Source organism: Myxococcus dinghuensis, assembly GCF_024198235.1.
Taxonomy (GTDB): Bacteria; Myxococcota; Myxococcia; order Myxococcales; family Myxococcaceae; genus Myxococcus; species Myxococcus dinghuensis.
In genome coordinates, this window is the sequence record NZ_JAKCFB010000002.1 from 519,045 (window position 1) to 575,525 (window position 56,481).

Sequence of the window (56,481 nt, forward strand, 5' to 3'; positions counted from 1 at the left end):
CTCGATGGCGTCGTCACCCTCGCCGAGCGCCAGCACCGCCTGGGCGCACTCGCCACAGCGTGCGGTGTGCGCGTCGACGCGGGAGCGCTCGTCCTCGCTCATCAGCCCCATGTCGAAGCGCCAGAGGTCGTCCTCCGTCAGGTGGCGGCGCGGGGGCGAATCCACGGGCGCCGCGTCCGCGATGTCCGCGCGGCAGTCCGCACAGCCCTGGAGGTGGGGGGTCGACGACTGGGCTCCACCCGTCCAGGTGGCCACCAGGTCATCGCAGCCGGCCCGGGCGGAGAACCACCAGGCCTTGTCCTGCTCGGCGGGCTCGAGGAGGTCGCGCTCCTGCCGGCGCTGCGGATTGAGTGGGATGAACCAACGGGCCCTGGGGCGGAGTGCCGAATCCAGTTTCCCCAGGCCCTCGACAAAGCGCTCCAGGTTTCGCGCCGCCTCGCCGTCGAGAGGACCGTGGAGCGCTTCCCAGGCCACCAGCGCCACCACCGCGGAGGCCGCCCTGTCGCGAGCGGCCAGGCCCTCCATCGCCGACAGGCGCCACATCTCCGCTTCCTCGCCCCCGTCCAACACCACCTCCACCGCTTCTTCCGCCGCCCTCAACAACACGGGTTGGAGTGCTTGCGGTTTCTGCGCCTGGAGCCATGTCTCCACTTCCCGCCGACCGAGGCCCCGGAGGGCATCCTCCACACCTTCGGTCCCCACCTGCCTCGAGCGTCTCAGCAGATCCCCGGCGACTTCCAGGACGACACCAGGAGAAGAGGACCCGGCGGTGAGCTGCTGACGGCGGGCGGTATAGCGGGACATGGCTGCGGTGTTCATGAATTCATTCCTCCTGAATACCCCGGGATATGACCGGACAGGAGGCTCACGCTTCCTCCCCGGGTGACTCGCGCTGGAGATCCAGCAGGTAGAGCTTCAAGTAGGCCTGGGCGCGGCTGACGCGCTTGTAGGAATTGACGACGCTGATGTTCAGACGACGGGCGCATTCCTCGTGATCCTCCACGTCCTCGTGGTGGTACAGCTCCCACGCCGAGGCTTCCTTGGGGTGCTCCTGCTGGAGTCGGGCGAAGGCCGCCCAGTACAGCTCCTGGGCCTCGGCGCGCTCCTCGCGACGCCGGCCCAGCTCCACCGCGCGGGCCGTCTCGGAAGGCGGCTCCTCCATGGCGTCATCGGGGTCTGACGGAGGGGCCGCGAGCTCCTCGCGGTGCCGCCGGTAGAAGTCGATGGCCACGTGCTTGACGATGCGCAGGAAGAACGTCTTGGGAGACGCGCTCCGGCCGGGCATCTGCTGCGAGACGCCCCGGAACTGGTCCAGGCCGCGGTCGAGGAACTTCCCCACCGCGTCCTGGAAGAGCTCGTCCGCGTCCGCTGGGGACCCGCGACCGTAGCTCGCCTGGATCTTGCTGATGACGTAACGGGCAGGCCGGTTCCACCGCTGCACCAACGTCCCGAGCGGCCCTCCAAAGGGCTCGTCAGTGGCGCGGCGGCGGACCACCTCCGCGAACAATTCGTCATCCGAGAGCTGCTCGTACACCGGAAGGACCTGGGGGCTGTGCCCGGAGAACCGCCCCGGGAGATGGGATTACGGGGATGTGGCGCGGCAAAGTACCACGTTGGCATCCGCAGGCAGCCTCCGAGTGGAGCAGGGGGCCCTCCCCCCGGTGGTACCGGGCGGGTGGGACACCTTGGAAGGCCCGACGCCGGCGGCGCCGGCTTCCTGACAATTCACCCCCGAGGGCGGACCGGGCTCCCCACCGGGCGCCCCGCTGTCAGGAATCCAGGTTTGGCCGAGTCCCTGGCCGCATCGCTTTCGAGCGCCCGGCAGGAGAGGCCCCACAAGCAGTGGTTCGACTCCACCCAGCTACCCCTCGGGGCAGATGGTCGCCGGCGGTCCGGCACTGAAATCGGGATTCAGCCTTCCGGCCTTCCCACTCGGGCGCTCAATCTTCATTCAAGGAACCCCTGGTCATGTCGCCCCGTACCATCGTCATCGGAGATCTCCACGGCTGCTACGACGAGGCCCTGGAGCTGCTCGACAAGGTCGGGGCTACTTCCAGCGACCGCGTCATCTTCGCGGGCGACCTGGTGGACCGGGGCCCCCGCCGCCGGGAGTGCGTGGAGCTGGCCATGCGGCACGAGGCCGTCCTGGGCAACCACGAGGAGGCGCATCTCCAACAGCGGCGCCGCCCGGACGAGCGCCTGCTCCCGGACCACCTGGAGACGCGGCGAGCCCTGGAGCCGGAGCACTACGACTGGATGGCCCGGCTGCCCCACTACCTGCGGCTGCCAGAGCACGACGCCGTCGTCGTGCACGCCGGCATGCTCCCCGACCTGCCCGTCGAGGCGCAGAATCCGTACCACCTGCTGCATGCCCAATGCATCCAGCCACCAGCGACCAAGAGCTACTGGCCCTCCAAGGCCCCGGAAGGCTTCACCTTCTGGACGCACCACTGGAAGGGACCCGAGCGCGTCATCTTCGGACACACCGTCTTCGACCGACCGCTCGTCACCGAGCACGCGGTGGGCATCGACACCGGGTGCGTCTACGGCCGGTCGCTGACAGCGGTGGTGCTCCCGTCGTGGGAGCTCGTCTCGGTGCCGGCCCGGAAGACCTACCGGGGTGGCAAAGAGGTGGCGCGATTCCCGGTGCATGGCGACGTGTGCGTCTATTCGTGAGCCCCCGTCGCTGACCGCACCTCCCGGTTCTTCGCTTTCGCGCCCGGCCGCCGGGGTCCTACACGCACACGTGAGATGCGGGTTCGAGTCCCGCCGGGGCTACATGGCCCCGTAGATCAATCGGTAGATCACTGGACCTGACTCCAGACGCACCGGCCTCGGCACTCGGGCGCACCCTTTCCCTCCATCCCAGCTTCGCGTGGACCCGCCCGTGACTCCTCCAGGAGGCCCGGGAGGGGTCCACGCGTTCCCACGCGCGGCGCACTCCTCTCGCCATGACGCGAGAGGTCCGCGCCACGCCTGACCCGCGGCACGTCCCGAAGGGGGACTTCATGACCACGCCCCAGAACCCGTCCCTGCTGCCCGAGGCCCAGCTCGGCCCGGCCGAGCGCCTGCTGGACCTGGTGCTCAGCGGCTCCGCCCACCTGTGGCACAACCGCCCCGGACTCGACGTGGACGGCGTATGGCACGCCGCCGCGCACGCCCTGCCCCAGCTCAAGGCCCGTGGCCGTCCGGTGAAGCCCGGCCTGTTCGTGCCCGCGGCGGTGAAGCTCTACCGGCAGTTGCTCGACATCTACCGGCTCAACTCGGAGCTGATGGCGCACTTCGCGTCGTACGCGCTGACGCAGACGGACTGGCGTGACCTCAAGGTGGCCACGTGCGCGCTGATGCTCGTGCAGGGTCACGCGGGTCAGCCCGTGCGGGGCGACGACGGCGCGGTGGCGTTCCACGACGACGACTGGCGGGCCATCGGCGAGGCCATGGTGCTGCACTACGAGCGCAAGTCCACGCGCATGCTCACGCCCAAGGCGGTGCTGCGGGTGGCGGAGCTGCTCGAGCAGCCGGACATCGCGCGCCTCAACCGTGAGGCGGGCTTCGGCGACCCGGCGTCCCGCAAGGCGCCGCTGGGCCGCTGGAAGCGCGTGGCGACGCGGTGGCTGGCGGCGCGTGAGGCCAACCCGACCATGCTCCAGGGACTGGTGAAGGCCGGCTACAAGGAGACGCTGAAGAGGCTGGCGCGCAAGGCGGGGTACAAGCCGCGCGCGCAGGGCTTCTTCGAGGTGCTCGGCTGGAAGCAGAAGCAGGCTGAGGGCGGGCACCGCACGGTGGGACTGGACGGGCTGACGCTGGTCAAGCGCGAGCGCTTCGACGGGCTGTCGGAGGCGGAGATCTGCGAGTGGGTCGAGCTGGAGCGCCTCTCCTACAAGGAGGTGGTGGGCCGGCTGCCGAAGGACGTGGGCCTGACGCCGGCCATCATGGCGGCCCTCCTGCCCTCGTTGTCGGACCGCGACCTGCGGCTGATGACGCCGACCCTCGAGGAGCTGGGGCTCCTGGCGGAGCCGTCCGTGCGCGCGCGCTGGGAGAAGGCGGTGCAGACCGCCACCGACCAGCGGGCGCTGAACATCGCGAAGAACGTGCGCAGCCAGGCGCTGCGCCAGAAGCTGGAGGAGGCGAGCGACAACGCCGCGCGACACGCGGTGGCGGAGGCGACGGCGGAGACCGACGTGCGGGTGATGTTCCTCATCGACAAGTCGGGCTCCATGGAGGGCGCCATCGAGAACTCGAAGGAGGCGCTGGCGCGCATCCTCGCCGGGTTCCCGGAGGAGAAGCTGCACATCGCGGCGTTCGACACGATGGGCACCGTCCTCAAGCCGAAGGCGTCCAACCGCGCGGCGGTGCAGCACATGCTCGCGAACCTGAAGGCTTCGGGTGGCACCGCCCACATGGCGGGCGTCCACGCGTTGAATCGAGCGGGGGTGCGGGTGCCGGAGGGGGCGAAGCTGGTGGTCATCGTGGTGGGCGACGAGGCGGGTGAGGCGGGTGACCAGTTCGCCCGCGCCTTCCGTGACTGCGGCTACACGGTGGCGGCGCTGGCGTTGTTGGTGAGCGTGGCGGGGGCCCGTGGCAACACGGTCCGCACGTGCGCGAGCCAGCTGAAGGTCCCCTTCAGCGAGGTGAACGTGGACCAGTTCTCCGACCCGTACCAGGTCCCCCGGGTGCTCAAGGCGCTGCTGGATGCGCCGACGGCCCCCGGCGCCAGCCAGTCCGGCTGGGTGGAGCGGGTGATGCGCACGCCGCTCTTGAAGGTGGCGTGAGGTCGCGGTCGCGACAGGAAGGAAGGAGGCGGTCGTGGACTACCGGAAGTTCCTCGGGAAGGTGGAGTCGGTGGTGCTGCCGTATCTGGGCGGCGGCACCGTGGACGCCGCCTCGCGCCGCCTCCGTGTCACCACCCCGGTCGCGCCGGGGTGGTGGCGCTTCGAGATGAAGGGGCGGGACGCCACGGCCCGTGAGCAAGCCGCCCCAGAGGGGATGGACGCCCTGCCCCGCGTGCGGGGCCACGTCTGGGGGACGCGGCTGGTGCGCGAGGGCGCGGTGGCCGAGCCCCTGGACCTGATGCCGGAGGAGGAGCCGCCACGGCTGGCGCCCATCTCCGCGCGACGTTGGCATGATGGCTCGCTGCTGTTCGACAGCGTCGACTTCGAGAGCGAGGCCGAGGACACGGCGCGGCGCGCGCTCGAGGAGGGTCGCTCGCTCGCGGAGGTCCGCGGCGTGGCGTCCTCGCTGCGCGCGGCGTTCGGCTACACGCTGTTGGAGCAGACCTCGCGGGCGCTGGACATCCGCTTCACGCCCGCCGAGGCGCGGGGACGCGTGCTGTCCGTGGCAGAGGGAGGCCGGCCCGAGGCCGAGTCCTGCCTGCGCCACCTGAGCGCGGAGCGCGAAGCCCACCAGCGCGCCCGGACCGCACGCGCGGCCCTGGCCCAGGTCCGGGACCAGGAGGCGCGTGACGCGGAGCGAGCCCGGCAGTTGGCGAGCGTTTGGGCGGAGCAGGCGCGGCGACAGACGGCACGGAGCGGTCGCTCCGCGGGAAGGTCGTCGCCCGCGAATGACTGGTCGCGCGCGGAGGCAGCCCTGGCAGGTTCAGGCGCGCGATTGGCGGCCCAGCGCCGCCTCACCGGCAACGCGATGGAGGTGACGTACGTCTTCATGGGGGAGCGCTTCATCTCCGTCGTGGATGCGGACTCGCTCCAGGTCGTGGACGCCGGCATCTGCCTGGCGGGCGCGGACAGCGAGGTGACGTTGGAGAGCCTGCCGTCCGTCATCCGAGAGGCCATCGAAACCGACGTGCTGGTGATGACCCGACACGTCTGAGGAACGGGGAGGAACCGCCATGTCGACGCGCGAGGTGTGTCTGCTCATTGGCCAGCAGGGCGAGGTGCTGTGGTGCGACGTGTCCGACAACCCCGCCCTCCTCCCGGACTCGCGCGAGCGCTGGGAGGCCATCTGGCGGTTGAGGGCCGAGCTGACCGAGGTGGCCCACAGCCACCCGGACGGGCCGCTCGGATTCTCCAGCGAGGATGAGACGACGATGGAGGCCTTGACCACCGCGTTGGGGCGCGCCCCGCGCTTCTCGGTCGTCGCTCCCGGCGGCATGGTGGCCCGCGTGGATGGACGCGACGTCCTCGTCATGTCGGAGCCCTGGTGGGCGGAGCCGCTTCGCGAGGCCTCGGGCATGCACGCGAGGCCCCTGGCGCTGGCCTGAGGTCCCGGCCCCTGGGAAGCGACACGAGTGACCTCATACCGGGTGGCGCCACAGCTCTCGCAAATCCTCGGGGAGCTGCGACATGACGTCCTCGGCCTCTCCTTCGCTGATGAGGTCCCGGATGGAGTTGAGCACCGCGCGTACCACGGGCTCCACCGCGTCCGGGTTGAGCGCCAGGTCTTCGCCCACGCGCCGCAACAGGTCCTCGCGGCCGAACTTGCCCGGGAGTTCGTCCTCGTGCCGCTCACAGCGGTGGAGCAGGTCCGCCAACTTGTTCGGCAACTGGGCCTCCAGGTCCCGCGTCTCGTCGCTGTTGATGCGCTGCTCCACCGCGCAGAGCACCGACACCGCGGCCTGCTGCGCCACCGCGGGGGACATGCCCCCTCTGTCACACAGGCGCTTGATGAAGGCCGCATACGTCTGACTCGCGTGCGCGGCGCGACGCCGGGCCCTGCGCTCCTCGATGGAGCCCTCCTGGTGGCTGTGGGTTCCCTGCGGCTCGCGTTGGTCGGCCATGGCATGTCCTCCCTGTTGCATCCGTGGGCATCAAGGTTGCCCATGCGCTCCGGGGACCGCACCGCCGGGCAGTGTGGGAGCCAGGCCATCGGCCTCTCGCCCGTCACTCCAACTCGAGCTCCGCGGCCTCGCCATCCGCGCGCCGGAGCGCGTTGACCAACCGGTGTGCGTGACGCGTGGTCTCCGGCTCGCGGAAGCGAGGGCTCGCCTTCAACACCAGCTCCACGGCCGTGGGCAGGTCCATCAGGTGACCAGGGGACACGTAGACGGGCTGGACGGCCCGCCGCGTGCGCACCGCCATGCCCACCACCTCGCCCTTGTGTACGAGGGGTGCCGTTGACCCGCGAGCCTCGCCCAACCTCTCGTACGAGCCCACCAGCAGCGACTTCGCGCAACCGATGGAGGGGATTCCGAACAGCAGGCCGCCGTGGCTGGCGATTCCCAGCCGTCGCGGGTGCGCGATGCCGTGGCCATCGAAGACGAGCACGTCCGGACGGACCTTCAACCGCCCCCAGGCCGCGGCCACCACCGGCAGTTCGCGGAAGGACAACAGGCCTGGCACGTAGGGGAACGTCAGCTCGACCGCCGAGCCCGCTTGCGCCACGGGCGTCAACCTCTCCGCATCCAGGACCACGATGCCGCCGAACCCGGTGGGGCGCCCCTTCTCCGTGGAGACGTCCGCGCCCGCGATGCGCTCGACACGCAACCCGGGAGGGGGCTGCAACACCACCTGCTCCCGCAGCTCGCGCTGGAGCGCCACGGCCTCCCTGGGTGAGACGTCCCAGCGCCGCACCGAAGACCCACCCGCCATGCACGACCTCCTCCCTCGACACCGCGAAGTCTGGTGAGCCGCCCCACCGTGGCAACCACTCCCTGGGTCCACGTGTCGGGCCAACGTGGCCCAGCCAACGCACCCACAACCCTCCGGGGTCGAATCACGAAGGCCGATCGCACTGCCCTTCAGGGACGGCATGGAATGCCAAGGCACAGTGCATACCCTGATGCCCCCAGGCACGGGTGAACCGCTCCCACGGCCCCTCACACCCATGCCTCGCCTGGGACACCCTCCATCCTCGCGCCGGGCCGGGGAGCGCCGCATGTCCAGGGGTATCCAATGCATCGAATCCTCGCAGCCTGTGTCGTGGCCACCACGCTCATGGCCACCCTTCCCGCCACGGCATCCGAGTGTGGCTACACCACCGCAGGATGGAACGCGCCCAATGGCGCGGTCGTGTTCAGCCGCGGCGACGAGGGTCCCATCCGCAACGTGATTGATGCGATTGGAGAGTTCCGGACGCATTCCATGCTCTCACACGGCGCGGCGGGCGGCGTCACCCACGCCACCATGCGGGACCCCGACACGAGCAGTTGGCCCACCGTCTGCGGAACGCCGCTCAAGGTGGACCAACTGCGCAATGGCTATCCCGGCCTGGAGCAGATCAACCAGGGTGGCATCTATCACTATCTCTACGACGTGGATGGCCACGGTCCGGACTGGACGGCCTGGCAACTGGGTGACGCGGCGGGGGCCGCCCAGGTGGCGGACAACATCTGGTTCAATCACGCCTATGTGACGGATGCCTCCAGGGTCGACTCGAGCCAGCCCATCGACCGGCTCTTGTGGAACGGCGCACGGGTGCCCTACTCCCTCTTCCAGTACCGCGACCTGGAGTCGTCCCACACCATCCCCGGCAGCGCCGCCAACAACGGCATGGTGTGCTCGACCTTCCTCGCCTACGCGCACAACTACGCGGGGCGCGGCGCCGTGAGCGCGTACCGATATCCGCACGAGCTCATCGCCAACGCCTCCAACACCCTCCACGCGGGTGTCCAGGCACAGTGCAAGTCGTCGCTCGGCTGGTTCAAGAACGCCGCGCTGACGGTCATCTGTCCCATCTTCTGGAACGTCTGCTCCAACGCCGGCAACCAGGTCGCCAACTGCATGTCCGCCAACCGGTGCGACACCAGCACCAGTGTCATCTGGCGCGGGGTCCGGGACGACCCGAACTCCACCGCGACCTCCATCAGCCCCGACCGCATCGGTGGCTGGAGCGTCCACCCCGTCTCCTCCACCCTCTGGGCCAGCGACTACTCGCACCAGCTCCAGTGGAACTCCGGTGGCAACGTCTACGGCTGCTGGCAGTGACGCCGCGCGCGACGTGAGAGGACCGCGTCCATGATGCGTCAAGACTCCCCTGGAAGGCGTCAACGACGGGCCGTTCTCTGCGGCCTCGGCATCGCCGTCGTCGCGAGTTGGTGGCTGTCGCGTGAGGCCCCCGCACCGACTGCCCCCCCTACACAGACGACCGATACGGGACGTCTGCCCTCACCGACCCTCGCGGCCTCGCCGCCAACGCCCGCGCGGCCACCCTCCGCGACCGAGCAGCCCCCCTCGAAGCCAGCGCCACCGCCCATCATCGACGAGGTGACCGTGGAGAAGTCCGAGGTGTGCTCGGGCGAGGACAACCTCATCACGGTCCGGGCCCACTCGCCGGATGGAAACGACGCCTATCTGCACTCGACCATCGGATCCGGTGTCGGCACGCGCGTCCCCCTGCGCGTATGGCTGGAGGCGGATGGAACCCATGAACAGCCTCGGGTGACGGTGTTCGGAAAGGACAATGTGAGCGCCTCCGTCCCAGTTCCCGCCTACCGGGTGAAGGACTGCGAGCCCGAGCGGCTCGTCGACGTCTACTCCCGGCGTGTCCCCAACACGGAGGAGGACTTCGAGTTCCTCGTGCGCATCATCGAGCTGCCACGGCGAGACGAGCGCTCTCGCAAGCCCTTCGTCCCCGTGAAGTTCACCTGGACGTTCGACGACGCGCCGCCGGTGGTGACGAGCGCGCCCACCGTGACCCGCACCTTGAGCCCAGGGGGACCCGGGCCCGCCGCCATGTACCGACAACACCTGGTGCGCGTGGAGGCCATCGACACCACGGGACGCAAGGCCTCGGGACGTTCGTCGGTCCAGCTCCTCGACCCGACGTTCGAGAACTTCGACAAGAAGGGCATCGTCACGGTGCTGGCCCTGGGCACGCCCCGTTTCCCGACGGAGGGCGAGGACGGCAGGGTGCAACAGACCTTCCGCTTGTTCCACCGTTGGAAAGGCGCGGTGCGGCTGGAGCGTGTGACGGCGCTGCGCGCGCGCAGGCCCGAGCCCCACGCACCGCCACTTCCCGAAGAGGCCTCCGAGACCTCGCTCGGCGTGGAGACCCTCCCCGAGGGCCGGGGCGTCGACGTGAGTGTCTCGTTCGACGTGAAGGCCGAGCCGGACCTGGGCATGGTCACCTATGTGCTCGAGGGGAGGACGGAGGACGGCTACCCGGCCCGGGGGACATTCTCCCTCATGCGCCCACCCGCGCGTCCCACGCGAGACAACAGCGTGCCCGTGACGGACCCGCTGCTGCTGGCGAAGGTGAAGCGGGCCCGGGAGCTGCTGGGGCAGCCCTACGTCACGGACGAGGACCTGTGGCGGCTCGAACGCGAGGGCCGATTCCAGGACCTGAAGGTCCAGCGCGACACGCCCTGAGGGGCCGTCCAGCCAACGGGAGCGACCGCTCCCACCCGCGCCGCGACCGGAGGGCCCTGCGCGGCGTCCACCCGCCCCCGGGACATGCTGACGTGCGCGCCATGTCCCGCGCCTCGCGTCTTCCGCCGATGCTCCCGCTGGTGCTGTGCTGCGTGGCCATGGTCACCCGGGCAGAGGAGGCTCCGGCGCCGTGGCGAGACGTCCTGGATGCCCCCACGCCCCAGGGGCTCGAGACCCTCGAGCGTCGCGTCCTCGGTCCGGGTTGCGAGCCCCTGCTCCTGGGAGACGCGAGGCGACGCTTCGTCGAGGCACAGTTGCTGTGCGATGCACACCTCACGTTCATCCTCGTGCAGGCCACCCTGGACGGAAGTCCGCTCCCCGACACACCTCGACGCGTGAAGGCGCTGCTGGCGGATGCGCTCGGTCGCGCACGCACGCCCTTCCTGCGCGACGGGACCACACGCGTGGAAGGCCAGGTGCTCCCAGTCAGCATCCTCTACCGCGGGCAGCTCCTGCTGATGCTCGCGGGCATGAGCCGGGCGGGGCTCGCCGACGCACGCGACACCGCGCTCTTCGATGCGCTGGCGGCCCAGCTCGCGGAGTCCCTCTCGCGACAACTCCTGCTCCCCACCTTCGGACGCACCATCTGGCCATGCGACAGCGCCCCCGCCGCAGCGGGACTGCTGTTGCATGGTCGACTGCGCGACAACGACACGTCGAGGGACCTGGGCGAGAAGCTCGCCGCACGACTCGTCGAGCTGGCGTCCCTCCCTACCGGTTTCCCGACCAAGGTCGATGCGCGAGGGCGCCCCCTGGAGTCCACGCCCCGAGGGACCGCACTGGCATGGACGGGAGCCTTCCTCGGACTCGCCGCGCACCCGGCGGCGGCCACCTTCACGCGCGCCCTGGTGAAGACCCACTGCGACCGCCCCGCCGGCGACTTGCTCCCTCTCGCCGCGTGTCGAGAATGGCCGCGTGGCGTCCACGGACGCGAGGACGCCGCCAGCGGCCCGCTCCACCCGGGCGGCTACTCCGTGGGTGCCAGCGCACTGGCCATCGCCGCCACCCACCTCTCGGCTGAACACACCACGTGGCATCGACAACTGCTCAACACCGCACGTGAGATGGGCATCCAACCCATGCTCCAAAAGCCAGACAAACACCCACTCGAAGCGACACTGTTCTGGTGGGGCCTCACCACCCGGGAATGGTCCTCCGTTCAGTGACCAACCCATCCCCCGTCCCTCCGGACGAAATCAGGATTAGACCGACAAGGCTGTCGATTCGTATCATTGCGTGTCATCAGTCGTGGGGGCGTGAGACATGAATCGACGGTTGTTGAAGCGTTCGCTGGCGGTGGGCGGCCTGATGTTGCTGGGGGCGTGTTCGAGCCGGACCACTTGCAAGGACCCATCGACCCTCGCGGCGCTGCGCACGCCGCCCGTCGGGAAATTCCTCACCGTTCACCAGAAGGTTCCAGGCGAGTACGTCGTGGTGCTCAGGCCCCCTGCGCCCGGCATGCAACCAGTCGCCGTGGAAGCCGCGTCTCGTACCCTCCTGACCAAGTATGGCGGCAGCGCGTTCCTCACGTACGAGCACGCGCTGCGCGGCTTCGCCACCCGGATGACCGAGGCCCAGGCCCGCGCGCTGGCCGAGGACCCCTCGGTGGAGTACGTGCAGGAGAGCGGCGTGGTCTCCATCGTGGAGAGCCACACCCAGGAGAAACCCACCTGGGGCATCGACCGGGTGGACCAGCGCAGCCTCCCGCTCGACAAGCTCTATCTCTACAACGCCACCGGCCTGGGCGTTCACATCTACATCCTCGACACCGGCGTGCGCTTCTCCCACCGCGAGTTCGGAGGCCGGGCATCCGTCGGCTACGACTCGGTAGGAGACGGCATGAAGGGCAATGACTGTCATGGACACGGCACCCACGTGGCGGGCACGGCGGCGGGCAGCACCTACGGACTGGCCAAGAACGCCTCGGTGCACTCCGTCCGGGTGCTCGGCTGCAACGGCTCCGGCTCCACCACCGGCGTCATCGCGGGCATCGACTGGGTGACGAAGAACCACCAGGCCCCCGCCGTCGCCAACATGAGCCTGGGCGGCGACGAGGACCGCGCCATCGACGACGCAGTCCGGCGCTCCATCGCCTCCGGTGTGACGTACGTGCTGGCGGCGGGCAACGAGGACAACGACGCGTGCAAGCACTCGCCGGCGCGGACCCTGGAGGGCATCACCGTCGCCGCGACGGACAGCGCCGACAAGCGCGCGGCCTTCTCCAATTTCGGCGATTGCGTGGACGTCTTCGCCCCCGGCAACCGCATCACCTCCGCCTGGCACTACGGCGACCGGGAGACGCGCGTACTCAGCGGGACCTCCATGGCCGCGCCGCATGTCACGGGCGTGGTGGCGCTCTACCTGGAGCTCGCCCCAGACTCGGACCCCGAGGGCGTCGCCACCGCGCTGTACACGCACGCCACGCCTGACAAGGTCCGGAGCCCCGGCGACTGCTCGCCCAACCGCATGGCGTACTCGGGCTTCATCGGCGCGATGCCCGTGCTGCCCACCGCCGGCAAGAAGCCCGAGCCCTCGCCCGGCGCCGTGAGCGGAGAGCCCACGAAATAGGTGTCTGTCCGCGAAGCCCCTCCCCTTCGCGGACACCGAGGGCCGGACCTCGTCTCCATGACGGGTCCGGCCCTCGTCTTTTCCGCGCCCAGGCGTCGCTCGCCCCCGTCAGGAAGCCGCGAACGCCCGCGTCCCGCGAGGTGCCCGGCGACCGCACCACCTCGCGGCCTCATCCCGGGCCGCGCAAGGAGGCGCGAGACGACCATGGCCACTCTCAACATCACCTATGACGGGATGTCCGCGGACGTGCCGGTGGAGCTGGACCGGCCGGTGTCGGACACCGACGTGCGCCGCATCGCCGTGGAGCTCATCCGTTCCGGCGGCGTGCCCGGCATGCACCTGTCCCAGCTCCGCGACGAGACCTTCCAGCACTACGCCGTAGACAGGTTCCGGGGGGCGCGGGGCGAGGAGCGCATCTACCTGCGCCCCAAGGTCCCGTTCGGCGCCCGGTGAGGTGGACCATGCGCATCGCCTTCTGTGGCGTGGGCGCCATCGGCTCCCACGCGGCCGTGCTGTGCCGGAACCTCGAGGCCACGTTGGTCTTCATCGACTTCGACCGGGTCGAGGCCAAGAACCTGCTCGCCCAGGCCTACGTGAAGCCCTCCGTCGGTCGGAACAAGGCGGAGGCACTCAAGCTCCAGTTCCTCAATCTCCACGGCCTGAAGACGGAGGCCATGGGGGTGCGCGTCACCCGCGACAACGTGGCCACGCTGTGTGGTGGCGCGGACCTGCTCGTGGACTGCTTCGACAACCGCGACGGGCGCCAGGTGCTCAGCGACTTCGCGCGCGCCCACGGCAAGCCCCTGGTGCACGGCGCGGTGAGCGGTGACGGTACGTTCGGGCTCGTGCGGTGGGAGGAGCACTTCGTGCCGGACGCGGAGGACACCGCAGGACAAGCCACCTGCGAGGGCGGCGCCCACCTGCCCCTGCTCGGCCTGCTGTCCGCCACCCTGGCCCGCGTCATCCAGGACTTCGCCAAGGAGGGCCTGAGGCGCAACGCCCTGGTGAACCTGTCCTCCGTCACCCCGACACCTGGCGCTTGACGTCCCGGGAGCTGAAGAACGACTGGCCATCCGCCCGTACCCTGCTGACGCTTCCGTGCTCGCATCTCGAGCGCCAATCCACTCCGGAGGCCGGGCTCCCACGCTGGGGACCCGGCCTCTCGGCCTTCCGGGCCCCCATCGCCAGGGGACGCAGGGCGTTGGTCCTACAGCTGTAGGATTAGGGCAGCATGGTGATGCGATTGAGCGCGGGGGAGGACAAGGGGCTCGCCTGGCTGCTGTGCGCCTTCAGGTATGCCTCCAGCGCGTCGATGTCCACGGCGCCACCCAGCCGGTTCTTCCCCTCGATGAATACCGAGAAGCCATCACCCCCACTCGCGAGGTAGTTGTTCGCGGTGACGCGGTACTCCGCCGTCAGGCTCACTGGCACGCCGTTGAGCCGGATGGACGCCGGGTCGACGCGGCTTCCGATGGGCGCCGACGCGCTGAACGCATAGGTGAAGCCCGCCGACGGAAGCAGCATGAGGGTGGCTCCCGACGGCCGCCACTGCCACTCCAGCAGTTGCTCGATTTGCGCGCCCGTCAGCGTCATGGTGACCAGGCTGTTGCCGAACGGCTGCGTGGTGAAGGCCTCGCCGTAGGTGACCTCGCCCTGGGCGATGTCCGCGCGCACGCCGCCCGGGTTCATGAAGGCCACCTGCGCCCCACCCAGGTTCGCGGGCTTCGTCGCCTCCAGCTGCGAGTCCGCGATGACGAAGCCCAGGGAGGACTGGCCCAGGGAGTCCCCCTGTGTCCTGAGCGTCTGAGACACCCAGCCGATGACCCGGTTGGCCCTCGGAGTGACGAGCTCCTGGTACTTCGTCACAAGCTCCTTCACCGCGCCGACCTCCTGCACGTCGCGAGTGACGATGACGTTGTTCGCTCGCGCCTCCACGACGTCGCCCGTCGCCTTGCTCAACGTCAGGTCGATGTCCGTGACGAGCTGCCCCATCGACGAGGCGCTCGTGACCACCTTGCCATCGATGACGCAGTTGTAGGCCTGATGCGTGTGGCCGCTGACGATGACGTCCACCGCGTCATCGAGGCCCTTGACCACGCCCACGATGGCACCTGAGATGAGGCCGTCCGCACCCGCGCCCTTGCATTCGTTCACCAGCGAGCCCGCGGTCGGAATTCCGCCCTGGTGCACCACCACGATGATGGCTTCGATGCCCTGCCGCCGCAGCTCCGGCACCAGCGCGTTCACCGTCTGCACTTCGTCCTTGAAGGTGAGCCCCGCCACGCCCGTGGGCGTGACGATTTCCGGCGTGTCCTCCAACGTCATGCCGATGAAGGCCACCTTCACGCCCTCGAACTCGCGCACGTCGTAGCGGGGGAACAGCGTGCGGTCCTCGCCCGTGGCCACGTTGGCCGCCAGGAACTTGAACTTCGCGCCCGGGAAGCCATCTCCGTCCAGGCAGCCATCGACCGGGTGGCAGCCGCCCGACTGCATGCGCAACAGCTCCGTGCTCCCCTCGTCGAACTCGTGGTTACCCACCGCGACCAGGTCCAGGCCGATCAGGTTCATCGCCTCGACGGTGGGCTCGTCGTGGAAGAGCGCCGACAGCAGCGGCGAGGCGCCGATGAGGTCTCCCGCCGCCACCACCACCGTGTTCGGATTGGTGGCCCGCAGGGCCGCGATGTGCCGGGCGAAGTACGTCACGCCGCCCGCGTTCACCCGCACCGGCCCACCGTTGGGGTCCACGCCCGTCAGAATCTGGGCCGCGGGGGCCTCGAGCTGTCCGTGGAAGTCATTGAACGCCAGCACCTGCACGCTCACCGTGGTGGGACCCGCGTCGGGCGTCCCCGAGTCGCGCGTCCCCGAGTCGGGCGTCCCCGAGTCGGACGTCCCCGAGTCGGACGTCCCCGAGTCGGGCGTCCCCGAGTCGGACGACCCCGCGTCCGTGCCGGAATCTGGGGGCGGCACCTGGACGGAATGCTGCTCACAGCGCTTGTCCTCGCAGACCCACTCCGTGTTCGAAGCCGGCGGTCCCTTGTCTTCACGGCAGTCGGCGGCGTTCTGGCACTCGTCACCTCCGCAGCCGACATGGGCGAAGAGGAACATGCCGGTGACGAACGCTCCGGCGAGCAGGAAGACGCTGGGACGCGCTCCCAGAAGTGACGAGCGCGGTGTGGCTTGTGGCATCGACGGGACTCCAACGAACAGAGAGGGAGAACCTACCCTGGTTCGTGGACGATGGCGCGACTTCATGGCGGCACGGTGAAGCTCGCGCCCCGACTTCGTCTCGACACGGGTCTGCGGCTGTCGCCCATACTCACGGTGCGGATAGCGGCGCGTCGTTGCCGCACAGCAGCAACTCCACGGGACCTCCGGTGCGATCCACCAGGACGGCCACCTGACCCGTGCTCGCGACCGAAGCGCTCGGCCTCCGAGAGTGGAGTATCTGCACGTGGCCCACTGGAGCGGGCAGGGGAAGGTCGTCAGCGTGCTGTGGTCGCCGCGGGCGGAGTAGGTCAGCAGTGCTTCGGCGAGGGCGCGCGGGGCGGTTCCAGGAGCCAGGCGCACCAGCTCGCGAGGTCCTCGCCGAAGTCCTTCTCCGACAAGGTCCGCGGGATGTCGAGCGAGGGCGTGCGGTCGTGGGCAATTGGACACGCGCCGTCCCGGGGCTGACGTCCACCAACTCGATGCCCAGCTCCCGTGCGAAGAGGTCCTTCTCGAAATCGTCCCGGCCGTTTGCGTTTGTGGCCATGCGCCCGAGGATGGAGTGCACCCGGTGACTTTCCCAGGGGCCCGGCGGACAAAGACCCTGGCGCACCGAAACCTTGTAGAGCCAGTACTGCAGCGTGCCCAAGGACAGGTCGTGCCTGGACACCAACTTCGGCCTCTCATCGAAATTCAGTCGTCGCATGCCTCGAGAACCAGCAAGGCCTGCTCGACTCATGATGCCCGCCGTCGGTCGGTTACGCCCCAACTCCTCAGCCAGTGATACCAGCAAAGCGGATGGGCAATCTCTTTCAGAAGCCGTTAGCGACACATCGCCGCGCTCGCGCACCCGCTCTACAGGCGCGCGGTGAGGTGGCCCCTCCAGGCCGTTCCTCCATTCACGAGAGGCCCCTACTTCGTCGACTCGGTCGCACCTGCCTCCAGCAGCCGGCCCCACAGGGACGAGTCGTCGACGACCAGTCTTCCCGAAGACAACTGCACGCGCCGGTCGACCTGCGCCTTGCGGAACTGCCTCGGAGGGATGCTGGGCTGCTTGGGGTCCATGTCATTGACTATCATCTGCTCCTGCAACCGGATGCCATCCGTCGCGAAGCTCAGCGCCGCTGTGTAGTCGTAGCGACGCAGCCACCGGCTCGGCAACGAGCGCGACGCGGTCCGGTTCAACTGGAAGAGCGCCGGGCTCGCGCACGCCCCCTCCGCCGTCAACACCGGCTCGTTGATGAAGCGGTTGCCCCGCTGCAGCAACACCCGCACCGCTCGCTGGCACGCCGTCCCCATCGGCCCCGCGCACCGCTCCCCTTCCGCCACCAGCATGTCCACGCCCATCATCCGCTCCAACCTCAGCTTCGCGTTCTTCGTCCTCGAACGCAGCACCCCCAACGCCCGCACCGCCAGGCCTCTCGGCGTGGACTCCACCAAGGCCACCGGGCCCAGGCCCTCTCCGTCCGCGAAGTGACGCGCCACCGCCCACACCAGCCGCAACTCCGGCCGGATCTCACTCACCACCACGTCCCCCGCCGTCAACGTCGTCGGGGGCAACATCGCGGCCGTGGAGCCCGCCTCCACACACTCCCCTGGTGCCGGGTCCTGCCAGAGCACCGGTGTCCCCATGCAATCCGTCACGGGCGTGGCCACCTGCCACGTCCGCGTGTCGTAACCACTCAACATCAACGGATAGAGCACCTCCGCCCGCCACTGGTCCGGCGACAGCGCATGCACCCCCGTGGGCCGCTCCGAGAAGCACAACGCCGCCACCGCCGGCGCCGCGCGCACCGGCGCGGTGCTCTTGCACCCCGCCAAGGCCACCGCGAACCCCAACACCACACCCCACTCCAACGACCTTGTCGTCCTCATGTCCCTGATGACTCCCGAGCCCGGCGCTTGGACACCACTGGGACCTCTCCATCCTCACTCTTGTTCGCCGCGTCGCCCACGATGGCATGGTATGCCTTCGCGAACTCCGGACCGAACAACACCGCGCTCAGCTCGCGCTCCTCCTCCATCAACGTCTTGACCCGCTCCTCCAGTCGCGTGAGCTTGCGCGACGCCTGGAATGGCCACAGTCGCGAGAAGAAAGAGCCGCCCTTGCTCCCCTCCAACTCGCCCGGCAACAGGCGCTGGAGCAAGTCCTTCACGCCCTCGCGCATGCCGTTGAGCAAGGCAATCTGGTGGATCATCACGTCCACGAACCCGCCCCTCAGCTCCTGCACCCGCTCCGCGCTGTCCGGCGCCTTCCAGTCCAACAGGTAGCGCAACACCTCGCGCGTGTTGCGATTGTTGGCGAGCGGCGTCACGTCGCGCGGCAGCATCACCGCCATCTCCTGACCGAACTGGTCATGTCCCTGCCGCAGCTCCACGAAGGCGCGGCCGAACGTCTCCAGCACGTCCGCCAACCGGTCCAGGAAGCGGTCGATGTCCAGCCCCGAATCCAATCCCTTGCTCCCCGGCAGGTACGACCGCACGAACTGCCCCAACAGCTCCCGCGCCATCCCATCCAGCCGGCTGCCGCCCCCGGGCGCCGCCGGCACCGGCGTCACCTGCGAGTTGCCCCCGGACGACTGCGGCAGCGCAACACCCAACGAGCGTGCGAACCGTCCGAACTGCGGCTCGTGCGCCACCCCGGGCAGGTGCCGCTGCAGTTGCGCGACGAACGACGCGCGGTCCGCCTCCGGCAGCGTCCCCGCCTGACGGACCATGGACTCATGCAACGTCTGCCACGCGTTGCGATACGCGGTGTAGAGCGGCACGAGCTGCTGGATGGGGCTCTGCAAGCCGCTCGAGGACGCAGCGGGCGGCGGCGCCACGACGCGCACGCTGTCGCTCGTGTTCGCGCGGCGGCCAGCCGGAGCCGTCACCGGCTCGGCATCCGGGATGGGGATGCCGGAGATGATGGTGCGCTGCCCCGGGTCCTGCCGCTCCAGCTCCTCGTCGAGCGCCGGCACCAGCACCGTGCGGGGGCTCCCCTCCTCCTGACGGCGGGACTGCGCAATCGCCGCGTCGCTCAGGGCCGGCAACATGGTGGTGGCCACCACCTGCTCGCGCCCCTGCACCGGCGTCGGCTTGAAGCTCATCGGCGTCCCGTCATCGGGGGCCTGCAACGTGGCCAGCGCGCGGAACTGCGTCATGCGCGACTGACCGTCTCCCACCGACGCCGCGGCCTCCCGCGACAAGCGCAGCTCGATGGTGCCGATGGTGACCCGCGTCTCCTCGTCTACCCGCACCGGGACGTTCTTGTCGATGCGCCGCCCGTCGATGCTCAGCCCGTTCGTCGAGTCCAGGTCCACCACGTGGATGGACTTCTGGTTGAACCGGACGAGCGCATGGAACAGCGACACGAACGACTTGGGGATGGAGATGTCGTTGAGCTGATTGCGACCGATACGGACGGGAGAGTGCGTGAAGACATACTGCCGCTCCTTCGGCGGCTGCATCTCCAGGTCCTTGATTCGGATGACGAGGGGCAGCACGGCTCACTCCTATCCCGAAGCGATGGGGGCAGCCCCCCGGGGAGGTACCTCGCGAGAGTTCGTCACGGCCCAGCGGGAGGCATCATCCCTCCCCCAGGTCCGAGATGCACCCCCACGACAATCATCTGTCTGAGAATGCGAGGTCCCACTCGCCCCCAGCCCCCAGCCCCACCCTCAGGCGACCTGGGACGCCTCCGGCGGCGAGCCGCTCCAGGACCTCCAACGACAGCCGGGGCATCAGCGAGGCACGCAGCAGATGGTCCACATTGCGCGCCCCCGAGTCGTTGTCCTGACAGCGCCGGGCGAACTCCTCATACACCTCCGGGGCGAACTCCGTCTTGACCCGGTGCGACGTATGCAGCCGCTCCGCCAGGGCCGAAAGTTTCATCTCGGCAATCTGTTTGAGCACGTCCCGGGCGATGGGCAGGAACGGCACCACCGACATGCGCGCCAGGAGCGCCGGCTTGAAGTGCCGGCTGAGGATGGGGCGGATGGTCTCGCTCACCGTGTCCGTGCTCGGCGCCTCCGGGCCCGAATACAATTGCATCAGCGCGTCCGTGGCCAGGTTGCTGGTGAGGATGACCACCGTGTTGCGGAAGTCGATGAGCCGCCCCTCGCCGTCGGACAACATGCCCTTGTCGAACACCTGGTAGAAGAGGTTCATCACCTCCAGGTCCGCCTTCTCGCACTCGTCCAGCAGGACGACGGAGTACGGCCGCTGGCGTACCGCCTCCGTCAGCACGCCACCCTCGCCGTAGCCAACGTAGCCGGGCGGCGAGCCGATGAGCCTCGAGACGGTGTGCTTCTCCTGGAACTCCGACATGTTGATGGTGGTGAGGAAGCGGTCGCCCCCGTAGAGCGAGTCCGCCAGCGCCAGGGCCGTCTCCGTCTTGCCCACGCCGCTGGGCCCCACGAAGAGCAGCACGCCGATGGGCGTGTTGGGGTTGCGGATGCCCGCGTGCGACATGCGCAGGGTCTCCGCCACCGCCCGCAGCGCCGCGTCCTGGCCCCGCACCCGGGAGCGCAAGGTCTGCTCCAACGAGAGCACCGCCCCCACGGAGCTGCTGCGAAGCTTCCCCACCGGCACTCCCGTCCAACCCGCCACCACCCGCGCCACCACGTCCGGGTCCACCTCCACGTGAATCAGCGGCGACTCGCCCTGAAGCGTCTCCAGCTTCGCGCGCGCCTGGGCCACGTCCGCCTTCAGCTTCGCGGTGTCCGCGCCGGCCTCCGCCGCCTCCAGCGCCGCGCGGGCCTTGCGCACCTCGGCCACCGCCGCCCGCTCCTGCTCCCAGCGGACCTTCACCGTGGCCACCTGGTCACGCGTGGCGGAGAGCTTCTCCTCCAGCGTCGGGCCCTCGTCCTCGTCCTTCCGCACGTGCCCCGCGGCGCGCTCCCGCTCGCGCACCGCCAGCTCCCGCTCGAGCGCCGCCAGCCGCGACTCCGCCTCCACCAGCTCGTCAGGCTGGGCGCTCTGCTCGATCTTCACACGGGCCGCCGCGGTGTCGAGCAGGTCCACCGCCTTGTCCGGCAACTGCCGCCCGGAGATGTAGCGATGAGACAGCTCCACCGCGGCCACCACCGCCTCGTCGCGGATGGTGATGCCGTGGGACTGCGCATACGTGGGCGCCAGGCCGCGCAGCATCAGCACCGCGTCCGCCTCCGACGGCTCGTCCACCTTGATGGGCTGGAAGCGCCGCTCCAGCGCGGCGTCCTTCTCGAAGTACTTCTTGTACTCGCCCCACGTGGTGGCCGCGATGGTGCGCAGCTCGCCGCGCGCCAGCTCCGGCTTGAGCAGGTTCGCTGCGTCGCCGCCGCCCTGCTGGCCTCCCGCGCCGATGAGCGTGTGCGCTTCGTCGATGAAGAGGATGATGGGCTTGGGCGAGCCCTTCACCTCGGAGATGACCGCCTTGAGCCGGTTCTCGAACTCACCGCGCACCCCCGCGCCCGCCTGCAGCGCGCCCAGGTCCAACCCGAGCACCTCCAGGTTGCGCATGGACTCCGGCACGTCGCCCGCGACGATGGCGCGCGCCAGCCCCTCCACCAGCGCCGTCTTCCCCACGCCCGGCTCGCCCACGATGATGGGGTTGTTCTTGCGCCGCCGCGCCAGCACGTCGATGACCTGACGAATCTCGCGGTCGCGCCCGAAGATGGGGTCGATCTTCCCGTCGCGCGCCTTCTGCGTGAAGGAGTTGGTGAAGCGCGTGAGCGCCTCCTCGCCCCGACCTCCTCCCGTCGCGGGCGCCGCCGAGGCCGCGCTGCCCACCTCCGCCGCCTCCTTCGAGCCACCCACCACCTCGTCGAAGACCTTCTTGAGCGCCTCCACGGAGAGGGCGTCCAGCGCCGGGTAGGACTCCGCGGAGTAGCGCGAGGAGCGCGCGATCCACTGCCACATCAGCGTTCCCGAGCGCAGCCGCGCCGCCCCGTGCTCCAGCGAGGCCACCAGCCACGCGTCCTCGAACCACTGGAACAGGCTCTCGGAGAACACGGGCCGTCCCGCGTTGCCCGTGCGCAGCTCCCGCAGCGCGTCCTCGATGGAGCCGATGACCTTCGCGCGGTCCACCTGGAAGTGGCGCAACAGCCGGGAGGCCTCGCCGTCCTCGTCCTCCAGCAGTTGGCGCAGCAGGTGCTCGGGGATGATTTCGTAGCAACGCGCGGTGCTCGCCCGCGACACGGCGGCCTCCAGCATCCGCGTGGCCGAGGGCGTCAGGCGCCGCACGAGGGTCTTGGGTTCAACGCGCATGATTTCGCTCCAGGGGTTCGGCTGGCGGCGGGTGGGAACACCGAAAGGACGGCGTCATGGCGGCGAAGGCGGCGCGGCGCGGCGGGTGGCGTCCGGAAGCGGCACGGTGCGCAGGCGCAGGCGCGTGTCGCTCCTGCGCTGCCCCAGGTAGCAGTCCTGGCCCAGCCTCGAGGTGGATTGTGTCGAGAGGCGGAAGCGCGGCAGCTCCGCCTCGCGCACGCCCAGCACCAACGAGCAGTCGAGCGGATCCCTCACGACCAGGTCCACCACCTCGCGCACCACCGGGGACAGGTCTCCCTCGGGCATCAGCCGCCGGTAGACATCCCCCTCCAGGGGCGCGATGTGGATGTCGAAGCTGCCCGAGCGGTCGAACATCCTGGAGCCCAGCAGCGCGGTGCGGCTCAGGTTCGTGTTCGTCCGCCCCAGGCGCATCCGGTTGTCCGCCTCGATGTCCACCCAGTGGCCGGAGAACTGGCGCAGCGACACCTTCGCCTCGCCCAGCACGGGCGCCAGCACGTCCGTCAGCGCCAACTCCAGCGTGCCCGCCGTGCGCGCGCGCGCGGCGAGCAGCGGCGCCAATCGCAAGAGCTGCGCGGAGGACAGCAGGCCCGGGTACGGGCGTTCGTAGATGTCGAGCCCGGCGAGCGACAACAGCCGCTGGGACCAGACATCGTTTCCCTCCCGCGTCGCCTCCGCCTGCAGCGAGTAGCGCGACAGCGCCCGGAACAAGAGCGAGAGAAGCCGGTGATGGAACAGGTCCAGGAAGTCGCGCCGCCGCGCGGAGTCCGGGTCCTCCTGGGCAATCTCCTCCGGGATGTAGTCCGGCAGCGGCGACACGGCGCCGGTGACCCCCAGGAACGTGGTCATCACCTCCACCACGCGGGCGGAGCCGCCCAGCTCGTCCGACTGGGTCACGACGCGGATGTGGCTGACGTCCCCCGAGCTGAAGGTGAGCGAAGGATCATGCCGGAAGCGGATGGCCTCCTCGACGACGGGCCCCGTGCCGCCCACGGGCACCGCCTCCGACGTCAGCCGCTCGAGCAGCGCCACCAGCGGCCTGAAGGCCCACTGCCCGGGGCGTTCGCTCAGCGTCTGGACGGCCCTCAGCAGATCGTCTGTCGGCCGTTCCGGGGAAGCCACCGGTACTCCAGTCGAGAGGGTTGGAGGCGCAGCACGAGCTCGCTGAAGGAGTTGAGGCTCACGTGCGAGGCGAACAGCTCGTCGAGGACGCATCCGAAGAGGAACGCGTCCCCTGTGCCGGTGAAGCCCGCCTCGTCCAGCTCCACCGTCACCTGGACGCCCCGGACGGGAGCCCCTTGCAGGAAGCGGGTGATGGGCTGCCCCTTCACCTCCCGCAGCGCGCCCACGCGCAGCTCGTTGGCGCGCGCGGTGGACTGGTCCGCCGTCGCCTGGAAGTTGTAGAGCGCCAACATCGACTGCAGCGCGCCGGGCTCCAGCAGCGAGCGCTGGTTGAGGCTCAAGTGGGAGAGCAGCCGCCAGTGCAGCTCCGACCCCATGGGCGGCCTGGACGGCCGCGTCACCGCGACGATGTTGCGGAAGCGCGCCGTGGTGGGCGACGCCGCGGTGGGCACGCTCAAGTCGCCCACCTGGAGCCGCGCGGGCAGCGAGCGGTTGGTGCACGTCAGCTCGATGGACAGCGTCTCATCCGTCAGCGATGGCGCCACGTCGCGCGGGCTCCCCAACGACAGCGAGACGTCCATCGCGTCATCCAGCGGCGACAGCCCGCGGTGCAGCCGATAGAACCGCGAGGCGTCGCCCGCGGCGTGCGCGAAGTCGAAGTATGGCCGGTACTGCTGGCGCTCGGTGCGGCCCTGCGGCAGCCCCGTGACGGAGTCTACCGAGTAGACCTCCATGTGCGCCGGCTCCATGCCCGAGGCGCGCACCAGGTGCTCGTGTCCCAACGAGCCGGTGCGCACCGGGTCCGCGGACGCGGCGAAGAGGTTGACCACCGGCGCGCAGTGCAGCCGGAAGACGTCCTTGGGCAGCCGCCCGGGCAGCGTGGGCGGACGCTCGAACTCGAAGAGCAGCTCCAGCTTCTGGCCGGCGAGCTCGCTGGCAGCCTGCAGCCCCTTCACGTCGATGAAGAGGAACTTCTGCGGCAGCGTGAAATACTCCTGCAGGAGCCGGTAGCCCTCCGGCACCGTGGCCGGCCACGGCCACAGCGTGTTGCCCGCCTCCAGGCCCGAGGCGCGGATGCACTCGGGCCCCAGCCGCAAGGATGGCCCGCCCGCGGGGCCGCGCAGCACCACACCCTTGCAATGGCGCAAGAGCCACACCAGCAACATGGACGCCACCGGCAGCTCCGCGTGGAGGAACAGCGACAGGCCCTCCTCCGTGAAGATCTCCGCCCGCCCCTGCTCCACCAGTTGGAGCTGCAGGCGCAGCACCGGCGCCGCGGGCGAGGATTGGTCCAGCGTCGTCTCCGTCAGCGTCAGCGGCAGCAGGTCCACCGCGCGCGTCGTGCGGAAGGTGCAGACGGTGCCGTCCACGGGCTTGGCGCCCACCTCCGTCCCCGCCGGAATCCGGGAGCGGCCGCGCAAGAGGCGCGCATGGGGCGTAAACTCCACCACCGAGCACGCGGGCACCACCCGCAGGTAGTGCGGCAGCAAGAGCTCCGTCAGCCCGTGCACCACCTCCGGCACCGCGTCATCGATGCGCTCGCGCACTCGCGCCGTCAGGAACGCGAACCCCTCCAGGAGCCGCTCCACGTCCGGGTCGCCACCGCGCTCCACCAGGAGCCCGGCGAGCGCCGGGTTGACGGTGCCGAACGCGCGGCCCATCTCCCGCAGATATGTGAGCTCGCTCTGGTAGTACTTGCTGAACACCGCGACTCCCCCGCCGTACCGGTTCGCTTACCAGACCTCGACCTTGCCTCCCGGAGACATCTCGGTCCGGAAGCGGAGCATCCCCCGCGCGCCCCTGCCCGTGGGCTGCGCGGTGATTTCGAAGCGCAGCACCAGCGGGTCCACGTCCGGGACGTGGCGCACGCTCACGTGCTGGATGCGCGGCTCGAACTCCAACACCGTCGCGCGGATGGCCGACTGGAGCGTCTGGATGGCCGTGGGGAAGGTGTGCACCAGGTCGGTGAAGTCCATGACTCCAAAGCCCGGTACCGTGGCCGAGCCGCCCTTGCGCGCGTTGAGCAGCACGCGCAGGTGTTGGGCAATGGATTCAGTCATGTCCTGTGCACGCTCGGCCGAGCCCGTCCCCACCTCGATTCGCGACAACAACCCGCGTCCCATCCCGTCGCTCCCTCCTCCCTCGACGCCCCGGTCCCCCTCCCTCGAGGGGGAACGCGCATTGGCTCCCCTTACCGCTGGGCGCTCCAGGAGTCCTCGTGCGTGACGCCACCTTCGCTGACCGTCCAGCTGATGGTGTGGAACACGAACGTCACCTCCTCGAGCGGCGGGTTGGTCGCCGTCGCGGGGATGATGGTGTCCTGCACCACTTGCTTGATGCTGGCCACCCGACCCTGCTTGATGGTCACGGTATAGAACTGGTCCGTGGTGCCGTCGCCGGCGGGGCTGGGACGGAAGAACTTGAAGGTGGCCTCGATGGCCTCGTTCTCCGTCAGCGCCTTCATGAGCAAGGGCGACGCCTTGTCGATGCGCTTGCGGATGAGCAGCGGCTGGTACTGGCGGCGCCCCGTGGCGAGGCCGGAGCCGGCCTCGCGCGCGGTGATGACCCCCTGCTCGTAGTAGACGCACTCGATGGAGTCCTCGCGACCGAGGCTCGTCTGCGTGCTCTCTCCCTTGATGTCCTTCCCGTTCGCCGCCAGATACAGATGTACGGTCTCGGCCATGTGGCTCTCCCCCAGCTTGTTGTTGGTGTGACGCCTGCGACGTGGAACGGAGCCCTCGTGCGGCAGGGCTCCGGACTGCGTGTGGGCCGCCGTCCACGAACAGCACGGCGACCTGAAGGACCCGCCTGCTCCGGGTCTCACGCCCGCTCAGCTCACTCCTTGTCCAGCTTGCCGACGAGCGAGAGCGTGAAGGATGCGCCCATGTACTTGAAGTGCGGGCGGACCTGGAGGTTGCAGCGGTACCAGCCCGGCTGCCCCTCCACGTCCTCCACCTTGATGCGGGCGGTGCGCAGCGGACGGCGCGAGCGCACGGCGGGCGCCGGGTCGTCCATGTCCGCGACGTACTGGTTGATCCACTGGTTGAGTTCGCGCTCCAGGTCCGAGCGCTCCTTCCAGCTACCGATCTGCTCGCGCTGGAGCACTTTCACGTAGTGCGCCAGGCGGGACATGATGAACATGTAGGGCAACTGGGTGCCCAGCCGGTAGTTCGTCTCCGCGACCTTGCCCTCGGGGCTGTTGCCGAAGAACTTGGGCTTCTGCACGGAGTTGGCGGAGAAGAACGCCGCGTTGTCCGTGTCCTTGCGGAACACCAAGCCGATGAAGCCCTCCTCGGACAGCTCGTACTCGCGCCGCTCGGTGAGCAGCACCTCGGTGGGGATCTTGGTCTGGATCTCCCCCATGGCCTCGTACTGGTGCAGGGGCAGGTTCTCCACCGCGCCACCCGCTTGCGGGCCGATGATGTTCGGGCACCAGCGGAACTTGGCGAACGAGTCCGTCACGCGCGTGGCGAACGCCGTGGAGGCATAGCCCCACAGGTAGCGCTCGTGCGAGCCGACCACGTCCTCGGTGAAGTTGAACGACTTCACCGGCACCGTCTTCTCGCTGTAGGGCAGCCGCAACAGGAAGCGCGGCATGCACAGGCCCACGTAGCGCGCGTCCTCGCTCTCGCGGAACGAGTGCCAGCGCGCGTACTGCGGTCCCTCGAACAGGGACTTCAGGTCCTTGAGCGCAGGAAGCCCCAGGAACGACGACTGGCCGAAGAACTCCGGCGAGGCGTTGGCCACGAAGGGCGTATGGGACATGGCCGCCACGGAGGCGATCTTGCTCAACAGCGTCAGGTCCTCCGCGCCCGGGCCGATGTCGAAGTTGCCCACGACGAGGCCGTACGGCTTGCCACCGAAGACGCCGTACTCGTTGGAGTAGATGGTGCGGTACAGGCCGGACTTCACCACCTCGGGCGCGTCCTCGAAGTCGGTGAGCAGGTCCTGCTTGGAGGCGTTGAGCACCTCCACCCGGACGTTCTCCCGGAAGTCGGTGCGCTCGATCATGAACTTGAGCGAGCGCCACGCGGACTCCAGCGACTGGAGCTGCGGGTGGTGGAGGATTTCGTTGACCTGCGCGCTCAGCCGCTGGTCCACCTCGGCAATCATCGCGTCCACCAGCGCCTTGTCCACGCGCTCGGTCGACCGGCCCGGGGCCAGCATCTCCGCGATGAAGGCCTGCACGCCCCGACGGGCCACGTCGTAGCCGTCATCGTTGGGCTTCATCTTCGTCTCGGACAGGATTTCGTCCAGGAGCGACGGGGCGGCATCGGCGGTCTCGACCTGGGCCAACGCCTTGGCTTCAGTGCTCATCTGTGTCACGCCTTTTCTGAGTGCGTTTGCGAATGCCGCCCTACTCCGACTTCTTGTCCAACCCCAGCTCCGCCATCAATCGCTGACGTCCCTCGGTGTCCCCGAGCAGCGCTTGGATCTTCTTGCGGAAGGCGGGCACGTTGCCCAGGGGACCCTTCAGCGCGTTGAGCGCCGCGCGCAGTTGCAGGAGCTGGTGCAGCTCCGGCACCTGATTGACGATTCCCTCCGGGGTGAAGTCCGCGAGCGTCTGGAACTTCAACGAGACAGCCATGGAGGCGTCTGGCTCGTTGGAGAGCTTGTTGGGAACACTCACATCCACGGAAAGCCCTTGTTTGGCCATCACCTCGTTGAAGTTGCTCTTGTCGATGTTGATGGGCGCGCGCTCCTCCACGGGGCGCTCGTCCTGACGACCGGTGTAATCACCCACCACGAGGACCTTGAGCGGCAGCTCGACCTCCGACTGCGCATTCCCGGTCTCCGACTTGTAGACGATGTTGACGCGCTCCTTCGGAGCGACAGACCCTTCCTTGCTCACCGCACGACCTCCTGGTTGGGGATGGCTTTGCTACCCCCCCGTCACAGAGACACCTTCAGCGCGGCACCGGGATCAAGCAGACAAAGCCGACAATAACGGACAGTGAAGTCAGACACCAGCGCCTCCGGCGACTTTGGAGGAGGCCGCGAGAGCGCAAGCCATCCTTCCAGACACTCCGCCGCGAGCGCCGGCTCCCAGACATCCAGCCCGTGCGTCACCGACTCCCGGTCCAAAGACTCATAGAGGGCCCGCGCCACGGGGGCCTGCCCCGCCGCCGCGCACAGCCGCGCGAGGGAGAGCCGGGCCTGGAATCGCTTGCGGCCCGTGCCCGCAGCGCCCACCTGGGTCTGGAGCAGTCCCACGGCGCCCGCGGGATTCCCACCCGCCAATAGCTTGCGTGCCTCGGCCAGCACCTCCGCGCCGCCGTCGTCCTTCTCGCTCCCGGCGCTCGAGGCGGGTGTCGCCGACGGCGCCACGGGTGTGGCGAGCACGGTGTCCAGCCAGGCCCGCGTCTCGCCGGAGGCCACGGGCGTGCCATCGCCGAAGAGCAGGCCGGGGACGGTGGGCATGCGCTTGAGCCACGCGGCCAGCTCGCCCACCAACGCCTGGCGCGCGGCGCCGTGTCCCAGCTCGCCCAGCGCTCGCGCGCTGAGGAAGTGCGGGTCCAGGAAGAAGCGGTGCTGGACGAGCGCCGACTCGGACTCCTCGAGCAACTCCACCCAGCGCGCGTTCGCCGCCATGCGCTCCAGGTTGGCCCGCAACGCGGCGGGTGGCGCGGGGATGCTCGTCTTGCCGCCGGCGTCCCCCGGAGGCGGCTGGGCCAGGTGCAAATAGAGCCCCACCCGCAGCAGCCGGTAGGGCATGGGCTCCGCGGGCGACGCGCGCCGCACGAGCCCCGCCGCGCTGGCCAACGCCGTGCCCGTCTGGCGCAGGAAGTCCACCGCGCCCTCCGCGCTCGCCAACGAGCCCACCGCGGGCATCGCCGCCGCGGGCGCGACCGCCGGCGCGACCTTCGGCGGAGGCGGAGGCGGCGTGGCCGGAGCGGTCGGCGTGCGCGGCGCGGGTGCGGGCTTGTACGTCACTGGAGCGACGGGCGGCGCGGCCTCGGGCAACGACGCGAGCAGGCGCTGGACGCTCTCCAGCAGCGGGCGCATCGCGGGCCCGTTGGCCTCGAACTTCTGGCGCGCCACCTCCGCCAGACGTTTGGCCGCGACGTCGAGCGCCTCCACGCGCTCGCGGTCCGACACGCTCACCTCCAGCGACGGCAGTTGATTGGACGCGCGCTCCACCAGCCACGTCACCGCGTTGGAGCGGCCGCGCATGCGCGTCAGCTCCGGGAAGAGCTCCGGCCAGTAGCGGTCCATCAGCTCGGAGACGACGACGAGGCCCGTGGCGAGCCCGTCCAGCCCCTGCGTCTGGTACAGCCCCTGGGCCAGGTATGTGGCGATGCGCAGGTCCTTCGAGCTCGTCCGGAGCACCTTGCCGCTGGAGTCCAGGACGAGCGCCCAGTCGACGGCGCCGCCGGTGACGGACTCCAGCTTGGCCACCTCCGCGAGCACGGCCAGGTAGCCCGGTTCCGACTTGGCCGCCTTGCCCGCGGGCGACGCCGCCGACACCGGCTCCAACCAGTCGTTCGCGCGCTGCTTGAGCTGCTCCAACGTCATCGCCATCTCCCCTCCTTTCGCCGGACGGCCCTGGTGCTCAGCTCCCGAACGCGGCGAGCAGCGACTCCACCGTGGTGGTGGGGTCCTCGAGCGCCTGCCGTCTCGCGAGGGTGAGCGCCTTCTGCGCGCTGTCGATGGCGGACTGCTGCCGGGTGAGCAGCGGCCACACCTTCATGCTGGAGTACTCGGGCTTCGCCAGGTGCATCAGCAGCGCGACGCCCGGCGTGCCGATGGACAAGAGCAGCCGGGGCGAGGACCCCAGGTGCCAGAACATCGCCGGGGGCATCGAGCGCCAGCCCAACTGCCGCCTCGCCAGCTCCGCCCAGCAGAAGGGGCCGAGCGACTCCGGGAACGGACACTCCAGCGTCACGCCTGGCTTCGTGGGCTCCTTGCCGCGCTCGGCCTGACAGGCCTTCAGGAAGGTATTGAACGCGTAGTAGGCCACGCCGGGCGCGGCCCCCTCGCCCTGGAGCCGCTCGACGAGCGGCACGGCGGGGCCCGCCTCCAGTCGTCGGCGCTGCGCGCTCGCGCCCATGGCGTCCGCGGAGGACACCGCCGAGAGCGCCTCCACCCGCGACTCCAGCTCGCTGGCCGACAGCGTCGCGGCGTCCGCGAGCAGGCGTGCGCCGGCGGCGAAGAAGGCCCGGAAGCCGTCGGGAATCGAGGGGAACTGCTCCGCCGCGCCGCCCGCGTCGACGGCCACGTACACGGCGAGCGGGAAGACGCGCCCCACCTTGTCCGTGCTCGTCGCCAGCGTGCCCACCAGCGCCTGGCGTCCGCCGGGCATGGTGAAGACGAAGCACGTGGGCTCCGAGGACAACCGGGTGTTGGCGCGCCGCACCGCCTCGTGCGACTCCTCCAGCCACCGGTGGAAGGCCTGCGACACCCCATCCGCCGCGTTCCAGCGGACGAAGTCTCCCTGACACGGCACCTTGCCCAGGAGCGCCACCTGGTTGCGGCCCGCTACCCCGAGCATCCCGTGCCTCCCTTCGCGATGACACGTGGAGGCTGCACCCCCTGCATGCGGAACGGCTGCATCAGCCTGGGGGTGCCGCCCGCGGACACGCCGAAGAACGGCGAGGCGCTGCGCGTCGGCCGGAAGTCGATGACCACCTCGGTGTCCAGCGAGGGCATCGACCACGTCACCGAGAACGACCGGGCACCGCCCGAGACGCTCGGTGTGCCCTCCTCCATCAGCCGGAACAGGCCCCACTCGCCCTCCTGCTCGAGCGTCTCCGTCTTGCCCTGGTTGTTGCGCACGCGGATGGTGGCCCCCAGCGACTTGCCGCCCTTCCCCGGCCACTCGTAGTTGTGCCACTCCTCGGGGCCGTTGTTGTACTCGACCGTCTGCCCGTCCACCGTGAAGCGGATGGAGGACAGCTTCGGCGAGGGGCGGATGTGGAAGGCGAACTTCACGCCCGGCTCGGCGTCCCGCGGGCTGAAGAGCGACTCGGAGATCTCCCGCGAGCGCGCGAGGAACGAGAGCACGGAGCCGAAGTACATGTTGCCGCCCGCGCGTCCCGCGCGCGTGACGAACTTGAAGCGCGTCCCCGACTGCTCGACGTGGTTCTTGAGGACGCCGCCGTAGAAGCCCCACAGCGTGCCGGACTCGAAGCGATAGAAGTCCCCCACGTCCGCCACCGCCGCGTCCTGCCCGTTGCGGTTGAAGGGGTAGTGCCCCGCCAGCTTCTGCTTGAAGGCGTTGGCCACCTCGCTGCACCACTGGTCGCTCGCCTTGCCGCCCTGCTCCTTGATGGTCAATTCGGAGATCTTCTCGATGGGTGGCCACAGCAGCGAATGGATGGGCGGACGCCACCCCACCTCCTGCGCCTGGATGAGCGACTGGATGATCACGCGCGCCGTCTGCACCCGCGTCATCATCGCCCCCGCCTGCGACGGGTCATCCATGGCGGTGCGCTGCTCGTCGCGCAGGAACTTCAGCTGCTCCTGGTAGATGTCCAGGGGGATGGACTCCGGAGGAGGCGCGTCGGGGCCCTTGGCCTGCGGCGGCGCGGCGCCGAACTTCAAGAGCCCCGCGAAGCTCGGCTCCACGTCCTCCGCGGTGAAGTCGCCCTCCTCCTCGCTCGGCTCCGCGTCTTTCGAGAGCTTCCCGTTGGCGAAGCGCACCGCCGAATCGATGGCCTTCCCCTTGGGCCCCAGCTTCTGCTTGAGCTTGTCGAGCATACCTTCGTCGTCGGACTTGCCCTCCGCCGGGTCTCCGCCCAGCCGCACGTTGTAGGCCACCGCGCGGAAGAGCTTGCCCAGCGGAGGCGGCTCGCCACGGGTGAGGTCCTCCAGCATGGCCAGCGCATCCGTCACGTCATTGGGCTCCCTCGTGCTCAGGGTGCCGATGAACTCCTGCCACTCCTCGATGTACTGCTTGTAGTAGGCGGAGCGCAGCGCCCGCTCCTGGCGCGCCAGCTCGATTTCGTTGGTGGAGTCGGTGTCCTTGTCCAGCACCCAGATGTCCGCCCCCTGCAGCGGGTGCTCCAGCTTGGGCGCCACCACCTTCTCCCAGCCCTTGCGCGTGAAGGCGGCCCGCACGCGCCCCTTGCCCTTGATGTGCTGGGCGGTGCTGCCCAGGACGGAGGAGAGGGTGACGTCGTACTGGTCCTTCTTGCGCGACACCTCCGAGACGATCTGCGCCAGCGCGAGCGTGGAGAACGGCAGCCGGTCCAGCACCACGCGCACGTCACGCACCACCTGGTCGTTGCGCACGAAGGCGAGCGCCGGGTCCTGCGCCAGCAGCTTCACGTACAGGTCGATGTGGTTCGCCATCTGCGTCGTTCGCTGGGCGCTGTCGGCGAAGCCCGCCTTGCGGCCCCACCGCTCCCGGAGGCTGGTGACGATCCACTCGCGCTCCGCCTCGCCGAGCTCCGGCTCGCGGGGCGTGCGGGGCCCGGAGAGCAGCAGATGCAGCTTCAGCCGGTCGAAGTAGAGCGCATACGCGCCTTCCGAGGGCTTCTCCTCCCGGTCGCGCGCCTTCTCCACCCAGGCCTTCGCGTCCTTGAGGTCCCCCGCGAGCACCGGGTCCACCAGCACGCGGCGCACGGTGGCGCCGTAGAACGCGCCGAGTGGCCCCAGGAGGTCATCGCCTCGGTACATGCCGAAGCGCATCCCGGTGGGCGGGCCCTCCTCCTTCCACTGGAGCAACTGGTCGAGCCGCTGCCGCATGGGCATCATCGCGTCGACCATCTTCCCGGCGCCGCCGTCCTTGTTGGCCGCCTCCAGCTTGAGCGCCTGCGCCATCCCCCGCGTCGTCTGGATGAACTTGCGGTTCTCGAAGAAGGAGATGGCCGGGAAGAGCAGGATGAGCAGGGCCACCGCGAGGCAGCCTCCGGCGTACGCCAGTTGCATGCGCTTCTGGCGCTGCTCCTCCGCGGAGCTGCGCATCGCCAGGTTCTGGTCCGGGAACACCACGTCCGCGAACATGTCGCGCAGGAAGTAGGAGCGGGACTCCACCGCGGGGCGGCTGCCCGGAGGCGTGGAGGTGCGGCGGATGCCGAAGGCCTCCGCCATCTTGTTCATCACCCGGTCGATGGGGCTGCCTTCCTGCGTGCCGCTGGTGAAGTACACCCCGCGCATCACTGGCGTGTCCGCGTAGACGTTCTCCGCGAACAGGGCCTGCACGAACTCGATGAGGTTGCCGCGAAGCCCCTCGAACTGCTGGGGGAAGCGGAAGATGCGCTCGCGCGTCTCCGGGTGCCGCTCCGAGCCCAGGCGAACGATGGAGCGCTGCTCCACCACCTCCGCCAGCTCGTCGAAGCGCGCCGCGAACGTCTCGCCGATGGCCTCGCGCGCGTCCTCGGGGCGCAGCGTGAAGCCCCAGATCTGCCCGCGCTCCGTCTTCGCCAGGTCCCCGAAGAGGTCCACGAAGCCCGCGAGCAGGTCGCACTTGGTGAACATCACGTAGACGGGGACGATCATCTTCAACCGTTCCATCACCTCGTCCACGCGCTCGCGGATGGTCTGCGCGAGCTGCACCGTCTGTTCCTCGTCGATGCCGATGAGCTCGCCCACGCTCACCGCCACCACCAGCCCGTTGACGGGCTTGCGCGGGCGGTTGCGCTTGAGCATGTCGAGGAAGCTCAGCCACTCCTCGCGGTCATCGTCCTCCGTGGTGTAGCGGCCGGCCGTATCGAGGATGACGCCCTCGTTCGTGAGCCACCACTCGCAGTTGCGCGTACCGCCCACGCCCTTCACGCCACCGCCGCGCGCCGACAGGTAGGGGAACTGGATGCCCGAGTTGCGCAACGCGGTGCTCTTCCCGGAGCCCGGCGGGCCGATGATCATGTACCAGGGCAGGACCGACAGCGCGTCCTTGCCCTGCCTGGCTCGCGCCAGCTTGGAGGACTTGAGCGACTGGAGCGCCTTGGAGAACTCGGCCTGCATGGCCTGGATCTCCTCCTGCTGATCCGGCCGCACGTTCTGCAACTGGGCGTCCGCCTGCACGCCCAGCTCCCGCTCGATGTCGCGCGCGGCCTTGGACGCCAGGTGGCGCTGGTACAGGTACGCGCCGATGACGATGGCCACCAGCAGCACGGTGGGGACGATGGCGCCCCACAGCGGCAGGCTGAACAGGATGGCGACGGTCCACACCATGATGATGAAGACCGCGATGAACAGGGTGAGCAGCAGCATCGCGAGCGTCCTAGGGCTGCTGGGGAGAGGAGGCCGCGACCTCCTCGAAGAGGGAGGACACACTGCTGGACAGGCCGATGCGCAGGCCGGTGTAGACCAGCAGCGCGAAGACCACCGCGGCGGCGGAGATGGCCAAGAGGGGCAACGTGCGCTTGGCGCTCACGGCGCTGTCGGGCGGACGGTCTCCATGCGGCGAGAGCATCTCCGTGTCGAACCTGTGCGTGCGGGCCAGCTCCCGCTGGAGTGTCTCGGTGAGCTGCATCAACTCCAGCTCGCCGCCCCGCACCCGGAAGCGGCCCTTGAAGCCGAAGATGAGGCACAGGTAGTAGACGCGGAGGATTTCGGTGCGCTGGGCGTCCTTGCGCACCTCCTCCAACCGCGTGAAGAACCCGTCACCGGCGCGGTTCTCCCGGAAGTAGTGGAACTGGAGCAGGTTCGCGAGCCAGTACTCCCGGAAGGTGTCGGCGCGCCCCAGGGCCAGCTCGTCGGCGAGCGCGACGATGGGATAGGCAATCTCCTGCGCGTCCTGCTGGTTGAAGCCCAGCTCTCCGGCGCGCTTGAGCAGCCGGTCGAAGAACGTGCGCAGTTGCCGGTGCACGAGCTCCGCCGAGGGGAGCGCATGGTCCCCGAACTGCCGCAACTGCAGCAGGGCCCCGAAGCACTCCTGCGTGATGGAATTGATCCGGTCCATCCTGTCGATGCCTCCACCCCATGCAGGCAGGGCGCCTCACCGCGTACCGCCACTCACCGGTGTTTGGACGGCCCCCCGCCACGACCTTGTTTCAACGACTGACGGCGTTCTTCTTCAGCGGAGGCCCCCCGCTTCCTCCCTTGGGGACCGCGAGCAGCTCCAGTCTGGTCTTCGACGGCTCGAACGGACGCGGCAGGTACACGGCCACGTTCTGCTCGCTCATCACGTTCTTCCAGTAGGGGTCGCCGCTCTCGAGCGAGAAGTACACGACGCCTGGCTTCACCGGCACCGCGGCGGGCGGGCGGAAGGTGACCTCCACCGGCACGCCTGGGGCGGCGGCCTTGATGAGGTCGCGTATCTCCGCGAAGTTGGCGATCTTCGACAGCACGGGCAGGCTCTTGGCGACGTCCGCCTCGGACAGCTCGCTGCGCACCGCGAGGATGAACTGCGAGCACTTCAGGAAGCGCTCGTCCTCGATGCGCCCCAGGTGCATGCCGTCCTTGCGCGGCTCCAGCGACACGGTGATGCACTGCTCGATGGCGACCACGTCCAGCAGCTTCTGGAGCACATGGAACAGGCCCTCGAAGGTAGCCCGCAGGTTCGTGTACTGGAACCTGGGCAGGTCTCCCGGGTCCGCCTCCGCGGAGAACGTGGAGAGCTGGCCCGCCGCCTGGCACAGGAGCAGGTACACCATCTGCGGGTTGAGGTCCGCGACCTCCACCACGTGCGCCACCTGGGGGATGAGCCCGTTGAGCGCGCTCAACTGCAGGTACTTCGTCACGTCCCCGGCGGTGAACTCGAGCGCGGTGGCGTCACGGTGCCGGCGTCCGTCCGCGAGCTCACGCTGCTTGCCCTGCATCGCCTTGAGGATGCTGCGCATGCGCTCGAGGATGAAGGGCGAGGCGGACACGCGCAGGCACGGGGGGATGTAGTTGCTCGCGAGCGCGACGCCGCCCGTCTTGTCGCGCACGAGCTCCGCGATCTTGATGACGTCGTAGTCCTCGCGCGGCTCGGTGCCGAAGAGCAGCCGGAGGTTTCTCTGCGCGAAGGCCACAGGCACCACGGACTCGGCCGCCGCCAGGTCCGGCACCGTGCGGTTGACCAGCGAGAAGCGCGGCGACGTGGTGGATTCATCTGGAGCGCCGTAGCTGGCGATGCCCTCGCGCTCGCGCGCCACACCCAGGTACACGTCCAGCGAGCGCTTGTTGGCGCTGAAGTGCTCCTCGATGGGCCGCGTCTGCGGGGCCTCGGGCTGGCCGCGCTCGAAGGACAGCGGCAGGCCATCCGGGAGGATGCCGGAGAAGCGCAACAGTTGGAGCTGGCCAGCGGAGAGCGCCTTCTCGTCCACCTCCTGCTCCACCACGCCCCAGTCATAGGGCGTCAGCGCGCCGAGCCGGGCCGCCAGCAGGGCCTCGTGATAGAGGTCCGACTGCTGCAGGTGCTGGGGATTCATGAACATCCCCTCGGACCAGACGACCCGCTGCGGCGTCTTCATCTGCGGACCTCGCCGGCCCGGGCCTCGACGCGGTAGTCCTCGACGAGGAAGCGCAGCGACGTCTCTCGCGGCGCGCCAGGGCGACAGTCCTCCGGCCTCACCGCGGGCAGCCGCTCCACGTCGCGCCACACCACGCCCGCGGGGCGCCGGAACACGCCCACCACCGCGAGGTACTCCGCCTTGGGGGTCCGGTTCACCTCGCGCGAGAGGCGCTGGCCCGGCTCCAGGGTGAGCTCGTCGACGGCGAGCAGGTCCTCCTCCAACACCTCCTTGGGGTGCTGCCAGAGGTCCTCGAACTCCGCGACCTCGAAGCGGCGTGAGTCCTTGAGCTGGTAGACCTGGACGTTCGTCGGAAGCGAGCGGCCCTGGTCATCCGGATTCAGTCGCGTGCCGGCTTCCAGTTGGATGAGGAATGGGGGTGGCTGCTCACACGCCGCCGGGGGCGGCGGGTTGTGGGCACAAGCACCCGAGAGCAGCCCCGAGAGCAGCGTCACTCCCGGGAAGAACCAGACGCAAACCCGCGCCCGTGGGCCGAAGCCCCCCCCACTAACCGGCATGGCATCCTCTCTGAAGTTTGCGACGCGCCAGCAGAATCGCTCACAACGTGCCACAGCCTCCCCTTTCAGTTCAAGACAGGGCACATCCAGGCGCAGGGATGTCATTGACACGACACGGCGCAACTCCCGCCCAGGAATAATCAAGCACCACCGCCCACGAGAAGTGCACAACCCCACACTTCACCACGAGTCCGACAGTCATTGCGCATGTGCGTCGGAGTGTGTCGGCAACCGCGGACTCGTTTGCGTCCGGATCCGTCTGGGAAAGCAACGGCGCGCCGCGTGCGGGCCATACCGAGCTGCCCGCACAAAGACAGTTGCGGGCCCCGGAGACGCCTCTCACGAAAGCCTGCGATGTGATGCTGGCGGCGGTGGGCAACAGGGCGACGCCCAGGTCACCGAAGCGCAACGGGAGGAAACGGAGCCCGAGGGAGGCCTGACGTATCACCTGGGCCAACCCCTGGCCGGTGCACGGAGCCTCCTCGAACATCGCGCCGGTCTCCGACCCCGTGGGCCGCTGCAGCGCGTCCGCCGGGGTCGCCTAGCTTTGAAAAGGACACATTACAAGGCTTCCACGCCCATTGAATTGTCAAGTCAACGTAGTACCATGATGTTCACCGGGGGTATGGTCGTATGCGCTTGAGGTCGACGATTTCCCATACCTCCCTTCCTTCGGAACTCGGCGTGTCGCGCCTCGAGATCGATGAAGGTCTCTCCAAGCTATTCGTGGCGGACATCGAGTGTGTCAGCGCGGACCCTGATTGGGAACTGATGCCCTTGCTAGGCACGAGCGCCTCCGTGACGGTGGAGGCAGACGACGGCTCATCGCGTCACCTGCATGGCGTTGTCGAGGCAGCCGGGTTCGTGGGGAATCGCGGCGACCTGTTTGCCTATCGCCTGCGACTGATGCCACGGCTGAGGGGTCTCGCGCACCGCGTGCGCACACGCATCTTCCAGGACAAGAGCCTCGAGGCTGTCATCCGGGAGGTCTTCTCCGGAGCCGGCATTCCAGCCGAGGCTACGAAGTGGAGCGTGGCGGAGGGCCCTGTTCGGGAGTACTGCGCCCAGTGGAAGGAGAGCGAGCTGACGTTCGTGCTCCGCCTGTTGGAGGACGCGGGCATCTTCTTCTGGTTCGATCACTCCGCCGAGGACCATGTGATGTACTTGGCGGACTCTCCCGCGGCACATGTGCCCATCGAGGGCGCCGCCGGACTCTCCTTCCGCACCTGGGAGGGGCGCGACGCCCTTCGCGACATCGTCACGCGCCTCACCTATTCGGCGCGCCTGGTGCCGGACGCGGTGATGCTGCGTGACTGGAACTGGCAGACTCCGATGACGCTACCCGAGGCGAAGCTCTCGGCGTCGGGCGGAGGCGGCCTGGAGCTCTACGAGTTTCCCGCAGGGTTCGTCAGCGCAGCCGCGGGCAAGCGCCTGGCCGCGGATCGCCTGAGCGCGGCACGGGTACGACAGCGGGTGCTGCGCGGGACGACGCCGTCCCTGCGACTGTCTCCAGGGCGCCTCTTCCAGGTCGTCGATGCCGAGCCCGCACCGCTCAACGGCGAATACCTCCTGCTGGAGACTCGCCAGGTCTACGAGGACCCGACCGCGGGGACACTGGCGGATGGGGATGGTCGCTACCGCTCCGAGTTCACCGCCATTCCGAGCGCTGTGGAGTTCCGACCTCCCCGCGTGACTCCGCGCCCGCGTGTCATGGGCAAGGAACTGGGGGTGGTGACGGGCCCCGTGGGCGAGGAGATCCACGTCGACAAGTTCGGTCGGGTGAAGGTGCACTTCTACTGGGACCGGGAGGGCGCCGTGGACGACACCTCCTCCTGCTGGATGCGCGTGCAACAGCAGAACACCGCCGGCAGTCAGATCCTCCCTCGTGTGGGTTGGGAGGTCGAGGTGGGATTCCTCCATGGCGACCCTGACAGGCCCCTGGTGCTCCAGAAGGTCTACAACGCCGAGACGCTGCCGCCCTATGCCCTGCCAGACAACCTGATGCAGAGCTCGTTGCAGTCCTCGACGACGCCGGGGGGAGGAGGCACCAACGAGGTGCGCCTCAACGATGGAATGGGCGGCATGGAGTTCTTCGTCCACTCACAGAAGGACCTCTCGCTCCAAGCCGGGCACAACCTCACGGAGCAGATCGCCGTCGACGAGGCCGTGCAGATTGCCTCGGACAGCACGAGCAGCATCGGCGCCACGGAGGACGTCTCCGTGGGGGGCGACCAGAGCGCCAGCATCACCGGGATGATGGTCGAGGACACCGCGGGCAAGAAGAAGGTGGTGGTGGGCGCCGTGGACCAATGGGGTGTGGGCGCCATGCATGCCATCACCGTGAAGGGCGCGCGCACGGAGAACGTGGGCGGCTTGAGGAACGTGCTGGCGCAGAAGGTGACGGAGACCTTCAACGCGGACCTCTCCACGAGCGTGGGTGGAGTGCTGAGCATCAACGCGGTCAGGGCCATCACCGAGGCCGTGGCGGGCAAGAAGACCGAGCTGGTGGCCGGCGCGAAGCTGGAGCTCATCAAGGAGTCGAAGGCGGAGAACATCGGTGCGGCCAAGGTGATGACGGCGGGGCTGGTGAACATCAAGACAGGGAAGGACCTCACGCTGGCCTCGGGCGCCGCCATGGCCATCACCACCGGCGGCCCCATGGTCATCAAATGCGGCAAGGACTTCAACCTGTCGGGCTCGTCCGTCACCATCACCGTGGCCAAGGCCAGTGTGACGGCCGGCGCGAAGCTGGAGGCCACGCCTGCGTCCGTGCAGCTCAAGGGCGACACGGTGGGGGGAGACGGCACCGAGGTGCAGCTCAAGGGCACCATTGAATACAAGTAGGGCCGGAGGAGAGATGAGCAACGGTCGCGTCTTGCAGTACGCGCTGTCCCTCGACGACGGAGACGAGACCCTCTTGCGCGTCGTTCGCTTCGAGGTCGAGGAGGCGCTCTGCGAGGGGAGCCGCGGCTGGGTGGAGGTGGAGACGACCGAGGTGATCGATGCCGCCTCCCTGCCCGGCAAGAGGTACCGATTGCGCATCCTCCAGGGCGATGGTCGCCCTGCTCGGTGCTTCCATGGGCTTGTCTACGCGGCGACCTCGGAGGCCTTCCAGCCCGAGCACTTCCGGCTGCGATTCGAGGTGGGCTCGCGACTGCATCTGCTGGAGCTGGGGCAGGAGGTGCGGCTTCATCAGGAGCAGTCCGTTCCCGACGTGGTGAAGGCCGTACTCGAGGAGGCCGGCATCTCCGAGGACTCGCAGTCCTGGACGCTCGCGGAGTCCCCCCCCGTGCGCCCGGCGGTGACCCAGTACAACGAATGCGACCACACCTTCGTGCGACGCCTGCTGGCCGAGGAGGGAATCGTCTTCGCGGTGCGCAACGACGACGAAGGGGAGTCGCTGGCGTTCTTCGACGGCCCGGATGGACTGGTGCCCCTGGCTGGCGAGGGGGCACTGCGGGTCCGTACGCAAACGCACACCGATGAGGACACCGTCCTCTCCTTGAGCGAACGTCACGCGGCGGGTTCGGACGCGGTGATGGTTCGGGACCATGATCCCAAGCAGCCCACTGTCGACCTGAGCCACCGCGAGGAGGCACCGGAGTCTCGTGGCCGGGAGGTGTACCTTCACCCCGGTGGCTTCGATGCGATGGGGCACGCCAGGCGCCGCGCGAAGCGAGTCCTCGAGCAACACCGGTCCCGGGCCGTGGCGCGGGAGGGGACGAGCGATTGCCCCCAGCTCGAGCCCGGACGCACCTTCGTGATGGATGGCCACCCGCGCATGGAACTCAACGGGGAGCAGGTCGTGCTCTCGGTCGTGCACCGTGGTGGACTGGAGACCCGGGAGTCCGGAGCCTCGGAGGAGACGTATGAGAACACCTTCCGGGCAGTGCCGGGGCAGTCTCCGTTCTTCCGTCCCGAGGCCCCCGCCGAGCGTGCGGCGCCGGGCGTGGAGGTGGCCTTCGTCACGGGCGCCGCGGGGCAGGAACTTCACGGGAGCGAGCGTGGAGAGGTGCGTGTGCGCTTTCCCTGGGACCGCTCAGGGCTGACGGACGACCGCAGCTCCCCGTGGCTGCGTGTGGGGCAGCTCGCCCTGGGGGGCTCGATGATCATCCCGCGCGTGGGCTTCGAGGTGATGGTGGACCACGAGCTGGGGGACCGCGACCGGCCTCTCGTCGTCGGCCACCTCTACAACGGCGAGGCGATGCCGCCCTACGCGCTGCCAGACCACGCCACGCGCAGCTCGATCCAGACGGCGACCACCGGCGGTGGCCCCGGCGCCAACGAACTGCGCTTCGAGGACGCCGCGGGCTCGGAGGAGATCTTCTTCAACGCCTCGCACGACCTCACTGTCTCCGTGGAGCACGACGCCAACCTGAAGGTGTTGGTGGATGAAGCGACGGAGGTGGGGGGGAACCGGACCTTCAGCGTCGGCGCCAACCACACCCTCCAGGTGACCCGCCATCGCTCGCTGAAGGTCGGCGCCAATCAGCGGGTGAACGTGGATGCGGACTTGTCGGACGGCGTGGGAGGAGACTCCGCTGTGCAGGTAGGCGCGACCCGCAAGCTCACCGTGGGCGGCGACCTCACCGAGAACACGCAGGGCCCCCTGGAGCGCACCGTGGGGGGACTGCAGGCGGTGACGGGCCTGGCGGGCTACGAGCGCAAGGTGGTGGGGAGCTCGAAGACGAAGGTGGGGGCCGCGTGGCTCGAGACGACCGCCGACAGTCGAATGAGCACCTGTGGCGCGGCCCGGGTGGAGACGGTGGGCGCATTGAAGATGGTGAAGGCCAGGACGGTCGCGGTGTCCTGCGGCGCGGCCTACGCCCTCACGGCGGCGGCGGAGAAGGTGAAGGTCGGCGGCAACCGGGTTGACAAGGCCGAGGTCGCGCTCGCCATCACCGCGAGCGGAGGGCTCAGTGTCCAAGCAGAGAACATCAACATCACTGGCGAGACCAAGGTTGTCTTGAAGGTGGGCGGCTCGACGGTGGAGGTCACACCCTCGGGGGTGAAGATCAAGTCGCCGGAGATCCAATTCAAGGGCGTGAAAGAGTTCTCCTCGTTGTCGACCCACAAAAGCAACTGAGTACCGAGGCGGCCATGGGTGACGAGCAGCGCCTCACGGCGACATTCTTCTTCAACGCGCAAGAGGGAGCGCTCACCGTGCACGCGGTGCGGGGGCGGGAGATGTTGTCGCGTGCGTACCGCTTCGAGGTGGACTTCTCCGGGCAGGACGTGGACGTGGACGCCGCGCCAGGGGCACGCGCGCTGCTGGTGCTCGAGTCCCCTCGAGGTGGGGAGCGCCACGTGGGTGGGGTGTTGGAAGAAGTCTCGCTCGCCGCCATGGGACAGGCTGGAGAGGGCGCCTTCGCCCGCTACCGCGCCGTGCTCGTCCCGGAGCCTTACCTGGTGTTGAGCGCGAGGCGCGGCTTCCGCATCTTCCAGCAGAAGACGGTGCCCGACATCGTCAAGGCGGTGTGCGAGGACGCGGGGCTGGACGCGTCCGTCTTCGATTGGGGAGGCGTCACAGGCCGCTATACGACGCGCGAGTACTGCGTGCAGTACGACGAGTCCGAGTGGGATTTCGTGTGCCGGCTGCTAGAGGACGAGGGCATCTTCTTCACCTTCAGCCACTCCTCGGACGGCGCGCGCATGCGCTTCGAGGACGACAGCACCGGCGTGGACCTGCTCTCGCCGGACGCCCTGGACTTCACCTTCTCTCCCCAGGAAGGGGCCCCTTCCGCGCGTGTCTGGGATTTCCGCCTGCGGACGCGGCTGCGGCCCTCGAAGGCCACGGTCAACGACTTCGACATGCTGCGGCCGAGCGCCTCGCTGCTCACGAGCGCCGAGGCGGAAGAGCACCTCGCGCGTGAATGGTACGAGTACCCCGGGGGTTTTCGCGCCCCCGCGGAGGGTCGGAGACGGGCGCAGGCGAGGCTCGATGAGTTGCGCACCACCCGGGTGACCGCGCTCGGACGTACCGACGCGCTCTTCGTGGTGCCGGGGCGACGCTTCCACCTCCTGGGCCACCCGGCGTCGGGTGCCGAGTACTTCCTCACGTCCGTCGAGTTCGGGCTCCGCCTGGAGGATGAACCCACGGAGGAGCGCCCGCTGGTGGACTCGGGGCCATGGCGGTGCGAGGTGGACTTCGAGGCCATTCCCTCCACGCAGGTGTTTCGCCCTGCCAGGCTGACACCCAGGCCCCGGGTGGCGGGGGTGCATACGGCGCTCGTGACCGGGCCCGACGGCGAGGAACTCCACTGTGACGCGCACGGCCGGGTGAAGCTCCAGTTTCCGTGGGACCGCGACGGCCAGTTCGATGAGCGGGCGTCATGCTGGGTGCGCGTCAGTCAGGCGCACACCACCGGCTCGGTGATGATTCCGCGCATCGGCTGGGAGGTGCTCGTCGAGTTCGAGGAGGGGGACCCCGACCGGCCGCTGTGCCTGGGCAAGGTGTGGAACACCGAGTTCACCCCTCCGGTCGAGCTTCCCGCCGGCAAGACGGTGACCGGCCACAGCTCGCGCTCCTCGCCGGGTGGAGGAGGCGTCAACGAGGTCCTCTTCGACGATACGGCGGGCGCGGAGAGCGTCACCATCAACGGCCAGCACGACATTCTGGTGAAGGCCGCCAACAACAAGCTGTTCAGCGTGGGCCATGACGCAAGCCACCTGGTGAATGGCAAGCGCGCCGCGCATGTCGGCGGCAACGAGAAGATCGCCATCCAGGCCAACCTCAACGTCAACGTGGGAGGAAACCATTCCACCGAGGTGAGCGCCATGCGCGATGTGAAGGTGACGGGGAGCGCCACGGAAGAAGTCACGGGCGCCTTCGACCTCCAGGTGGGGGCGATGGAGCTGGTGCAGGTGGGGGACCCCATGAAGGCGGTGATGGATCTCATCGCGACCGCCGTGGTGGACAAGGTCGTGGGTCAGGCGGCGAAGGCCGCGAGCAAGGCACAGGCCGCGCTTCTGGGGCCCATCCTCCCGGTGCTCCAACAGGCGCGCGCGGCGGTGGGCCCGGCGGCCCAGTTCGCGGGCCCCGCTGCGGCGCTGTTCGCCGGGGGGAACCCGGAGATCGCCGCCTTTGCCCAGGCCGCGGGAAAGTTGTCGGACGCGGCGGGCGCGGCGGACGCGGGGAATATCGCCGCTGGAGTGGCGCAGGCGATCATCACGGACAAGCTCACGGGCAAGGCCATCGAGTCCTCGACGGGCGAGGGGGGCTCGGGAGGTGGCGGTGGTGGGGGGGATGCGGCGCCAGAGGCGGCGGGGAGCGCGACGAGCGGTGGCAGTGGGACCTGGGCCACGGTGGTGGGGGGCGCGGTGAAGGAGACGGTCGGGGGGCTGTCGGCGACCAGTTCGTTGAGCGACGTCTCCTTCGCGGTGGGCGGTGCCTCCCAGGAGATGGTGGGCGCGGCGCGCGTGGAGCTCATCAAGGGGAGCAAGGCGGAGACCACGGGGGCAGTCAAGACGGAGACCGTGGGCGTCTACATGGTGGATGCCAAGGAGTCGTTCGTCACCGACGCCAAGGCGGCCATCGCGGTCAACATCGCCGGGCCCCAGACGCAGCGAATCTCTGGCAGCCACAGCATCAGCTCGGACGGGCCTGTGCGGGTGACGGCGTCGAGGCTGTCGCTCAAGGGAAAGGGGACCATCACCCTCACCTGTGGCCAATCGAAGGTCATCGTGAAGTCGGATGGCATCCTCGTAGAGGGGGCGGCCGAGGTGACCATCGAGGGGAAGAAGATCGCGCTGGATGAGAACGCGCTGGGGACCTAGTCGAGGAGGACGCGATGCCTGTCGCACAGACTGGAGTGACCTGGCTCGATGGCGGCGCGGCGGCGCTGTGGGAGCCCGAGTGCGTGGTGGCACTCATCGCCTGTGGCATCAATCCCGCGAACTTCGGCACCTACGACAAACGCGCCAGGGCGCAGGCAGCAGAGCGCAAGGCTTACCGCAAAAAGCGCAACCTGGCAGCGAACGGAGGGGGGCCGAATCCGAGGCCTCACGAAGCCAACTGTGAGGTAGGCAAGAAGGACAAAGCGCTTTGCATGTGCATCGAGAGCGATGCGGCGCTCAAGGAACTCGGGGTTGAGAAGTGGATGCTGGCCAACTCGCAATCCGGTCACATCTCGCAGAATGCGCTCTACCAGAACGACCGTGGGGACCCCTGCTCCAACGTGCCGGCGGAGGGGCAACATGGGGGGACCTATGGCTATCGGGACAACAAGGCGTTCTGTATGGACCACCTGGGGCGGGCGAACAACCCGGGGACCATCCACTATGAAATCACCAATCGGGAGGCGCAGCACGCGCAAAGCCTGAAGAGCGGGAACGTCGAGGTGGTGACCGAGGACGTCATCCTGGAGGGCGTGAAAGGCACCGCAGCGGTGGCGGCACAGGGCGCCGAGTCACGCCAGAAAGGCAATGACGCACATGCTCAGTACGACAAGAACCTGGGGACATTGACTCCGGAGCGCAAGGATGAGGCACAGCGCAATGACCAAGCCAAGGAACAGCACGCGGCGGCGCTGACTGCCAAGCAAAACGGGTCGGAGCAGGCGGGCCCTTCGGGAACCGGCCAGGCCGGTACACCCAATGCTCCATCGACGAAGAAGCCGACGCCCGCGGAGGTCAACGATGCGGTGAAGTGCATCTCGGATGCCTGGAAGCAGTCGTTGGACCAGATGCGCAACGACACCATCAATGAGTTCTCCACCGCGGCACGCTCGGACGAGTGCAAAGCGGAGATCGCGGCGTACAGGAAGACCTTGCCGCCGGAAGAGCGCAAAAAGAAGATTCGCTATACGGATCTCCCCGCGGACCGACGGGCGAAGGTGGACGCCGCAGTCAAGGACAAAGTCGACACGGCACAGGATGCCCTGAAGAAGGAGGGTGCAAAGGATGCGATGAAGGCCAACAATCCGCCGACGCAAGAGGATTGTCTGAAATATCAGGCCAACTGGCTACAGCAGCACCAGAAGGCGGACGGAACCTTCCCTCCGATGCAGGGGCGTGTGCCTGATTCGAAAGAAGGCGATGGGTCCAGAATTAGAGACGATGGCAGGACGGCTGACTAAAGCCCTCGGTAACTGGATGGCCGAGCGCGATGGGCTCGCATGCCGCGACATACTACGGTGCGAGCGGAGTGAAGGCCGAAGGAGACATCATGCCAACGCCTTCTTGGCCCTCGGGGCGGAGAATCCAGGGACATGTCTGGTAGGGAAACCAGGTAACAGGAAGGACGAAAGAGATGACCTTGCACATTGCGACCAACTACTACAGCGCCAGCGGTCCGGAGGTCGATGCCTGTGCATTCCTGGGACAGCGCTATGATGAGGAGCGGGGCTACAAGCCTTTCGAAAGTGAGTGCTGGGTTTTGAGCTTTCGCCCAAAGGCAGGAGGCGGCCTGTCAGCGATGTATCACTTCGGCAGCACGGGTTTGCTGTCGCGCTTGTGGCGCTCGCCGCGGGGCGCGGTGTTCGCCAGTAGCGTTACCGATGCCAAGATTCTCTTCCATCCAGATCTCCATGGGGACCCAAAGCATCGATTCGAGAGCATGAAGTTGGGTGTGCCCCTCAACGGTGTGTGGGGGTTGGATGACAACTACGTGCTGGCCTGGGGTGCCACCTTCGAGGGGACACGACACGTCTTCCGGTACGACGGGAAAAACTGGAACGAGATACCCTCACCGGACTTTGAGGTGCGAGCCATGCATGGACTGGCGCCGGATTGCATCTATGCAGTGGGGGTCGGGGGCGGAGTGGCAAGCTGGGATGGCAACGTCTGGAAACGATTTCCCGTCCCCACGGATGAGGTGCTCAACAGCGTCTTCGTGGCGGACCCGGATGAAATCTACGCGACAGGTGGTGCGGGATCCCTCCTTGAAGGAAGCGCCCACGGATGGGGCCGGATTGCAGAGGGGCCGGTGCCTGGAATGCCGCTGTTTGCTGTGGTGAAATGGAAGGAGGAACTCTGGGTTGCCGCAGGGCAGTTCGGCCTATTCAAGAGGGTGGGCACCCAGAACCAGATTGAGTGCATCAAGCCCAACCTGTCTGCGGTCGGCCTCGACGCGCGGAAGAACCTGCTCATCTCGTGTAAGGATAGAATCTCCGAATCTGCGGATGGACAGGCTTTCTTTTCCAGCGGGCGGGATTTTCTTTTGAACGCCCGCGCGGGAACCGCTCTTGGAGACATCTAGGCAGGGAGCCATCATGAAACCCACACGGCAGCGTTCGAGGCGACCTGCGGCGAAGCGAGGTGTGCCTTCAGTTCCAGCTGTGAAGGCATTGCTTGAGTTTGATGGCTCCATGCGATTGGCCACCGTGGTGGCTGCTGAATCATCCGGCTGGCGCGTCAGGCTCGGCACGCAGGAGCAGGTGCTGTCGCTCGATGCCTCGGTGGACCCGGCGCTGGTGCGCGAGGCGCTCGAATCCGGTGCCCGGGTCCTCGTGGAACTCTGCGCTCCGCCTGTGGTCGTTGGCGTGGTGCAGACTTCCCGCGCCCTTCGCGTGAACCGCCAAGGAAGGGTGGAGGCGCAGGTGGAGACGTTCGAAATCCACGCGCTCCAGGGCGCCACTGTGAAGACATCCGGGGCCTTCATGCAGGTGAAGGGCTCCGAGGTGGAGCTCTACGGCACGCGTATCCTCACGCGCGCTCGTGAAGTGGCGAAGATCCTCGCGCGGATGATCAACCTGAACTGAGGCAGCCATGAGCCTGACGACGAGCGGTCTATCGGCCGGCACCAGCAAGCAGAAACTCAAGATGGTTCCCCTGGCGCCCAACATCTGCTTCGTGCCCGCGCCACCTCCCCCAACGGGTCCCCAGGGCATCCCGGCGCCATTCCCCATCACCACGGACACGGGCAGCATCAAGAAGCCGGTGCCCAAGGTGAAGCACCAGGCAGGAAAGGTGCCCAACCTCGACTCGACCTTCACAGGCGTGAATGGCAACCAGGCTGGGGTGGGACAGCTTCCGCCCACCACGCCCAAGAAGGACCTCGTCACGGGCGTGAACTTGAAGCAGGGGTCCGCGATGGTGGGATGTCCCAACTGCCAGGTCGGCGGCAAGAGCTTCCTCATGAGCGGCAGCATGGGCTTCGGGAATCACGGCTGACCGCCCAGTGCCATCATGTCCGAGCCCCTCCTCGAGCCACGCTTCCACGTCCACACGCGACATGCCGTGATTCGCGTGGAGCTCGGGCTGACAGCCTATCTGGCGGAGCCCCGGTTCTGGGCCCTCGAGGGAGCGCAGCGGGCGCTGGACCTGATGTTGGCCCTGCCCACGGCGGACCTGTTCCGCTACTACACGACCTCCGTGATGACGGAGTGGCGCGAGTTGGGCCCGCGCACGTTGAAGTCCCTGCGGGACGGATTGACCTCTCGCGCGTTGATGTTGGAGTGGCCCCGCCACCACTTCTTCTTCCGGCTCGCGGACGAGCCCAACTGTCCCTCGGTGGGGTTCTCGTATACGGAGATCGACCCGAGGCGCGCGACCCGCGCGGCGGTGCTGGAGCTGACGTTGCCGCGCGGGCACCCCGCCGAGGACCTCCAGGCGCTCGCCGTCGCGGTCGCCGACCTGGGCCCGCTCTACTCCCTGGTGGGCGGACATGTCGCGCGCTGGAACGTGCTGCACCCGAAGCTGGCCTTCAACCAGTTCTATCTGTGGGCCCAGCGCTATCTGGGAATCGACATCCAAGACGCCGAGGAGCTGGCGCCTCGCGCACCGCTGGCGCTGCCTGGGAGCAACTGGCTCACCTATCTCGGTGAGCCCCTGACGAGGCCGCTCGAAGTCGACCTCGCCGCGCTGAGGCGCTCCGCCTTGAAGCCCGGACTGGAGTGCCTGCCGGTGCGCTCCGGGCTGTTGCTGCGCGCCGGAGCGCACCCCACGATGGGAGACCTCAATCACTTCGCCTACCCGGAAGCCTACGCGGAGGTCGCGCGGCTCCTCGAGCCGCACTTCGTGAAGCCGATGCCTGAGTTCTGGGGCTCCTTCACGGACGAGAAACGCACGGACGCATGGCTGCGGCGGTTGGCGGGCGCGGAGGACTGGTCGGCTTGAGGCATGCCCTCGGGACACCAGGTCGGGGAACGAAGACATGAGCCATGCGCGCCAGGAAGCCTCACGGAGTCTGGACCTGTCCCGGGCGCGCGAGCTGCTGGATGAGGTGCTTGTGGGGCTGCGTGACGTGAGGGACCCCACGGTTGCCCTGCGGGCCCTGGAGCGGCACCTGACGGCGGCGCTCGGGGCGTTGTACCAGGCGCTCTCCGCGGAAGGCGGCTCGGAGCCCTTCCACCACCATGCACGCAACGCACGCGGGTGGGTGGTGGCCGCGCGTCGGTCGCTGAAGGCCGGGAGCGGCAAGGACCCTGTCGTTCATCGACACCTCGCCGCGGTGGACGAGGTCTTGAGGGGATGGAAGGACGCCCTGCACCGCGGGCCGCTGGTGCCGCTGCGCCTGCCGCGGCCCGACGTGCACCACATCCCCCGGGCGCAGGGCGACGAGCCCCTGCTCATCGAACTCCCTCGAGGGCCCCTGTGGCCCGCCATCGTCCTCCAGTGGGAGGAGCCTCCGGACGCGGAGCCACTCCCCACCGAGGATTCGTTGCCGGAGAGCCCACCCGTTACGCTTGCCGACCTGGACGCGCTGCTCGCCCGGACCCGGGCGCAGGCCCGGGCCCTGTCCGCGCCGCCCCCCCCTGCCCTGAACCCGCCCGCCCCGGCCCCGAAACCCCGGCCGCCCGTGGAGCGCGACGCGCTGGATCGGGCGCAGTTCGGCGAGACGCTGCGTCGCGAAGACGTGGAGTTCGGGCGGGCCAGGTCCTTCTTCGAGGACGTGGCGATGATGAGCCTGATGCGCCAACCGGACGAGGGCGACCTGTGGAGCGAGCTGCGCCCGGTGGAGGAGCGACTGCTGGCACGCGTGGATGGCATCCTCGCCTGTGGGCTCTGGGTCCTGCCCGAGTTGGTGAAGCTCCTCGATGAGCGCCCGCTGCCGGACCCCGAGATGTCGTGGGGCGTCGTGTTCCTCCACGGGTGTCTGGCGGGAGAGGATGCGTTGCACCAGGTGGAGCGGCTGCTGCGGACCGTGGGCCTGGAGGCCCCAGAGGTGTTCGACGCCACGGCCGATGCGCTCGCCTTCGTGCCACATCCGGGGCTGGAGGGCCTTTTGCGCCGCTGGTGGAAGGAGGAAGGTGTGCCGCGCAGGCTGGCGGCGCGGGTGCTCGGTCGCCGAGGCTTGTTGGAGGGGCACGAAGCGCTGGCGTTGGCGTGGAGCGACTCGCCCGAGTGGGTGCTGGAGGGAGCCCGGGCACTCCCTCGGGTCCGAGGGGCGCTCGACCCCCGCGAGACGGTACGGTTGCTGCGCCATGCGAGCGAGGAGGTGGTGTCCGCCGCCATCGAGGCGCTCCTGCTGCGCCGCTCGGCTGCCGGGCTTCAGCATGCGCACGCGCTGCTCGCCGAAGGGCGCGGTGACTTCGCGGGCGCGGCGCTTTGGGCGGCGGTGGGCGGTGGCGCCGAGGTGCTCGAGGACTTCGAGGGCGCCCTGGCACGCGAGCGGGTGCCTCCCGCCGTAGTGGAGGCGTTGGGGTGGTATGGCAGCCCGCGCTTCATGGAGTTCCTGCTCGCGCGACTTGGCGCAGGGCACGTGGACGCGGTGGGCGCTCTCCAGCGGCTCACCGGGGCCTCCCTCACGGATGACGAGCCAGATCCAGACTACGAGAAGGGCGGGGAGCCGTTCGGACGCGGCTTCGTGCCTCCTCCGTTGGAGCTGGAGTTATCGGTCGACCCGAAGGTCTGGGCCGCGTGGTGGGCGAAGCACAAGACGCGCGCCTCGGGAACGAAGCGATATCGCTGGGGCCATCTCTGGTCCACGCAGGACAACCTGTGGGAGCTCGAGCACGCTCCGGCGTCCATGCGCGAGCGGAGGATTGCGTGGCATGAGTTGGTGGCGCGTACGGGGGCCACCCATCCCTTTGATCCCCAGGACTTCGTTGCCCGGCAGCAGGCTGCGATCAACCGGTGGCGAGAGGCCCCGGAGGTCCGGCACGTGGCCGCCGGTGCGTGGCCCCTTTCCCTGACACGGTGAGATGGTCCTTCCCGAGCTCAATACCCGCACCCCGGCCACCGTCCAGCTCCTGCCGCACTTCGGGATGGATGGGGCGCCGTGCATCTGCGTGGTCATCAAGCAGCGCTTCTCCGTCGTCCGTATCGGCCACGTGCGGCGCGAAGGTGGCGCCCAGGTTCGGCTGGTGGATGAGTTGTGGGAGCCCGACGCGGAGCAGAGCAGCATCCGCCGTCCGGCGGATGTCGGCCTGTGCAAGCCGACCACGGATGTGGTGGTGACTGGCGGCGCCATGGCCGTCAAGCGCAAGCCCGTGAAGGAGTTGGACGTGTGGGTGCGCGTCGGGCCGGTGGGAAAGCGGCTCCGGGTGTTCGGCACACGTGTCTGGTACCCAGGCGTCGTGGGGTTGGCGCTCACCGCGCCGCAGCCCTTCGAGGAGGTCCCCCTTCGCTGGGAGCTCGCGTACGGCGGCATGGATACGAGCAACCCCCGGAAGCTCGCCCACGAGCCCCGCAATCCGCTGGGGCGCGGCGTGGTCGCGGACACGGACTCGCTGAAGCACAAGCCCGCGCCGCAGATTGAGGACCCCTCGGACCTCATCAGCTCGGTGCGCTCGAGGCCCACGCCAGCCGGAGTGGGAGCCATCGGTCCCCACTTCGAGCCTCGGCTCCGTCTCGCGGGGACGTACGACGACCGCTGGCAGAAGGAGCGCATGCCGCTGCCACCCCTGGACTTCGATGAGCGCTATCGCAATGTCGCCGCTCCCGGGCTCGTGTGTCCGGCGCACCTGCGGGGGGGCGAACTGGTGGAGGTGGAGGGGATGAATGCGAGCGGGCAGGTGGGCTTCGAGCTGCCGAAGCTCACCTTCGGCGTGCTGGCCGTGACGACACGCGGGCGGGTGGAGCACCGCCCCGTGCTGGACACGGTGTTGCTCGAGCCCAACGAGCGTCGCTTCGAGCTGACCTGGCGCTCTGTCGTCCCCATGCCGAAGCGGGCCCGGGAGCTGGCGGCCATCAACGTCTTCGAGAAGGAGCGGATTCCGTGAGGACCCGGGCCACCGGCTCGTGGGTGGGGAAGGATGGGGAGGTCGGGCTGTGCGCCATGGGGGCCTTCAACGGCCTCGCGTTCGACGCCCACCAGACGTGGGCCTTCTGGCGCGCGGAAGCCGTGGGCGTGACGGAGAGCCCCTTCCGCTGCCCCAACGGGACCCGGGCCACGATGCTGTCCGCCCGCACGCTACCGCCCCGACTATGCGGGGCGGAGCGGATGGTGGCGCTGCTCGATGGGGCCCTCGGGCAGCTCGAGGCCCCGCTGGCCCGGCTCCGGGGGGATGCACGGCTGCGACTGTGGCTGGGGCTCCCCGAGCGCTACGGCCCCGAGGCCTCGAAGGCGCGCGCAGTCGAGCGCCGACACCTGGAAGACCACGTCGAGCGGTGGTGCGAGCGCAGTGCCGCAAGCGCTCCGGTCATTGGGGTGCCACGTGGGGCGGCGTCCCTGGCGTTCGCTTTGGCGGAGGCGTGCGCGGATGTGGCCTCGGGCCAGGTGGATGCGGCCATCGTCGGAGGGGTGGACACGTACCATGCGCCCGACGTGATGGACGAACTGATGGCGCAGTCGCGACTGTTCGACGGCAAGAACATGGACTCGCTGATTCCAGGCGAGGGCGCTGCGTTCCTGGTCATCACCCGTCCACGCATGGCGACGAGAGCGGGATTGCCCAGGCTGGCTCTTGTTGATGCCGTGGGGCTGGGACAGGAGCCGGGTTCCCTTCTGTCCGAGGCGCCATGTACCGGGATGGGGCTGACCCAGGCCATCCGTGCCGCGACGGGGGGCCAACGCGATCCGAATTGGCGATTGGAGTGGCTCCTGGGAGATGTGAACAACGAGAGCTACCGCAGCACGGAACTCCAACTGGCCCTGCCCCGGGCCTTGGCTCCCGGAGGAATGGATGCGGGCAAGGGCTACCGGCCGATCGCTGTGGATGACCTGCCTGTCGATTTCCTTCCGCTTCGTTTCTGTGACCTGGGCGCGGCGACGCTGCCGACCGCCGCCATCATCGCCTCGCAGACCTTTCTTCGAGGCGTCCCCAGGGCGACGAATTGCCTGTGCGTGAGCAGCTCCCAGGGCCCTGATCGAGGCGCCGTGCTCCTCCGCGCTGCGCCCCCCGGCTGACCAGGTCCTTCCCTCGCGATACCTCGCGGTGACCCAATGTCTCGGTGGAACGGGATGTAAAGGCATGCCTCGGAGTGTCGCGTAACCGCCTCGTCGAGCTCTTCGCCGCGCCGCTTGTGGCGGCCCAGTACGGCCTGTGCCGAGCCGCTGGCCCGGGTCCGCGACACGGCCACCTCCAGGTGCCCCATGGACGTCAACAGGCCACGTAGGTAGCTGCCATTGCGCTGGTCCTTGCGCGCCACCACCTGCTGCCAGTGCCCCGCATCTCCTCTTCCAGCAGCATCTCCAGCGTCATACGGATGGCTCCCAGGAAGAGACCTCGCACGCCGGTACACGCCTCTTCGTGCGAGGCGCGGCAAACTCGGTATCGTCCACGGCGGGAACTCCTCGGCTCCCCTGCCAGGAGGAGACCGTCTCGGTTGGTTTCTCGGAGGAGCCTTCCTCTTTCTCGCTCAGCACTGTTTGCCGACTACACACTTACAGGGACACGACCCTCGTTTTCGGCACCTCGAGCGCCGCTGCGCGACCCTCCAATCCCGCGCTTCTCCGCGCGCGGCTGGCTCGAAGACCCGCGTTTCGTGAGGCTCGTCTCCATGCCCCATGCAAGAGTGGTGAGATGGCCCGAAGTGGAACACCTCCGGCACCGCACCCCGCCAGTGACTGGAGCGAACTCCAACACTCGCTCGTGACGTCCTGGCGTCTGGACACACTCGCCGTCCACGCTGACCTCCTCCAGCAACAGGGGGACCCGCGCGGCGAGCTGATGGCCTTGGACCTGAGCCCCGCTCCCGAGGACCGCGGCTGGCGGCACCGACGAGCGGCGCTGCTCGCCGCGTGGTTGGGCGAACCGCTCGCGGCAAGCGCGGGACACCTCGTCCAGCATGGCTTCATTCACGCGCTTCGGGATGACCGATTCCATCCCGCGGGACTGCTCGACAGTCCGCTGGGGACCTTCGTTCGGCGCTACGCCGTGAGTGGCGATGAGCAGGTGCTGGCTCGACTCGCGAGCCGGCCACGGCCATGGCTGATTCAGCTCACCTTCCTTCCCAGCGCCGCCGCTGTGCGCGTCAGCGACACGGTGCGAGACGCACTCATCGCCGCGACTCCCCACCTGCAGGAGCTTCATCTGCTAGGGGCACACCCCCCATTCGCCGCCTTTCCGCACCCCGCTGTCCGTCGCGTGTACGTGGGGCAGGAAGACCTCCCGGCGGAACGAAACGCCCTCATCGTCCCGGAAGGGGTCCAAGTGCATGGCAACCCTCACGCGCAAGGTCGGCGCGGCCCCTGGGTCGAGAACTCGGAGCTCGAGGTCGCACTCGAGGCGATCCACGAGCAGCCAGACTGCGGCCGGCTCGAGGAGTCCTTCGGTGGGTTCTTCGCACAGGTGGGCTCCCTGCCCGCCCTGCTCGCGCGCCTTCGCTCCGCCGGACTCGTCACGATGGACGGGGCCCACGTCAGGCTGACGACGGCGGGACGTGTCCTGCGAAACCTGGAGCCTCTCCACCCGCCGCGAGTCCCCGCACCGAAGAGCGACTACGGCCGTTGGGTCCTCTGGGCCGGGCCGCGTCAGCCGGTGGGCGACCCGCCGGCAGTGCCCATCAACAGTCTGGGCCTCCACATCCAGTGGCTCGAACAGTGTCTCGCGCGAGTCCCCCTCGACAAGAGAGTCCAGGACGTGCTGGTGAGCTATCACCGCTTCCTCGTCGACACCCTGGGTCCAGCCGGTGAGCGCGAGGTGCTCGCCTTCAATGCGCCCGGTCCGCTCGCCGAGGCCGTGGAGACCCTGTTGGAGCTGGAGGACCTGGACCTGGAGTTCCTCCAGCGGAACAGCCCGTTGACCAACGAGGGGCTCAGGGTGCTGCACTCCGCACTTGGCTCCCCGCTGGCCCCCAGCCAGGCGCTCTTCCACCTTGTGTGGGGCTGGTAGGTCACACCCTGTCGGAGCATGCGCACGGCCTGAAGTCGCTCGCGAGCAGCGGCCTCGAGAAGGTTGTGTCGACCCGGCCAACCAAAGCCGGCTTCAGGCTGGGCGCCCTTCCCGTGCACGTCCACCGGCGCGTAGCTTTGAGCGCTGTCACCGCCGGGATGAACGATTCAACTGAGGCCCAAGAGAAGAGCCGGACACTCGGTGCGCACTTCCTCGTGCGAGGGCGCGCCAAACTCGGTATCGTCCACGGCGGGAACTCCTCGGCTCCCCTGCCTGGAGGAGACCGTCTCGGTTGGTTTCTCCGAGGAGCTCCCCCCTTTCGCGCTCGTCCCTGTTCGCCGACTACACACTTATAGGGACACAACCCTTTCCCCTGGCCTCACGGTCACAACTCCCCCCAATCCAATGGATTCTCTGGCGGGGATACGAGCGCTACGGAATCAAACCGCCCGCCCCTCACCACGACCTTTCCCCAGAGCTCGGTCCGGCAGCGCGAGCACTCGCCCACGCCATAGGTCCAGAAACTTCCGTCGCGCAGATCGTACGTTGGGCCATAGACGGGCCGCTTCTTGTTCGTCGTGCGCCCGAAGACGTCTTCGCCCAGAGCGAAGACCTCGTCGTCCAGGAGCCCCACGTGGGCTTGGAACACCACATCAGCGTCAACACGACAGACCGCGCAGCTACAGCGCCAAATAAAGCCATTGGTCTGACTCACAGTAACTCCGGCACTTTCTGGTAATGCAGCCCGCTGACGCGAGCTTTCCTTCCGTATCTTCGTGCTCCGAAGCAGCATTCCCTGGGAGATATTGCCCCGCAAGCAGTTCGGCTTGGCGGGCATGACGGCCTGGCGCCGACTGGAGGAATGGACCCGAGCAGGCGTGTGGGAGAAGCTGCAAGAGCGGCTGCTCGACGAGTTGGGCCTGCGAGGCAAGGTCGACTTCTCCAGGGCCTCCATCGA

General features: G+C 68.7%; 43 protein-coding genes and 1 pseudogene (1 of these 44 cut by a window edge). 23 read left to right on the forward strand and 21 right to left on the reverse strand.

Going from position 1 to position 56,481, the window contains the following annotated elements; all coding sequences use genetic code 11:
* Positions 1–819, reverse strand: partial view of a hypothetical protein gene (locus tag LZ198_RS04750; protein WP_253970662.1) — the 5' portion only. Its footprint begins 369 nt before the window's first position; 819 of the gene's 1,188 nt are visible here — the first part of the coding sequence; it begins with the start codon at positions 817–819; the stop codon falls past the left edge of the window.
* Between the two features lie 46 nt (positions 820–865).
* A complete protein-coding gene (locus LZ198_RS04755) occupies positions 866–1,534 on the reverse strand; it encodes an RNA polymerase sigma factor (RefSeq protein WP_253970663.1) in 669 nt (222 codons plus the stop codon).
* A gap of 434 nt (positions 1,535–1,968) precedes the next feature.
* Here LZ198_RS04755 and LZ198_RS04760 point away from each other — a divergent pair, with 434 nt between their 5' ends.
* The 4 genes from LZ198_RS04760 (at position 1,969) to LZ198_RS04775 (ending at position 6,217) form a co-directional block, all read left to right on the forward strand.
* Complete coding sequence (locus LZ198_RS04760; protein WP_253970664.1) at positions 1,969–2,676, forward strand: metallophosphoesterase; 708 nt, start codon at positions 1,969–1,971, stop codon at positions 2,674–2,676.
* Positions 2,677–3,008: 332 nt separating this feature from the next.
* The gene (locus tag LZ198_RS04765; RefSeq protein ID WP_253970665.1) at positions 3,009–4,772 is read left to right on the forward strand and encodes a vWA domain-containing protein; all 1,764 of its coding nucleotides are present in this window, start codon (positions 3,009–3,011) and stop codon (positions 4,770–4,772) included.
* A gap of 34 nt (positions 4,773–4,806) precedes the next feature.
* Positions 4,807–5,826: a hypothetical protein gene (locus tag LZ198_RS04770; RefSeq protein ID WP_253970666.1), complete on the forward strand. Its 1,020-nt coding sequence runs from the start codon at positions 4,807–4,809 to the stop codon at positions 5,824–5,826.
* A gap of 19 nt (positions 5,827–5,845) precedes the next feature.
* On the forward strand, positions 5,846–6,217 hold the full coding sequence (locus tag LZ198_RS04775) for a hypothetical protein (protein ID WP_253970667.1): 372 nt from the start codon (positions 5,846–5,848) through the stop codon (positions 6,215–6,217).
* Between the two features lie 33 nt (positions 6,218–6,250).
* On the opposite strand, the gene LZ198_RS04780 is transcribed toward LZ198_RS04775, so the two are convergent.
* Together LZ198_RS04780 and nfi are read right to left on the reverse strand one after the other, a co-directional pair.
* Complete coding sequence (locus LZ198_RS04780; RefSeq protein ID WP_253970668.1) at positions 6,251–6,733, reverse strand: DUF2267 domain-containing protein; 483 nt, start codon at positions 6,731–6,733, stop codon at positions 6,251–6,253.
* A 103-nt stretch (positions 6,734–6,836) separates the two neighbouring features.
* A complete protein-coding gene (gene nfi / locus LZ198_RS04785; RefSeq protein WP_253970669.1) occupies positions 6,837–7,544 on the reverse strand; it encodes a deoxyribonuclease V in 708 nt (235 codons plus the stop codon).
* A 303-nt stretch (positions 7,545–7,847) separates the two neighbouring features.
* Between nfi and LZ198_RS04790 the strand changes: the two genes are divergently transcribed.
* The 6 genes from LZ198_RS04790 (at position 7,848) to LZ198_RS04815 (ending at position 13,933) form a co-directional block, all read left to right on the forward strand.
* Positions 7,848–8,879, forward strand: coding sequence for a hypothetical protein (locus LZ198_RS04790; RefSeq protein ID WP_253970670.1), 1,032 nt, complete (start codon positions 7,848–7,850; stop codon positions 8,877–8,879).
* Between the two features lie 285 nt (positions 8,880–9,164).
* Complete coding sequence (locus tag LZ198_RS04795; RefSeq protein ID WP_253970671.1) at positions 9,165–10,262, forward strand: hypothetical protein; 1,098 nt, start codon at positions 9,165–9,167, stop codon at positions 10,260–10,262.
* 101 nt (positions 10,263–10,363) lie between these two features.
* Positions 10,364–11,488, forward strand: a complete 1,125-nt coding sequence (locus tag LZ198_RS04800) for a hypothetical protein (RefSeq protein ID WP_253970672.1) — start codon at positions 10,364–10,366, stop codon at positions 11,486–11,488.
* A gap of 97 nt (positions 11,489–11,585) precedes the next feature.
* Entirely contained in the window at positions 11,586–12,890 is a 1,305-nt protein-coding gene (locus LZ198_RS04805) for a S8 family peptidase (protein ID WP_253970673.1), read from the forward strand.
* A gap of 204 nt (positions 12,891–13,094) precedes the next feature.
* Positions 13,095–13,343 carry a hypothetical protein gene (locus tag LZ198_RS04810; RefSeq protein WP_253970674.1) on the forward strand — a complete coding sequence of 83 codons (249 nt, stop codon included), beginning with the start codon at positions 13,095–13,097 and terminating at the stop codon, positions 13,341–13,343.
* A gap of 8 nt (positions 13,344–13,351) precedes the next feature.
* Positions 13,352–13,933 (forward strand): HesA/MoeB/ThiF family protein, encoded by a 582-nt coding sequence (locus LZ198_RS04815; protein WP_253970675.1) that lies wholly within the window; start codon positions 13,352–13,354, stop codon positions 13,931–13,933.
* Positions 13,934–14,111: 178 nt separating this feature from the next.
* Here LZ198_RS04815 and LZ198_RS04820 read toward each other — a convergent pair whose 3' ends face one another.
* The 16 genes from LZ198_RS04820 to tssJ form a co-directional block, all read right to left on the reverse strand.
* Positions 14,112–16,076: a bifunctional metallophosphatase/5'-nucleotidase gene (locus LZ198_RS04820; protein WP_253970676.1), complete on the reverse strand. Its 1,965-nt coding sequence runs from the start codon at positions 16,074–16,076 to the stop codon at positions 14,112–14,114.
* Between the two features lie 930 nt (positions 16,077–17,006).
* The gene (locus tag LZ198_RS04825) at positions 17,007–17,969 is read right to left on the reverse strand and encodes a hypothetical protein (RefSeq protein WP_253970677.1); all 963 of its coding nucleotides are present in this window, start codon (positions 17,967–17,969) and stop codon (positions 17,007–17,009) included.
* Positions 17,966–19,582 (reverse strand): FHA domain-containing protein, encoded by a 1,617-nt coding sequence (locus tag LZ198_RS04830; protein WP_253970678.1) that lies wholly within the window; start codon positions 19,580–19,582, stop codon positions 17,966–17,968. Before LZ198_RS04830 ends, LZ198_RS04825 begins: the two co-directional genes overlap by 4 nt.
* A gap of 121 nt (positions 19,583–19,703) precedes the next feature.
* Positions 19,704–22,325, reverse strand: a complete 2,622-nt coding sequence (tssH, locus tag LZ198_RS04835) for a type VI secretion system ATPase TssH (RefSeq protein WP_253970679.1) — start codon at positions 22,323–22,325, stop codon at positions 19,704–19,706.
* A 54-nt stretch (positions 22,326–22,379) separates the two neighbouring features.
* The gene (tssG, locus tag LZ198_RS04840) at positions 22,380–23,465 is read right to left on the reverse strand and encodes a type VI secretion system baseplate subunit TssG (protein WP_253970680.1); all 1,086 of its coding nucleotides are present in this window, start codon (positions 23,463–23,465) and stop codon (positions 22,380–22,382) included.
* Positions 23,429–25,171 carry a type VI secretion system baseplate subunit TssF gene (tssF, locus tag LZ198_RS04845; protein ID WP_253970681.1) on the reverse strand — a complete coding sequence of 581 codons (1,743 nt, stop codon included), beginning with the start codon at positions 25,169–25,171 and terminating at the stop codon, positions 23,429–23,431. The genes tssG and tssF overlap by 37 nt, the downstream gene beginning before the upstream one ends.
* A gap of 27 nt (positions 25,172–25,198) precedes the next feature.
* Positions 25,199–25,588 (reverse strand): type VI secretion system baseplate subunit TssE, encoded by a 390-nt coding sequence (gene tssE, locus LZ198_RS04850; protein ID WP_256559228.1) that lies wholly within the window; start codon positions 25,586–25,588, stop codon positions 25,199–25,201.
* A 68-nt stretch (positions 25,589–25,656) separates the two neighbouring features.
* Positions 25,657–26,148 (reverse strand): type VI secretion system tube protein TssD, encoded by a 492-nt coding sequence (tssD, locus tag LZ198_RS04855; RefSeq protein WP_253970683.1) that lies wholly within the window; start codon positions 26,146–26,148, stop codon positions 25,657–25,659.
* 152 nt (positions 26,149–26,300) lie between these two features.
* Positions 26,301–27,782 carry a type VI secretion system contractile sheath large subunit gene (gene tssC / locus LZ198_RS04860; RefSeq protein ID WP_253970684.1) on the reverse strand — a complete coding sequence of 494 codons (1,482 nt, stop codon included), beginning with the start codon at positions 27,780–27,782 and terminating at the stop codon, positions 26,301–26,303.
* A 40-nt stretch (positions 27,783–27,822) separates the two neighbouring features.
* Complete coding sequence (tssB, locus tag LZ198_RS04865; protein WP_253970685.1) at positions 27,823–28,317, reverse strand: type VI secretion system contractile sheath small subunit; 495 nt, start codon at positions 28,315–28,317, stop codon at positions 27,823–27,825.
* A gap of 41 nt (positions 28,318–28,358) precedes the next feature.
* Positions 28,359–29,987: a type VI secretion system protein TssA gene (gene tssA / locus LZ198_RS04870; RefSeq protein WP_253970686.1), complete on the reverse strand. Its 1,629-nt coding sequence runs from the start codon at positions 29,985–29,987 to the stop codon at positions 28,359–28,361.
* A 31-nt stretch (positions 29,988–30,018) separates the two neighbouring features.
* Positions 30,019–30,957 carry a type VI secretion system-associated protein TagF gene (gene tagF, locus LZ198_RS04875; protein ID WP_253970687.1) on the reverse strand — a complete coding sequence of 313 codons (939 nt, stop codon included), beginning with the start codon at positions 30,955–30,957 and terminating at the stop codon, positions 30,019–30,021.
* Positions 30,945–34,622 (reverse strand): type VI secretion system membrane subunit TssM, encoded by a 3,678-nt coding sequence (gene tssM, locus LZ198_RS04880; RefSeq protein ID WP_253970688.1) that lies wholly within the window; start codon positions 34,620–34,622, stop codon positions 30,945–30,947. Before tssM ends, tagF begins: the two co-directional genes overlap by 13 nt.
* A 10-nt stretch (positions 34,623–34,632) precedes the next feature.
* Positions 34,633–35,313 carry a DotU family type IV/VI secretion system protein gene (locus LZ198_RS04885; RefSeq protein ID WP_253970689.1) on the reverse strand — a complete coding sequence of 227 codons (681 nt, stop codon included), beginning with the start codon at positions 35,311–35,313 and terminating at the stop codon, positions 34,633–34,635.
* Between the two features lie 91 nt (positions 35,314–35,404).
* Entirely contained in the window at positions 35,405–36,808 is a 1,404-nt protein-coding gene (tssK, locus tag LZ198_RS04890) for a type VI secretion system baseplate subunit TssK (protein ID WP_253970690.1), read from the reverse strand.
* On the reverse strand, positions 36,805–37,365 hold the full coding sequence (tssJ, locus tag LZ198_RS04895; protein ID WP_253970691.1) for a type VI secretion system lipoprotein TssJ: 561 nt from the start codon (positions 37,363–37,365) through the stop codon (positions 36,805–36,807). The genes tssK and tssJ overlap by 4 nt, the downstream gene beginning before the upstream one ends.
* A 633-nt stretch (positions 37,366–37,998) precedes the next feature.
* Between tssJ and LZ198_RS04900 the strand changes: the two genes are divergently transcribed.
* The 11 genes from LZ198_RS04900 to LZ198_RS04950 all read left to right on the forward strand — a co-directional run bounded on the left by LZ198_RS04900 (position 37,999) and on the right by LZ198_RS04950 (position 53,596).
* On the forward strand, positions 37,999–40,209 hold the full coding sequence (locus LZ198_RS04900) for a type VI secretion system Vgr family protein (protein WP_253970692.1): 2,211 nt from the start codon (positions 37,999–38,001) through the stop codon (positions 40,207–40,209).
* Positions 40,210–40,222: 13 nt separating this feature from the next.
* Positions 40,223–42,451 carry a type VI secretion system Vgr family protein gene (locus tag LZ198_RS04905; RefSeq protein ID WP_253970693.1) on the forward strand — a complete coding sequence of 743 codons (2,229 nt, stop codon included), beginning with the start codon at positions 40,223–40,225 and terminating at the stop codon, positions 42,449–42,451.
* 14 nt (positions 42,452–42,465) lie between these two features.
* The gene (locus LZ198_RS04910; protein WP_253970694.1) at positions 42,466–45,141 is read left to right on the forward strand and encodes a type VI secretion system Vgr family protein; all 2,676 of its coding nucleotides are present in this window, start codon (positions 42,466–42,468) and stop codon (positions 45,139–45,141) included.
* 14 nt (positions 45,142–45,155) lie between these two features.
* Positions 45,156–46,442 carry a hypothetical protein gene (locus LZ198_RS04915; RefSeq protein ID WP_253970695.1) on the forward strand — a complete coding sequence of 429 codons (1,287 nt, stop codon included), beginning with the start codon at positions 45,156–45,158 and terminating at the stop codon, positions 46,440–46,442.
* Positions 46,443–46,615: 173 nt separating this feature from the next.
* Positions 46,616–47,563 carry a beta propeller repeat protein gene (locus LZ198_RS04920; protein ID WP_253970696.1) on the forward strand — a complete coding sequence of 316 codons (948 nt, stop codon included), beginning with the start codon at positions 46,616–46,618 and terminating at the stop codon, positions 47,561–47,563.
* Between the two features lie 79 nt (positions 47,564–47,642).
* Complete coding sequence (locus tag LZ198_RS04925; protein ID WP_253970697.1) at positions 47,643–48,065, forward strand: hypothetical protein; 423 nt, start codon at positions 47,643–47,645, stop codon at positions 48,063–48,065.
* A 7-nt stretch (positions 48,066–48,072) separates the two neighbouring features.
* Positions 48,073–48,477 carry a PAAR-like domain-containing protein gene (locus tag LZ198_RS04930; protein ID WP_253970698.1) on the forward strand — a complete coding sequence of 135 codons (405 nt, stop codon included), beginning with the start codon at positions 48,073–48,075 and terminating at the stop codon, positions 48,475–48,477.
* Positions 48,478–48,492: 15 nt separating this feature from the next.
* Positions 48,493–49,422 carry a type VI immunity family protein gene (locus LZ198_RS04935; protein WP_253970699.1) on the forward strand — a complete coding sequence of 310 codons (930 nt, stop codon included), beginning with the start codon at positions 48,493–48,495 and terminating at the stop codon, positions 49,420–49,422.
* 37 nt (positions 49,423–49,459) lie between these two features.
* Positions 49,460–51,448, forward strand: a complete 1,989-nt coding sequence (locus LZ198_RS04940) for a hypothetical protein (protein WP_253970700.1) — start codon at positions 49,460–49,462, stop codon at positions 51,446–51,448.
* Between the two features lies 1 nt (position 51,449).
* A complete protein-coding gene (locus tag LZ198_RS04945) occupies positions 51,450–52,469 on the forward strand; it encodes a DUF2169 family type VI secretion system accessory protein (protein ID WP_253970701.1) in 1,020 nt (339 codons plus the stop codon).
* Positions 52,470–52,525: 56 nt separating this feature from the next.
* Positions 52,526–53,596, forward strand: a complete 1,071-nt coding sequence (locus LZ198_RS04950) for a beta-ketoacyl synthase N-terminal-like domain-containing protein (RefSeq protein WP_253970702.1) — start codon at positions 52,526–52,528, stop codon at positions 53,594–53,596.
* Between the two features lie 80 nt (positions 53,597–53,676).
* Here the strand turns inward: LZ198_RS04950 and LZ198_RS43595 are convergent.
* Positions 53,677–53,971 (reverse strand): annotated as a pseudogene (locus LZ198_RS43595) (transposase); the annotation flags it as partial.
* Between the two features lie 871 nt (positions 53,972–54,842).
* Here LZ198_RS43595 and LZ198_RS04955 point away from each other — a divergent pair.
* Both LZ198_RS04955 and LZ198_RS43600 read left to right on the forward strand, forming a co-directional pair.
* A complete protein-coding gene (locus tag LZ198_RS04955; protein WP_253970703.1) occupies positions 54,843–55,523 on the forward strand; it encodes a hypothetical protein in 681 nt (226 codons plus the stop codon).
* Positions 55,524–56,299: 776 nt separating this feature from the next.
* On the forward strand, positions 56,300–56,481 hold a 182-nt coding region (locus LZ198_RS43600; RefSeq protein WP_407667376.1), incomplete at its 3' end, for a transposase.

Bases quoted from the DNA above. Each gene is read 5' to 3' on its own strand.
- LZ198_RS04760 (WP_253970664.1), top strand. From the start codon at position 1,969: ATGTCGCCCCGTACCATCGTCATCGGAGATCTCCACGGCTGCTACGAC.
- LZ198_RS04765 (WP_253970665.1), top strand. From the start codon at position 3,009: ATGACCACGCCCCAGAACCCGTCCCTGCTGCCCGAGGCCCAGCTCGGC.
- LZ198_RS04775 (WP_253970667.1), top strand. From the start codon at position 5,846: ATGTCGACGCGCGAGGTGTGTCTGCTCATTGGCCAGCAGGGCGAGGTG.
- LZ198_RS04780 (WP_253970668.1), bottom strand. From the start codon at position 6,733: ATGGCCGACCAACGCGAGCCGCAGGGAACCCACAGCCACCAGGAGGGC.
- nfi (WP_253970669.1), bottom strand. From the start codon at position 7,544: ATGGCGGGTGGGTCTTCGGTGCGGCGCTGGGACGTCTCACCCAGGGAG.
- LZ198_RS04790 (WP_253970670.1), top strand. From the start codon at position 7,848: ATGCATCGAATCCTCGCAGCCTGTGTCGTGGCCACCACGCTCATGGCC.
- LZ198_RS04800 (WP_253970672.1), top strand. From the start codon at position 10,364: ATGTCCCGCGCCTCGCGTCTTCCGCCGATGCTCCCGCTGGTGCTGTGC.
- LZ198_RS04805 (WP_253970673.1), top strand. From the start codon at position 11,586: ATGAATCGACGGTTGTTGAAGCGTTCGCTGGCGGTGGGCGGCCTGATG.
- LZ198_RS04810 (WP_253970674.1), top strand. From the start codon at position 13,095: ATGGCCACTCTCAACATCACCTATGACGGGATGTCCGCGGACGTGCCG.
- LZ198_RS04815 (WP_253970675.1), top strand. From the start codon at position 13,352: ATGCGCATCGCCTTCTGTGGCGTGGGCGCCATCGGCTCCCACGCGGCC.
- LZ198_RS04820 (WP_253970676.1), bottom strand. From the start codon at position 16,076: ATGCCACAAGCCACACCGCGCTCGTCACTTCTGGGAGCGCGTCCCAGC.
- LZ198_RS04825 (WP_253970677.1), bottom strand. From the start codon at position 17,969: ATGAGGACGACAAGGTCGTTGGAGTGGGGTGTGGTGTTGGGGTTCGCG.
- tssH (WP_253970679.1), bottom strand. From the start codon at position 22,325: ATGCGCGTTGAACCCAAGACCCTCGTGCGGCGCCTGACGCCCTCGGCC.
- tssE (WP_256559228.1), bottom strand. From the start codon at position 25,588: ATGGGACGCGGGTTGTTGTCGCGAATCGAGGTGGGGACGGGCTCGGCC.
- tssD (WP_253970683.1), bottom strand. From the start codon at position 26,148: ATGGCCGAGACCGTACATCTGTATCTGGCGGCGAACGGGAAGGACATC.
- tssC (WP_253970684.1), bottom strand. From the start codon at position 27,782: ATGAGCACTGAAGCCAAGGCGTTGGCCCAGGTCGAGACCGCCGATGCC.
- tssA (WP_253970686.1), bottom strand. From the start codon at position 29,987: ATGGCGATGACGTTGGAGCAGCTCAAGCAGCGCGCGAACGACTGGTTG.
- tagF (WP_253970687.1), bottom strand. From the start codon at position 30,957: ATGCTCGGGGTAGCGGGCCGCAACCAGGTGGCGCTCCTGGGCAAGGTG.
- tssM (WP_253970688.1), bottom strand. From the start codon at position 34,622: ATGCTGCTGCTCACCCTGTTCATCGCGGTCTTCATCATCATGGTGTGG.
- LZ198_RS04885 (WP_253970689.1), bottom strand. From the start codon at position 35,313: ATGGACCGGATCAATTCCATCACGCAGGAGTGCTTCGGGGCCCTGCTG.
- tssK (WP_253970690.1), bottom strand. From the start codon at position 36,808: ATGAAGACGCCGCAGCGGGTCGTCTGGTCCGAGGGGATGTTCATGAAT.
- tssJ (WP_253970691.1), bottom strand. From the start codon at position 37,365: ATGCCGGTTAGTGGGGGGGGCTTCGGCCCACGGGCGCGGGTTTGCGTC.
- LZ198_RS04900 (WP_253970692.1), top strand. From the start codon at position 37,999: ATGCGCTTGAGGTCGACGATTTCCCATACCTCCCTTCCTTCGGAACTC.
- LZ198_RS04905 (WP_253970693.1), top strand. From the start codon at position 40,223: ATGAGCAACGGTCGCGTCTTGCAGTACGCGCTGTCCCTCGACGACGGA.
- LZ198_RS04910 (WP_253970694.1), top strand. From the start codon at position 42,466: ATGGGTGACGAGCAGCGCCTCACGGCGACATTCTTCTTCAACGCGCAA.
- LZ198_RS04915 (WP_253970695.1), top strand. From the start codon at position 45,156: ATGCCTGTCGCACAGACTGGAGTGACCTGGCTCGATGGCGGCGCGGCG.
- LZ198_RS04920 (WP_253970696.1), top strand. From the start codon at position 46,616: ATGACCTTGCACATTGCGACCAACTACTACAGCGCCAGCGGTCCGGAG.
- LZ198_RS04930 (WP_253970698.1), top strand. From the start codon at position 48,073: ATGAGCCTGACGACGAGCGGTCTATCGGCCGGCACCAGCAAGCAGAAA.
- LZ198_RS04935 (WP_253970699.1), top strand. From the start codon at position 48,493: ATGTCCGAGCCCCTCCTCGAGCCACGCTTCCACGTCCACACGCGACAT.
- LZ198_RS04940 (WP_253970700.1), top strand. From the start codon at position 49,460: ATGAGCCATGCGCGCCAGGAAGCCTCACGGAGTCTGGACCTGTCCCGG.
- LZ198_RS04945 (WP_253970701.1), top strand. From the start codon at position 51,450: ATGGTCCTTCCCGAGCTCAATACCCGCACCCCGGCCACCGTCCAGCTC.
- LZ198_RS04950 (WP_253970702.1), top strand. From the start codon at position 52,526: ATGGGGGCCTTCAACGGCCTCGCGTTCGACGCCCACCAGACGTGGGCC.